The sequence below is a fragment of the Ruminococcus sp. genome, assembly GCF_016287535.1.
Taxonomy (GTDB): Bacteria; Bacillota; Clostridia; order Oscillospirales; family Ruminococcaceae; genus Ruminococcus.
In genome coordinates, this window is sequence record NZ_JAEFAJ010000001.1 from 173,015 (window position 1) to 230,685 (window position 57,671).

Sequence of the window (57,671 nt, forward strand, 5' to 3'; positions counted from 1 at the left end):
GATTGCCCTTACCGGTAGCAACAGTCATTTTGAAGTCATCCGGAATAACACCGATGAGCTGTACGCCCACCTTGTCGATTATCTCATCAAGGTTGGATATCAGCTCCGCACCGATTATCTTCTTGCTGATCTTATTTATGATAAGCCGCTGGCTCTTGTTTCCTCTATTATAGAACTCATCCGACATAAGACTTGCATCTCTTATGCAGACCGGATCAGGTGTGGATATCACAAGAATAAGATTTGCCTGTTCAACAATATCGAAAACATGGGAATTTATTCCGGCACCTGTATCAATAATGATGTACTCGAAGTATTTCTTTACAGAACGGCATATTTCAACGATCTGCTCAGCGTTCACCGCTGTAAGCGTTTTTGGAGCGCAGAGAATATTCAGATTTGAAGCCATAGGTATCTGTGCAACTGCTTCAAGAGCAGTTTTCTTTCCGTTCAGTACATCGCCGAGATCATACCTTATATTTTCTTCAACGCCGAAGATGATATCAAGGCATCTCAGACCGAAATCAAGCTCGATGATAAGCGTCCTGTGTCCCTGTTTAGCGAGAGTGTAGCCGATTCCTGCGCAAACGGTAGATTTACCGGTTCCGCCTTTTCCTGAAGTAACAGCAATTATTTTAGACATTTTTATTCCTTTCCGATATCCGAAAGCCAAAGCAGATCAACTGCATAGACGGCGCGGAAGTCTTATAATTACTTTTAAAAATAATCCTATTTTACATTATAACACATAATTAGCTAAAAGTCAAAGAACTTTTTAAACAAAACATAAAATTGTGCAAATCGAACCTGTCAGCACAGCGAGCATTGTTGATTTCTTACAAATATTCATCGAGCGCATCAAGAATTTTAATTATAGTTTTCTCAACATTGCAACTGTTCTCATCAATAATGATATCCGCATATTTTTCATATATAGGCGCCCTTTCTTTGTACAGTCCGCTCAGAGACTGCCCTTCCCTGATAACTACGCCGCGATTTTTGATATTACCAAGCCGGTATCTTAGTTTACTGTAATCAAGCTTCAGATATATAACAATGCCGTCATCGGAAAGATTTTTCATCGCCTCAGCACCGTATACAGCACTTCCGCCGGTCGCAATAACAGACCGTTCAGCTTTTAATCCTTTGATTATCCTGTTCTCAGTTTCAATAAATCCTTCTGTTCCTTTTTCTGCAATTATTTCTTTAAGAAGTTTTTTCTCTTCTTCCTGGATAACAATATCTGTATCAACGAATCTGTATCCCAGCAGCTTTGCAAGAATCACACCTATGGTACTTTTTCCGACTCCAGGCATACCAATAAGAACAATATTTTTATCCACTGTTTTCCCCCGCTTTTCTGTTACTCTTATATTTTAACTCACTTTGTGCAAAATGTCAATAGATAATTCAGCCATATATTGCGATTTTATTTTCCGAACACTAAATATTGACAATTACTGATGAATATGATAACATATTTTTACAAGGAGTGAAGCCATGAAAAGAAGTCCTTTTGAATATTCAAACGACAATAAGCGCTATCACACGCTGAATTACCACAATCTCATCAAATATGGTCAGAAAATACATAAAGCTGTACTTGACTGCGGTTTTACCTGTCCGAACATCGATGGAACCAAGGGCAGAGGCGGGTGTATTTTCTGTGATGGCGGAAGCGGTTATTTCACACACGGTGAACTTGACGTCATGTCACAGTTAAAAAGTGAAGAAAAACGTATTTTCAGCAAGTACGGTGACAGCGCACGTTTTATTGCATATTTTCAGGCTAATACCAATACATACGCTCCTGTCAGCAAACTGCGTGAAATATACTGTTCAGTGCTCAATGATCCCAGTGTATGCGGAATATCTGTCGGAACACGTGCAGATTGTCTGCCTGATGATGTTATCGGCCTTCTTTCCGATATCAGCCGAAAAACTGACCTTACTGTTGAACTCGGAATGCAGAGCTGTCATGAAAAGACCATAGACATAATAAACCGCTGTTACACACACGATGAATTTCTGAAGGGGTTTCGCAAACTTAAATCAAACGGTATCCGTACCTGTATACACGTTATAAACGGTCTGCCGGGCGAAGATGCTGAAATGATGATAAAAACCGCCGCTGAACTTGCAAAGCTTTCCCCTGACGCGGTAAAGCTCCAGATGCTTCATGTTATAAAAGGCACCACTCTTGCTGATATGTTTCAAAAGAGAGATATCCGTCTGCTTGAGCGTGATGAATATATCGATATAATTGTTAAGCAGCTTGAACTGCTGCCTCCGCAAACTGTTATTGAAAGGATAACGGGTGACGGTGACAAGTCAAAGCTCTTAGCTCCTTCATGGAGCGCTGACAAGATATCCGTTCTCGGCGGTATCGACAAAAGATTGGCCGAACTGGATACATGGCAGGGAAAAAACTATAAAAAACAGGTGTGAAGCTATCCTTGCACACCTGTTTATTTTTTATATGTCGTTCCTGATTATATCATCAAGAGTTTCCCTCTTTACAACGATCCTTGACTTGCCATCGTTCACAAAAACTACAGCAGGCTTCTGGAGCCTGTTATAATTTGAGGACATTGAGTAATTATAGGCTCCTGTCGCACAGACAGCGATGATATCACCGGAGTCCGCGTGCTGAAGAGGCATATTCTCACCGATAAGGTCACCGCTTTCACAGCATTTTCCGGCAATGGTTACTTTTTCGCTTTTTTCTTCGCCCGCCTTGTTAGCCACAACCGCATCGTACTCCGAACCGTAAAGGATATATCTCGGATTATCAGCCATGCCGCCGTCTACGGAAATATATGTCCTGATGTTCGGTATTTCCTTACGAGCACCGACCGTATAAAGTGTTATTCCGGCAGGACCTGCGATTGAACGTCCGGGCTCTATGAACATTTTCGGAAGTTTAAGTCCAAGTGAAGCACACTCAGCTTTAACGACTTCTGACACTTTTTCAAGATATACCTCAAAGGGCTTAGGATCATTCTCGGCTACGTACCTTATACCGAATCCGCCGCCAAGATTAAGTCCTTCTATCTCGTAGTTCAGCTCGCTCTTTATCTTTGCAATAAATGACAGCATTACCCTTGCGGCTTCTTCAAAAGGCGCGATATCAAAGATCTGCGAACCAATATGGCAATGAAGTCCGAAAAGTCTGACATTTTTACAGTTTACAGCTTCTTTTACAGCTTCAAATGCTTCTCCCGTTTCAAGAGCAAATCCGAATTTGCTGTCTATCTGCCCTGTTTTTACGAAATCATGTGTATGAGCATCTATTCCCGGCTTTATACGGAACATGATCCTGGGCTGTGCATTTTTCTTCTCAGCTATTCTTTCAAGCCTGTGAAGCTCGCTGATATTATCGACTATTATGTGACCAACACCGACCTTTACAGCATACTCCAGTTCCTCATCAGTCTTGTTGTTACCATGGAAGCCTATTTTTTCCATCGGAAATCCTGCTTTTACAGCTGTGTAAAGCTCACCTATCGAAACAACATCAAGACCGTCGCCCTCACTTGCGACTATCCTGCACATTTCCATACAGGAAAAAGCCTTGCTTGCGTAGTGGACTTCTCCCATGCCGCCATAGTACTTATTCATACTGTCGTGAAAACGCCTGAGACTGTTTCTGACAACCTGTTCGTCCATAACATAGAGCGGAGTGCCGTATTCCTTTGTCAGCTCCACGGTGTCAACGCCTCCGACAGTAAGGTGTCCGGCAGAATTAACGCTCAAATTTTCGGATACAAACATATTTAACATCCTTTCGTGTGTATTTATTCAACAGTGACGTCATTGTCATCTGCGATATCCTCAACGATCTTTCTGAGCTCTTCCACGCCCTCCAAGGTCTGGGAGGAAAAAGGTATACAGTGAATATCCTCAAAGCATGGTATCTCATCTCTGAAAGCTTCCATTCGTTTGGCGCGTTCCGTCTTGTTCAGCTTATCAGCTTTTGTAAGAACAAGTACAAAAGGCATCTCTGTATCAATAAGGAAATTTATCATGTGAACGTCATCCTTTGTGGGAGCATGGCGCATATCCACAAGCATGAACACAAGCCGTATATCCCTGTCCGCACCAAGATAACCTTCTATAAGTCCTGCCCAGCGCTCCTTCTCGGATTTTGCGACCTTGGCATATCCGTAACCGGGAAGGTCAACAAAATATATGTGCTCAAGACCATAAAAATTTATGGTAGCCGTTTTTCCCGGTACAGAACTGACACGGGCAAGATTCTTACGGTTAAAAAGCCTGTTTATAAGCGTGGACTTTCCGACGTTTGAATGTCCTGCAAAAGCTATTTCAATACGATCCGGAGCCGGTATCTGTGAAAACTTTCCGTAAGACGCTGAAAACTCAGCTTTATTGTAATTCAGTTTCACCTTTGCTCCTCCTTACCAACTTATTTTACAAGCGCCTCACCAAGTACATCTTTCAGGTCAGATGCGTAAACAAAGCCTATCGAGTCCTTGACAACATTATCAACTTCCTCAAGATCCGGCTTGTTTTCTTCCGGAATGATAACAGTTTTTATGCCCGCTTTATAAGCAGCCATGGTTTTTTCACGCAGTCCGCCGATGGGAAGCACCTTTCCGTGAAGAGTAACCTCGCCTGTCATGGCAATGTCTGATCTGACTTTAAGACCTGACAGAGCTGAAACAAGTGCAGTTGTCATAGTGACGCCGGCAGACGGTCCGTCCTTAGGAACAGCTCCTTCCGGAGCGTGTATATGTATATCCTTATCCTTGTAAAAATCCGGATCTATCTTGTATTTCTCGGCAATACTGCGCACATAGCTTACAGCTATCCTTGAACTTTCCTTCATAACATCGCCCAGAGAACCTGTGACTTCGATCTTACCTGTTCCCTTCATAACAAGGACTTCAATCGGCATTAACACGCCGCCTACAGAGGTCCACGCAAGACCGTTTACAACGCCTACCTGATCATTCTTTGAAGAAAGATCCCCAGTATATCTGCGTATGCCAAGAAGTTCGTTCAGATCCTTTGCCTTGACAGAAACACGGCTGACTTCACCGGCAGCTATTTTCTTGGCTGTTTTTCTGCAAAGCGAAGCTATGCATCGTTCAAGAGAACGCACACCGGCTTCCTTTGTATAATACTGTATGAGCTCATTTATCGTATCATCAGCTATTCTGAGCTGTGAAGCTCTAAGCCCGTGTTCTTTCAGCTGCTTGGGAATAAGGTGTTCCTTTGCGATATGGAATTTTTCCTCAGCTGTATAGCTCGGAAGTTCGATAACTTCCATTCGGTCAAGCAGCGGTGCGGGAATCGCACTTACATTGTTGGCTGTTGTTATAAATACAGCTTTGCTCAGATCGAACGGTATTTCAAGGAAATGATCCCTGAACGCATAGTTCTGCTCTGCATCAAGAACTTCAAGCATCGCGGATGAAGGATCGCCTTTTATGTCACTGCACAGCTTGTCGATCTCGTCAAAAAGTATAAGCGGATTAGCAGAGCCTGCCTGCGTGATCGCTGTAATAACACGTCCCGGCATAGCGCCGACATAGGTTTTTCTGTGTCCTCTGATATCTGCCTCATCACGGACGCCGCCGAGAGAAACTCTCGCATATTTCCTGCCCATTGCTTTAGCAATGGATTTAGCGATCGAAGTCTTTCCTATACCTGGAGGTCCCGCAAGACAGATAATCTGTCCCTTGATCTCAGGATTCAGCATATGGACCGCAAGAAATTCAAGTATACGTTCCTTGACCTTTTTAAGACCATAGTGATCTTTTTCAAGCACAGCCTCAGCCTTATCCATGGAAAGTTTTGCCTTCGTATACTTCCCCCACGGCAGATCAAGAACTGTGTCAAGATAATTCTTGATTACGAACGCCTCCTGGGATGCCGGAGGAAGCTTTGTGAGCTTATCCGCTTCCTTCAGGAGCTTTTCCTTGCTCTTTTCATCCATTTTGAGATCCATTATATCATTTATATAACCGAAAGCTTCTTCGCCCTCATCTTCACCAAGCTGCTCCTGAATGACTCTGAGCTGCTCACGAAGATAAAACTCACGCTGTCCTTTGTCAATGCTGTTTTTAGTCTGCTCGTTAATGAGGTTTTCAAGTTCGAGTATTTCGACCTCCGAGGTAAGACAGGCAAAGAGAACGGAAAGCTTGTTGATAATACTTGTCTCCTCAAGAAGTGTCTGCTTGTCTCTGTAATTAAGGTTGCAGTTGAATGTTACTGTTTCAAAAAGCTTTACAGGCGAATCCTGAGTCATAATTGAATTCAGGAGTTCCTTCGGCATTTTAGGGAAAAATGAAGCATATCTCTCGAATACGTCCTTTATTGAACGCATGAGAGCCTCAGCTTCAACTTCGTCATACTTTATACGTGAATAGGTAGGAGTACGCCTTACCTCTGCTTTAAGCACTTCACCGTCATCAATAAGTCTTACAAGATTTGCCTTGTATACACCTTCAACAAGCACTTTCATAACATTGTCCGGAAGCTTCAGTACCTGTTTTATCTCGGCAACAACTCCGACTTTGTAAAGATCCGATGCTTTGGGATTATCTATGTACGCTTCATGCTGAGTAACGAGAAAAAGTTTTCCTCCCTCTTTGAGTGAGCGTTCAACGGCAGCCATAGACTTGCTGCGCGAAACATCAAAATGCATCACCATTTTCGGGAAAGCAACAAGCCCCCTCATAGCAACAGTATAAAGAATATTGGATTCCTCTATATTTTTATCACTTTTAATGGTTTGTTCCATAAAATCACCGCATTTCTCATGGTATCATATCCTTGTGAACAAAAAGCTGTTCATAGATATTATACTATAAAGCTTAAAAAAATTCAACCCCCTCATAGCAGCATGGCGATAAAATAATTTACCATAAAAGTATTTTCCATAATTAATTGCTGATACAAATCAGCATTATCTACAGTTAACAAATACTGATATTTGTTGATTTATACGAAAACTTGCGAAGATTTGGTATGTTACGCCAAAATTTGCGATTTCAGGAAATTTTACTTTACTTTTTGTTAAGAATGTGGTATGATATACACAAAGGTGTAATTTATTTCTTATTGTATTATAACAAACAAACATTTTCCTTTTGTATAAAAAAGGGCTTTACTTTTACGGAATAATGTGTTAAAATGTTTAGTAAGAAATTGTTTGGTTATGCCTTTATGGCAGATTGGAGAATTAATATGATAGACAAGATAAAATCTGAAAGCATGGACCTGCTTTTTGAAGCCATTCTTACACTTGAATCCATTGATGACTGCTATAAGTTCTTTGATGATCTCTGTACAAGCATTGAGCTGAAATCATTTGCTCAGCGCCTTCATGTCGCAAGGCTCCTTGACGAACACCGCGTCTATAACAGCATCGTAACCGAAACAGGTGCAAGTACCGCTACCATAAGCAGAGTCAACCGTTCATTAAAGGACGGAAACGACGGATATAATATAGTTTTTGACAGACTCAAGGGGAAGAATCTGCTCAAATAAAAACGTGAAAAAAGAATGCTCTCAAGGCAGAGAAGCGTTCGAAAAATTACTCTTGAAAGGAAGATCTAAATGGACAAGGCGAAGATGCTCAAAAAATCATTAGCCTGCTTGTCTGCTGCTGCTACACTTATGTCATGCAGTCTCCTGACAGGCGCAAATGCTGCGGTTATCACCGAGGGCAAGGAAAACAACTACCATAATTTTGCAGAGGCTCTGCAGCTTGCACTGTGCTTCTATGATGCAAACAAGTGCGGTGATGAGGTGGCGGATGACGGCTATTATTCATGGCGTTCAAACTGTCACGTAATCGACGGCGAGATCCCGCTACAGCCTATGAGCCCGATGCCTACTGTTGGTAAGGGCAAGTCTGACGATCAGCTGAAGGAAGATCAGGGTCTCGGACAGGGCGACAGCGGAAAGGCAAAGCCAAATCTCGGTGACGACGATCCCGACCTCTATGTCGGTGTAAATATGAGTTCTTCATTTATCGAGAAGAACAGAAAGTACCTTGATCCCGACGGAAACGGCACTCTTGACCTCACAGGCGGCTGGCACGACGCAGGTGACCACGTTAAGTTCGGTCTCCCCGGCAGCTATTCTGCATCCACAGTTGGCTGGGGTTACTATGAATTCCGTGATTCCTATGAGGAACTCGGTCTTCAGAAGCACGTTGAAGATGAGCTTCACTGGATCAACGACTACTTCATGAAAGCAACTTTCATGGATGATAATGACAATGTTATTGCTTACTGCTATCAGGTAGGCGAAGGTAACAACGACCATAACTACTGGTGTCCGCCTGAACTTCAGCAGGACAACACAATGGTCGCTTCATCTTCTTGTGCTGTTAAGCGTCCCGCTTACTTTGCAACAGAGGAAATGCCTGCTTCCGACCAGTGTGCAGGTGCAGCCGCTTCACTCGCTATAAACTACCTCAACTTCAAGGATACTGAACCTGAATATGCTGAAAAGTGTCTCAAGTACGCAAAGGCTCTTTATGACTTTGCTGTAAAGACACACATTGAGGAATGGGAGCCCGGTATGGTACCAAGCAACTCAAGCCTTGGTTACGATGGCGGTTTCTATACATCCAGCTATGACTACGATGAACTTGCCTGGGCTGCCGTATGGCTCTACTACTGTACCGAAAACTATGATTATATAGACGATATTATCTCAGTTGATACTTCTAAGCCGATTTCTGACAGTGGTTCATATGATGAACAGGCTCAGACTGGTCAGCAGCCTTCTTACGCTTACACAGGCTATATGAAACGTATCATTACTGATACAGGCAACTGCTGGCAGAATATCTGGGTTCACTGCTGGGATACTGTTTGGGGCGGTGTTTTCGCAAAGCTTGCTCCTGTTACAAATACTGCACGTGACTGGTATATCTTCCGTTACAACCTTGAGTTCTGGTCAGGCTGTTCCAAGACAACTGACTGCTCTGATTGGGGCTATGAGCCTGTTCACAGTCATAAGTATTTCGGCAGAGACGATTATCTCTGGAATATGCCGATGACTTGCGATCAGATTGCTGATCTCCCCGACAGTGAGACAAGCGGTGACTTCATCGCTAAGTCTCCCAACGGCTGGGCTGTTGTTTCAGGTTACGGTTCCGCACGTTACAATACTGCAGCAGGTCTCTGCGCTTGTGTTTACGCCAAGACAACCGGTGATGAAGTATTCCTCCCTTGGGCAAAGGCTCAGATGGAATACATTCTCGGTAAGAACCCTATGGGTTATGCTTACGAAGTAGGTTACGAATATAACTTTGCTTCACATCCGCATCACCGTTCATCACACTGCTCAGCTACACAGAGCATGGACGACCCGATAATCCAGGTACACACTCTCTGGGGTGCTCTCGTTGGAGGTCCCGGCCTTAAAGACGAGCACGTTGACGAGACAAAGGACTATATCTACAACGAAGTTACCGACGACTATAACGCAGGTTTCTGCGGCGACCTTGCAGGACTGTACCACTACTACGGTACAAAGGGCAAGGAGTATGAGGACGAGAACTACGTCATTGAAGACTTTAATATGTCTGAAAACGCTATCGGCTACGATCAGGTAGACGAAAACGGCGATCCCCTCCCCGTTGGATACTTCGTATCAGGCGGTAAGGCACAGGAGAAGGCAGACGGTATCCAGCTCAAGCTTGTTCTCCACAACAGAACGATCAATCCTCCGAGATTTGAGTGTGATGTAAAGGCAAGATACTTCTTCAACATCAAGGAGCTTCTCGATAACGGCTATGACGTGGATTACCTTGTTCCCCGTATCGACTACGATCAGGAAGCAGGCTACACAAACAACAAGTCACACGCTGTGCTTTCCGATCCTGTAAAGTATGACGACGACGGAACATATTACGTTGAAGTTACATGGAAGGACTGCAAGTTCTACGGAAGCCGTGTATACCAGTTCGCGCTTACAACAAAGATGGATCCAGAGACAAACGAGTATCCTGAGTGGGATTCTTCAAACGACTACAGCTATGCTGATCTCGTAAGCTTTGAGGACGATAACTCAGCTGCTGCTATCACTGATAAGGTTACTCTTTATGCAGGTGATAGACTCATCTGGGGTACAGAACCTGACGGAACTACAGCAGGCAATGCAAGTGGTTTTGTTGTATCCCACGACAGTGAAGAAGGTACTACAACGACAACAACAAAGCCCACAGGCACAACTACTGTTACTTCCACAACAAGCACTTCATCTGAGTCAGGAAACGACAATATCGCTTACGGTGACGCTAACTGCGACGGTTCAGTTGATATGGCAGATGCAGTTCTCATAATGCAGTCACTGGCTAATCCTGATAAGTACGGCTTGAACGGTACAGATACTCACCACATAACAGCTGACGGACTTGCAAATGCTGACTGTGACGCAGCAAAGGGCGTTACAACAAACGATGCACTTGCAATACAGCTCTTCTTACTGAAGAAAGGCGAAATGCCAGCTAAAGCATAATAATTAAAGGAGAACCTTTAAAGGTTCTCCTTTTTTCATACCTTTCTCTGATAAAGGACATTTATTTATATAACAAAATTCAATGGCATACCGTTTTTCATTATTGCGTGAAGCTCGCCCTGTATCAAAGGCATGATATAATCGTATGCAGGCGCAAGAACATTGTTTCCTGCTTCGTTTATCCATTCTCTTGGGAAGAATTTCTCCGAATTAGCTGCTTTTGCGGCGTCTACTGTGTCTATCCTGTAACTGTACGGCATATCTGATTCCCTCACAAAAGTCATCATACAACCTGATTTACCGCTTAATCCAGCTTTGACAGCAGCCATTCCTATAGCCTCTGATGACTTAATATCTTCAAGAGAAGCAATATGAGAACTACACCTCTGCATAACATTAAGCTCTATCGAACGGACTTTACACCCGATCTCAGCTGCAACAAGCTTTTCGAGGAACTTTCCTATACCAGACAGATAACTATGCCCGAAAACATCTTTTTGCCCTGACTGATATTCTTCAGCCGCAAATTTACCTTCTGCGGTCTTTACGCCTTCAGAAACAACAACTATTACCGCCCTATGCTTCTTCATCTCGTTTTTCACGTCAGAAAGAAAGCTTTCAATACTGAAAGTGGTCTCGGGAAGATAAACAAGATGCGGAGCGCTCTCGCCATTCGCACGAATACAGCATGCGGCAGCTGCAAGCCAGCCCGCATGACGTCCCATTGTTTCAATAACGGTCACCGATGGTATACTGTAAACATTACTGTCACGTGTGATCTCCTGTACAGATGCAGCAACATACTTAGCCGCAGAACCATATCCAGGTGAATGATCTGTTTCACAAAGGTCATTATCTATCGTTTTGGGGATACCGATCATTTTTATATCGTCGATCTTTTTATCTCGCAGATACGCCGAATACTTTGCAACAGTATCCATAGAATCATTTCCGCCGATATAGAAAAACATTCCGACATCGCGTTTTCGGAGTATTTCCGTTATCTTTTCGTATATCTCTGATTCAACCTTATGATCCGGCAGCTTTCTTCTGCATGAACCAAGTACCGCCGACGGAGTACGCAAAAGCAGCTGATAACTTACATCGCTCGTGATCTTCTCTGAAAGGTCCACCATTTCATTTTTGAGGATACCCTCGATACCATTCAGCACACCATAAATCTTGTCAATATCCTTGATCTGACCTGCAGCACTATATACTCCTGCCAAGGAAGCATTTATAGCGCAGGTCGGACCGCCTGACTGTGCAACAGCAATATTCATATTTTTTATTTGACTGAGTAATATCCCGAACTCAGCCATTCCTCCCATATAATCAGCTTTTCAGCTGTATTATTATTATAGCACAGGGAGAATATCCAAATCAATAATTAGAAATGACAAAATGCGCCAATAAAAATCGCAATATTTGAGTAAAAGAGCAATAAACGCCCAATCAAATAACGGTAGCTGTAATATATATTGCCTTATATAAGTTCAAAATGCTTTAAAGCATTATAGATTCCGTTCTCTTCAATTGGCGTGGTGACATACGACACATAAGGATATATATGCTCAGCTCCGCCCATAGCAATACTGTTCGGAACTGCCTGAAGCATGGGCAGATCATTTGTACTGTCTCCTATCGCATAAGCATTTTCTATTGATATTCCGAGCTTGTCAAGTATCGTGGCAATACCTGTTGCCTTTGAAAAGCCTAATGGAACATTCTCATAGAATCCGCCGCCGCGATCAATTATTGAGAAATCCTTGCCTATTTCCTGTCTGAACAATTCCATATCACTGTCCGGATTAGTCCAGATAACGAATTTATCAAAGCCGAAATTCTCATCCTCAACTCTTCCGCTTGTATCTATACCGGAATCCACAAAAAATTCCATGAAATACTTTAACCCGTCATTAACAGGAGCTTTATCATCAAAGAAATAGCCGTCCCTGTGCTCATATACCGGCGTAACATTACACATACGCATAAGAGCAGCTATTCGTCTGCATTCGTCTTTTTCTACGGTTCGCGAAAGAATAACTTTTCCGCCGTATTCTATGTACGTACCACAGCCGCAAATATAACCGTCAAATCCAAGCTTCTTGACTTTCGTACTTATATTGAAGGCTGTCCTGCCGGAATTAATAAATGTAAGGTTGCCTTTTTGACGTGTCAGAGCAATAGCCTCCCGTGTACTCTGAGGTATTACAGCCCTGTTGTCCTCGGTAGCTAAAGTACCGTCGATATCAAAAAATATAACAGATCTCATTTTAACACTCCTTTTTATACATTAACAATTATATTCCCTTCTACAATTGATGTCAAGCCTTGATAATTTCTTTGACACATGGTATAATTGTTTTAAGAGGTGGTGCAAATGCTTCATATATATTACGGAAATGGTAAAGGAAAAACCACAGCCGCTGTCGGTCTCACTGTCAGAGCGATCGGTGCAGGAATGAAAACTGCTTTTTTTCAGTTTCTGAAAAACGGTTCTTCTTCTGAAATTGATATACTTAAAGAGCTTGAAAATAATACTGTTATGTGCTGTGAATCATGCAGCAAATTCTCTTTTCAGATGAATGATGATGAGAAAAGCAATGTAACGTCAAAACATAATAATATGCTTATTTATGCTAAAGATCTAATCGAAAACGGAAGTGTTGATCTGGTTGTTCTTGACGAACTGCTTGACGCATATAACAAGAAGCTTATCGACGCTGAACTTGCAGATGAATTTATAAATTGCTGCAGTAAAAAGGCAGAGATCATAGTCACCGGAAGAGATCCATCAGCAGAGTGGTTAAATACTGCTGATTATGTTACCGAAATGACTTCATTAAAGCACCCATACAATAACGGGATAAACGCAAGAAAGGGTATAGAATACTAAAAGCTGCCAAACCGGCAGCTTTTTTCTTATATTATATCCTTTAATTCCTTAACCAAATCTATATCTTCCGAATTGATCCTGAAATTTGTAATTATGCTCTTATTATCGGGGGAAATTACTTTTATTTCGATTATACTCCCCTCCTGCACCGAACCTGCAGCAGCTTTAAAAAACATCGGAACCTTTGGATGATTGTTTTTAAAACGATCAAGCAGACCTTTCAGCTTAAATACATTCATTGGATTCATTATTATTTCACCTCTTATGTATTATAGCATATTCCGCTGATTTTTTCAAACTATTTTTTCAAGACGGCTCCTTTTAATTAGTAACTGTGCGCATAAACCTGTAAACGCGCCTGCAATGCAGCCTGATATAATAAGCACAGGATAAAATGTAACAACAGCAAATGATCTTAATATCGCTACCGCAGCAATGATCTGTCCCGTATTATGAAGAACAGCTCCGACAACACTGCTGAGCCATATATACTTCATAGGAATAATTCTTTTTATAAGAAGCATTCCTGTAAGACATAAAGCTGCACCGGCTGCGCTGTACAGCAATGCCATTATCCTCGAAGCAAAAAAAGCTGCCAGGATTATTCTTGCTGAAACGACCATAACAACTTCCCTTGCTTTGTATCTGTAAACTGCATAAACCGTTATAATATTGGCAAGACCAAGCTTAACTCCGGGTATCGGTATAAGATCGGGCAATTGAAGCTCTATAACAAAAATAATAAGAGCCAGTGCTGTAAGGAGAGCCAACTCGGATATTTTATGAGCTTTCATATCACTTATTCTCCTCATCTGCAAATCTTATTATAAGTCTGTGCGGCAGACAAACTATCGGAACACCTTCTGCACGAAGGAATCCGGTATGAACACAGGTCTGATCCGGACAATCAGCATCATAAATACATATTTTTCCGTTTTCGATCCTGACATCGTTCCAGCCTCCGTTTGAAGATTCTATACGGAACGTCCTGTCCTCTTCCTCAGAAAGATCAAGAGTATAAATTACTTTATTGTCCTGGATTATGCATACAGTTTTTTTATCTGATGTTCTGAAGCTGATTATTACAATAATTACTGAAATAATAAACATCGCAAGTACGATACTTCCAATGATCTTTACGCTCTTAGTCAAAAGTCATCACCTCAGCATCCATCGTACTTGTATTCTGAAAGTGTCCTGTAAGTCCATCGGTATAAAATACCTTCTCCTTGTCTGAAACAATGACAAAATCATACCCCGGAAAGCTTTTTATTATTTCCTGAGCTCCTTCTTCTCCGGCAACAAAAACAGCAGTTGAAAGCGCATCACAAGTCAGCCCGTTTTCACCTATGACAGTTACCGATACAAAACCGTTGTCAGCCGGAAAACCGTCTTTAGGATCAATTATATGACAGTATCTTTTTCCGTCTTCTCCTATAAAAAATCGCTCATAGTTTCCTGAAGTTATTACAGCCTTATCCGCTATTTCAACTATACACATATCAGTATCCGTCTTGAAGGGATCACGCACAGCTACTTTCCAGTCTTTTCCATCAGGTTTCGTACCGAGTGCCTGAACATTTCCGCCGAGACTGATGATACCGGACTTGATGTTATATGAGCGTAATATATTGATTACCTCATCACCGGTATAGCCTTTTGTTACTGCACCAAGATCAATCTGTACATTTTCAGGCAGCTGAACTGTATTATCGTTTATCTGTATCCTATCAAAACCAACATATTCCAGGAGTTCACTGATCCTTTTCTTATCCGGCAGACTGTATTCCCCGGTAGTAAATCCCCATTCTCTGAGCACTGGAAAAACAGTAATGTCAAGGCAGCCTGATGTTGTCAGACCAAATTCTTTTGACCTTTCTATAAGAAAAGCAGCGTCATCACATATTTGAACCGGTTCACCACTAGCGTCATTCAGCTTATATATATCACTCGTGTCTGAGGTCACTGATAACTCTTTTTCAAGGGTGAGTATTCTTTCTTCTGCTTCCGAAAGTGCTTTATCCGCATTCGTACCATAAACTTTCAGATTCATGTAAGTATCCATAGCGAATATATCACGGGAACAAGGTGATGTATCATCATATTTCGCTTCGGCACTGTTCTGCGAACACCCGGAAAAAAGAATACAGCCAACGACCATAGCTGCAAGGCGCATATTTCTTTTACACATTATTTTATCTCCTGTTAGAATCTTAGAATATTATATCATAATGTGTTAGTGTTTGCAACCATAAATGTTAACCGTATATAACAAAAAACGGATCTTGAAGATCCGTTTTTTACATTATTTCCTGAGAAGGCTCTTGCCTGTCATTTCAGCAGGCTGAGGAACTTCCATAATATCAAGCATAGTAGGAGCGAGATCAGCAAGAACGCCGCCTTCTGCCAGTTTGCCCTCAACACCTACAGCAATAAGCGGTACACGATTTGTTGTATGAGCCGTAAAAGGACTTCCGTCCGGTTCCATCATCTTGTCAGCATTTCCATGATCTGCTGTGATAAGAGCTGCACCGCCTTTAGCAAGTATCTTATCAACCATGCGGCCTACGCAGGTATCAGTTGCCTCAACAGCTTTTACAGCCGCATCAAATATACCGGTATGACCGACCATATCACAGTTCGCATAGTTAAGAATGATAACGTCGTATTTATCAGAATCTATAGCTTCGCATACAGCGTCGCATACCTCATAAGCGCTCATTTCAGGCTTGAGATCAAATGTAGGAACATCAGGAGACTTTATAAGTATTCTGTCCTCACCCTCAAACTGCCTCTCCTCGCCGCCGTTAAAGAAGAACGTAACGTGTGCATACTTCTGTGTCTCTGCGATACGAAGCTGGGTCTTGCCGAGCTTTGATAGGTACTCGCCCATAGTCATAGTCAGCTGCTCAGGAGGATATGCAACAGATACATTTGGCATTGTTGCATCATACTGAGCCATGCAAACAAAGTTCACAGGGAAGAAGCCGTTTCTTCTCTCAAAGCCGCTGAAATCAGGATCAACAAATGAACGTGTGATCTGTCTTGCTCTGTCAGGACGGAAATTGAAGAAGATAACGCTGTCATCAGCCTTGATCTGAGCACCGCCGTCAATTACTGTCGGAAGCATAAACTCATCAGTAACCTCGTTTGCATAGGAATTCTTGATAGCCTGTACGGGATCAGACTCCTTAACGCCTTCACCGTAAACCAGTGCGGCGTAAGCCTTTTCCACTCTGTCCCATGCGTTATCACGATCCATAGCATAGAAACGTCCTGAAATAGTTGCGACCTTTCCAAGACCTATCTTTTTGAGTTCAGCAACTGTTTCTTCCATATATTCGGCAGCTGATGAAGGCGGTACGTCTCTTCCGTCAAGGAATGCGTGGATATAGACCTTGTCGAGACCGTTCTTCTTAGCCATTTCAACAATACCGAAAAGGTGTTCCATATGACTGTGAACTCCGCCGGGTGAAAGAAGACCCATAAGGTGAAGAACGCTTCCCTTCGCCTTGCAGTTGTTCATGGCATTAAGGATAGCCTTGTTATTAAAGAATGTGCCGTCCTTGATATCCTTTGATATCTTGACGAGCATCTGGTAGACGATACGTCCTGCACCGATATTGGTATGTCCTACCTCTGAATTGCCCATCTGTCCGTCAGGCAGACCTACATCAAGTCCGCTTGCACCGATGATAGTATGCGGGCACTCTGCCATATATTTGTCTATGTTGGGCTTCTTTGCGGCAGCTATAGCGTTGCCGTATGTATCGGGATTGTATCCGAAGCCGTCCATGATTATAAGTGCAACAGGTTTCTTTGCCATTTTTATTATCCTTTCATATATTAGGGCGGATAAGATCCGCCCGTTAATGTCATATAAACAATCAACCGTTTATAGCTGCCTGTACGATAACATTGAAGTCCTCAGCCTTCAGTGAAGCGCCGCCGATAAGACCACCGTCGATATTTGGCTTAGCAAGAAGCTCAGCAGCGTTCTTAGCGTTCATAGAACCGCCGTACTGGATAGTTACAGCGTCAGCAGTTGCATTGTCAAAGAGCTTTGCAAGCTGTGCACGGATAAATCCGCAAACTTCCTCAGCCTGATCAGGAGTAGCTGTAAGACCTGTACCGATAGCCCATACCGGCTCGTAAGCGATTACTACGTTCTTTACCTGCTCTGCTGTGAGTGACCAGAGATCAAGCTTGATCTGACGAGCGATAACTTCTTCTGTGATGTTGCACTCGCGCTCCCACTTGAGCTCGCCAACGCAAACGATAGGCTTGAGACCTGCTTCAAGAGCAGCGATAGTTCTCTTGTTTACTGTCTCGTCTGTCTCGCCGAAGTACTGTCTTCTCTCGCTGTGACCGATAACAACGTACTCAACACCGAGCTCAGTGAGCATATCAGCTGAGATCTCGCCGGTGAACGCACCACTCTTCTCAAAGTGAACATTCTCTGCACCGATCTTAACATTGCTGCCTGCTGTTGTGTTGATAGCTGTTTCAAGGTTTGTGAAAGGAACACAAGCAATGACCTCGATCTTGCCCTCAGCGTTTGCAACGAGGGGCTTGATAGCTTCGAGGAGTGCCTTAGCCTCAGGACGTGTCTTGTTCATTTTCCAGTTTCCGGCAATAATTGCCTTTCTTAATGATTTGTTCATGTTGTTTAACTCCTTTTATCAGAATTTTATTTCGTCGTCATCGTAATATGGAAGCATATCAGGCTCTTTTTCATAAGTATTGTTGCCGTTATTGCAGCCGATCTTTACGCCTTTCTTTATGGGAGAAAGGAAAAATCCTACGATGATGCCGGTGAGGAAGCTGCACAAAGCAAACAGCCACATAGCTGTGCCGCTGTTCTTGAGTTCCTCGGTAAATTTGCAGTTACATTTCTTCATAATAAAACTCCTGTCAATAAAGCTGCTCCGAAAAGCAGAATGATACCTGCCATGAAAAAACATGATATATATACAGGGGCAGACATGGGTGGAACAGGGATGAACTCTTTGACTACCTCAGGCTCATTACGCTTAACATATATAACAGCCTTATCTCCGTAAACTGTAAAACCGTCTATTTTAGCCGTAAATTCCTTATATTCGTAAAAGAAGCGGACGCTTATATCATCCGTTTCATCATCACGTATGACATCAGCCCTCATCCTTGCCCATTTTCTGTGGGAAGGCGGAAGATTCAGCGTTTTTCCAAGAAGGCTGCGCACACCGCACCATATCAATACGGCAAGAAAACACAGCAGCAAAAATACAAGCACTGCAACGGAAACTAAACCTATACCGTTTTCTATTACTTTATCAATGTTTTTCATTCGGATATGCGCTTTATTGCGTTTAAGGGCGAATATCTCTATCCGCCCTATCGTTTGTATGATTACTTTTCAGCGATAGCTGCAACGCCGGGAAGTACCTTGCCCTCAAGGTATTCAAGTGAAGCGCCGCCGCCTGTTGAGATGTGGCTCATCTTGTCAGCGAAGCCGAGCTGGATAGCAGCTGTAGCCGAATCGCCACCGCCGATGATAGTTGTAGCGTCAGCCTGTGCAAGAGCCTCGCATACAGCAACTGTACCCTTCTTGAGTGTTGGATTCTCAAATACGCCCATAGGTCCGTTCCATACAACCGTCTTTGCAGACTTAGCAGCCTCAGCGAAGATAGCAGCCGTCTTTGGACCAATATCAAGACCCATCTTGTCAGCAGGGATCTTGTCAGCATCAACATAATCTACGCTGATCTCTGCGTCGATAGGATCCGGGAATGAATCAGCAATAGCTGTATCAACAGGAAGAAGTATCTTCTTACCGAGCTTCTGAGCCTTAGCGAGCATTTCCTTACAGTAGTCAAGCTTTTCTTCGTCAACAAGTGACTTACCGATAGCGCCGCCCTGTGCCTTTATAAATGTATATGCCATACCGCCACCGATGATAAGTGTATCGCACTTCTCAAGGAGGTTAGAGATAACATTGAGCTTATCAGCTACCTTTGCACCGCCAAGGATAGCAACAAAAGGTCTCTCGGGAACCTCAACTGCATTGCCGAGATACTGGATCTCCTTCTGCATGAGGTAGCCTACAGCAGTTTCCTTAACGAACTTTGTTACGCCTGCTGTTGAAGCGTGTGCTCTGTGAGCAGAACCAAAAGCGTCCATAACGAATACTTCGCCGTCGATAAGATCAGCAAGCTCCTTTGAGAACTGCTCGCCGTTCTTTGTCTCTTCATCGCCGCGGAAACGTGTATTCTCAAGGACAACGATCTCACCGTCGTTCATTGCAGCAACTGCCTTCTTTGCGTTTTCGCCTACAACAGTATCGTCAGCAGCAAAAGTAACCTTTGTATTTACGAGCTCACCAAGTCTCTTTGCTGCAGGAGCAAGCGAAAACTTAGCTTCGGGACCATTCTTCGGCTTGCCGAGATGTGAGCAAAGAACAACCTTTGCACCGTTCTCAACGAGCTTATTGATAGTGGGAAGAGCAGCCTGAATTCTGTTATCGTTTGTGATAACGCCGTCCTTCATAGGAACGTTGAAGTCTACTCTTACGAGAACCTTTCTGCCCTTAACATTAATGTCTTCTACTGTAACCTTGTTTAATCCTGCCATGGGTATGACATCCTTTCGTTATAATAAATTACATAATTGATGTTGTTATAATATTAACAACGTACATTTCTATTTTACACTATTCTAATAAAATTTGCAAGCCTTTCCGTGATTTTTTTCATGTTAAACAGGAAATTTTTTTCTTTGGATATGTAATATAGAAAAAATGAACTGTTCAGACATCGTAGAATTTATTAATTGATTTATATAATTCTTGACAATGCCCCATGCATCATGTATAATCTTAGTAAACGAACTAATGATCCAAAACAATAGGAGGTGGTATATATGGATAAATACACAAATATTAAGGAGCTTTTTGTGAACAGTAAAAATACAGAAACCGCTGCTTCAATGTCTAAGTACATGAAAAATAAGTTTATATTTTACGGTATCGCAACGCCTGAACGTAAAGCGCTTTATAAAGACTTCCTGAAAACTGAAAAGGCTTCTAAGAATATAGACTGGTCATTCCTTGATAAATGCTATGAAGACGATCACAGAGAGTTCCAGTATCTTGTTTATGATTATCTCTTTGCAATGAAAAAGTATTTAGTTTACAAAAATACAGATAAAATACAACATTATATCGTTACTAAACCGTGGTGGGACACTACTGACTTTCTCTGCAAGGTCATAGGTGAAATAGGCTTAAAAGACCAACGTGTGAGCAAGCTTATGCTGAAATGGTCTGCCGGCAGTGATATATGGCTTAAAAGGAGTGCTATTCTTCATCAATTAGCCTATAAGGACAAAACCGATACCGGATTGCTGGAGGAAATAATATCCAACTGCCTCGGCAGCGACGAATTTTTCATCAATAAGGCTATAGGCTGGGCTTTAAGAGAATATTCAAAAACAGCTCCCGAATGGGTAAAAAACTTTATCAGCAGGCGTAAAAATGATCTGTCTGCTCTTAGCGTAAAGGAAGGAAGCAAGTATATCTGAAAAAGCAAACCCGAAAGCAAGTCGTTCTGACCGCTTTCGGGCTTTTATTATCACTTAAATACTGCAAGCAGGAAGCCGGCAGCGATAGCAGAGCCGATAACGCCCGCAACATTCGGTCCCATAGCGTGCATGAGAAGGAAGTTTGAAGGATTAGCCTTCTGACCCTCCATCTGTGATACACGTGCAGCCATAGGAACGGCTGAAACACCGGCAGAACCGATAAGAGGATTGATCTTGCCGCCTGAGAGCTTATACATGATCTTACCGACAAGAAGTCCGCCGACTGTCGAGAAGCAGAATGCTGTAAGACCAAGAACTACTATCTTGATAGTCTCAAGGGAGAGGAAACGCTCAGCAGCAGTTGTAGCACCAACTGAGATTCCGAGGAATACAGTTACAATATTCATAAGAGCATTCTGAACAGTATCTGAAAGTCTTTCTGTAACTCCGCACTCTCTCCAGAGGTTGCCCAGCATAAGGCAGCCAACAAGAGGAGCTGTTGAAGGAAGAAGAAGAATAACGAACATTGCAACAATTATAGGGAAAATTATCTTCTCTGTCTTTGAAACTACACGAGTCTGCTCCATCTTTACCTCTCTCTCCTTCTTTGTAGTAAGGAGTTTCATTATCGGAGGCTGAATCATAGGAATGAGAGCCATATAGGAATATGCCGCGATAGCGATAGGTCCGAGAAGATGAGGAGCAAGTTTTGTAGTAAGGAAGATAGCTGTGGGTCCGTCGGCACCGCCGATGATACCGATGGAAGCAGCTTCGTTTCCTGTAAATCCAAGGCAAACGGCACCGAAGAATGCGAGGAATACACCCATCTGAGCGGCAGCTCCGAGGAGAAGGCTCTTAGGATTGGAGATAAGCGGACCAAAGTCAGTCATCGCGCCAACGCCCATGAAAATGAGTGAAGGATAGATACCAGCCTTAACACCTATGTAAAGGATATCAAGGAGTCCGCCGTTACGCATGATAGCGCCGTAGCTGTGATAGTCAGGGTGGTCGTGATTGAGGAAGTTATCCCACAGATCCAAGTGATAAAGGGCGTCTGTAGATCCCGCACCAAAGTACGAAAGATTTACGAGCAGACAGCCGAATGCGATACCAACGAGAAGAAGCGGTTCAAACTTCTTTTTGATTCCGAGGTAAAGAAGAACACAGGAAATAATTATCATTATAAGGTTCTTCCATCCGCCGTTAACGAAAAAGCTTTGGAAACCTGAATCATTCCACAAAGTTTTCAGGGTTTCAAGAATATCCATCTACTTGCCCTCCTTATGCTATAACAACAAGAGGAGCGCCTGTGTCTACAACAGAACCCTTGCTTGTAACTACCTGAGCAACTGTACCGTCCTTAGGAGCTACTATTTCATTTTCCATTTTCATAGCTTCGAGAATAACGAGTATCTGACCAGCCTTTACCGTATCACCCTGTGCAACATCAACTCTGATGATATTGCCGGGCATAGGAGCTGTAACAGTTTCGCCTGCCGCAAGATTTACGGGAGCAGCAGGTGCAGCCGCAGGAGCGGGAGCTGCTGCAGGAGCAGCGGCAACAGGTGCAGCCGCAGCGGCAGGTGCAGGTGCGAGTGCCTCATATTCGTCAAGAAGAACAGCCTTTCCCTGTTCTACTTCTACTTCATAAGTCTTACCGTTAAGTGTAACTTTATACTTCATGATTATTTGACCTCCTTAATGGAAATAAAGTGCAGCTCATTGAGCGGCTTCTGCATTTTGTCTGCAACAATAGCCATTATCATAGCAGCTTCCTTATCAGGAACGTCAAAGAGCTTTATGTGACCGGCTGAACCGGGAGCAAGAGGGAGCTCTGCCTTAACCTCAGCGGCAGCAGGTGCAGCCTTTACTTCGGCAGCAGCCTTTTTAGCAGCCTCTTCCTTGGCATTTTTTGATTTAAAGTACGCACCAGTACAGTACAATACTATCATAAGGCATACAAGTCCTGCAAAAACTACTGTGTATCCGAATATAGCAGTTACAGCAGCGTCGCCTATCGTAATATCATCTAAACTCTCAGCAGCAGCGGAAAGAATAACATTATCAAACATAGTTTCCCTCCCCTTACATAGCCTCGATAGTGTAAACTGCTTCGTTTTCTTCCTTGGCTTTACGATCCTTGAGGAACTTCAGGGTCTGATCGGGGTAGCAGATATAGCTCATTACGTCCTCTTCACTGCGGCAAAGATCGCCGAGTACCTTCTTAGCGTCAGCAAATTCCTCACCTGTACGCTTCTGGTCTTCTATACGGCAGTCAACAGCTTCGCTGTCACCGAGAACCTTATCAACCAGTTCCTGTGCTATAGGTGCGGGAGGATTACCGTACTCGCCCTTTATATAGTTCTTTATCTCCTTGGAGATGTTCTTGTATCTTTCACCGACAAGCACGTTTGTTACAGCCTGATTTCCTACCATCTGTGAAAGAGGTGTAACAAGCGGAGGATAGCCCATATCTGCTCTAACCTTCGGGATCTCTGCAAGAGCAGCGTCAAACTTATCCATTGCGTGCATATCTGTAAGATTTGCTATCATATTTGAAAGCATACCGCCGGGAACCTTGTACACAAGTGCCTGTGCGTCGGTTGCAAGGCTCTTGGGATTGAGCTGACCGTTGTCGATATACTTCTGTTTGATAGGCTTGAAGTAGTCATTTACCTTGTTGATGATATCTTCTTTAAGACCGCTGTCAATTCCGTACTGGCTGAGAGCGTAGTACATAGTCTCTGTTGAAGGCTGTGAAGTACCGCCTGAGAAGCATGAAGTAGCGCAGTCGATAACATCTATGCCTGACTCGATAGCCTTTGTAAGTGTCATATATGCCATACCTGTAGTACAGTGAGTATGAAGAATAAGCGTCATATCGCCGATAGCGTCCTTGATTCCCTTGATAAGATGCTCAGCTTCATATGGTGACATGGTTCCTGCCATATCCTTGAGGCAGATAGTATCAAAGCCCATAGTCTTGAGCTCCTTGCACATCTCGATGTACTTGTCAACTGTATGTACAGGACTCTGTGTATAAGAGATACAGCCTGATGCGATAGTCTTTTCAGTAGCATACTTCTTTGTTGCATTAAGGGCTGTCTCGATATTTCTGAAATCGTTGAGAGCGTCAAAGATACGGATAACGTCGATACCATTCTTGATAGAAAGCTCAACGAATTTCTCAACTACGTCATCGTGATAATGCTTATATCCCAGAAGGTTCTGTCCTCTGAGAAGCATCTGGAGTCTGGTATTGGGAAGGTTCTTTCTGAGATTGCGAAGTCTTTCCCACGGATCTTCTCCAAGATAGCGCAGGCATGAGTCAAATGTTGCTCCGCCCCAGCATTCGATTGAATAATAACCTGCTTTGTCCATATCGGAAAGGATACCCTCATAGTCCGAATATGGAAGACGAGTAGCCATCAGCGACTGATTGGCATCACGTAATACGGTTTCTGTCAGTTGCACTTTTTTCATGTACAAGCCTCCTCAAAATATAAATCTGCATAGCAGATAAAATTACACTGTTTCCCTTATGGGAACAAGGATCAATACCTTCCGGCAAAAATCCCAATCAAAAATTATTATATCATATACCGTTTGAAATTTCCACTCTTTTTACAAAATTTGTATTTATTTTTTATATTAAACAAAATCATGTAATAAAATGACAAAAGGACCTGCATTATGCAAGTCCTTTTTTGCTATTTCATAGTCTCAATATACTCTTTAATTGCGGTTTCTGCCGCGATACATCTTTTTTTGAATTCGGATGCTGATATTCTCATTGCTCCATTGCCTAAAATTATCATCTGCTCGACGCCGTCAGAGGTTGCCACACGGACACGGTGATCCTTTGAAAGAGAGTGTGTTACTTTCTCGATATACGTATCCGCTGTCTCAGATTCCTTTGTATATACTATATTAATGTTACAGTATTTTTCGATATCACGGTGCTTTCCTTTGACTTTATAAGCGTCAAATACGAGAATGAGCTCGCAGCCGGCGTATCCCTGATAATTGCACATCCTGTTTATAAGCTCTCCCCTTGCAGCATCAAGGTTTTCTTCAGCGATCTTTTTCAGATCTTCCCATGAAAAAATAATATTATAACCGTCAACGAGAAGGTAATCCGGTCCCGAATACTTTGGCAACCGTATACTCTTGTCTTCTATATTTACAGCTTTTGTCTTTTTGAAAGCTCGGCTCGGCTCGCGGTTTATCTTTCCGTAGGTCATCTCGAATATAGCCATAAGCTCTTCATCGCTCACAGCCTTTTCAATAAAACGCGACGCTTTTAGTTTCCTATCCTCAGAGTTTTCTGAATCGTCTTTACCAGCCGTTGCGAGAGGAAGGTGCATATTGTCATAGACCTCGTCCCATTTTACATTGTAGCCTGCTCCGTGCGAACAGAATATTGAATCAGCACTGTTTTCAATATCACCGTTGCAATCATATCCAATATCTGCAACTACCTCGTCTGTGTTATGACATTCCCTGTATCCGCTGAAATTAAGCGACAAGCGCCCCTTCCCCCGTGTATAAGCAATTACCTCTGCCTGATAGCTGCTGAGCTCCGAAACCGGTGCCATTCCTTTTATTACTGAGATATCTCCATTTGCTTCGGGACTGCAGAATTCAGCTGACATATGCTGAAGATCTGATATTGCCCTTCCGACATTTTCATTAGGTATCTCCAGTTCATACTCGTAATATGGTTCGAGAAGAACTGATTCCGCACATCTGAGCCCCTGTCTGACAGCTCTGTATGTCGCCTGACGGAAGTCTCCTCCTTCTGTGTGCTTCAGGTGAGCTTTTCCTGCGACCAGCGTAAGCTTCATATCAGTTATCGGCGAACCAGTCAGTACACCTAAATGCGTTTTCTCGGCAAGATGAGTTAGTATCAGTCTCTGCCAGTTTCTGTCAAGCTCATCCTCAGAGCATGATGTATCAAATACAAGTCCGCTGCCTAATGGGAGAGGTTCAAGGAGAATGTGCGCCTCCGCATAATGTCTCAGCGGCTCATAGTGTCCTATGCCCTCAACAGGAAAACGTATCGTTTCTTTATAAGCTACCGCACCGTCGGCAAAACCGGCTGAAAAGCCAAATTTTTCCTTGATCTTGCGTGTAAGCACCTCTATCTGTACTGCCCCCATAAGCTGAATGTGTATCTCCCTGTTCTGTTCATCCCATACAATGTGGAGCTGCGGATCTTCATCTTCAAGTATCCTCAGATCCTTCAGCGCGTCATATACATTAATATCATCAGGCACTATCACCTTATAAGTCATAACAGGTTCGATATATGCTCTCTCACTGTTCCTTATAAATCCTATCCCCTGTCCGGCATATGTTTCCGGAAGACCAGTAACGGCGCATACATCACCGGGGTCAGCATATTCTGCGTTACGGAATTTTTCACCGGTATAGAATCTTATAGAACTTACCTTGGCAGAAACATCATTGCCGTCACTGTCTCTGTAACATATCTCATCACGCATTCCAAGCTGTCCGCCCATTATTTTGACATGAGTAAGCCTTGTACCCTTGGGATCGTATGATATCTTATAGACCTTAGCTCCGAATTCATTGGAATAAGCTGAAACCTCGGTATATCTGTGCAGTATATCAATAAATTCGTCGATACCTTCCATTTTGAGTGCAGAACCAAAAAAACACGGAAATATTTCTCTGTTCTTTACAGCTTCTGCAATGTCAGTGATTCCTATACTGCTCTCAGAAATAAACTTTTCCATAAGTTTTTCCGAACAGTACGCAGAAGCCTCGGCTATTTCAGCACTGCTTCCCGTAAAATCGACACAGCCGGCTGACAGCTTACTGCTCAGGTTACGGATTATCGAGCTTTTGTCAGCACCTATAAGATCCATTTTATTTACAAAAATGAATACCGGCACCTCATACTTCTGGAGAAGTTTCCATAAAGTATGAGTATGGCTCTGTACACCGTCGGTACCGCTTATAACAAGGACAGCATAGTCCAGTACACACATTGTTCGCTCGGTTTCAGCTGTAAAATCAACGTGTCCGGGAGTATCAAGAAGGGTATATCTTGTGCCGTCAACAGTAAATTCAGCCTGTGAGGAAAAAATTGTGATACCACGCTCTCTTTCTATAGAGTCGGTGTCAAGCGCTGAATTACCGTTATCCACTCTGCCGAGCTTCCGTATAACACCTGTTTTATACAATATAGCCTCAGCAAGTGTTGTTTTTCCCGAATCAACATGAGCGGTTATTCCGATAGTTATGTTTTTCATCATTTCACCTCGGTCATATAAGCTATTTGCTTAATTGTATCACAAAAAAATAATTTTGTCCATATATTAAATGTTGTGTCCTTATCAGATAATGGTGAATATAATGAATATAAAGCGGAGGGAAAAAATGAGAAAAAGAACTCGCAGGAACCGGAAAATGATCGGTATATATATGTTTTTAATCATATTTTTACTGATTTTTTCCGTGATCAGAACAGAAAAACTTCTCAAACCAGTGGTAACCGAGCAGGCTGAACACTTCTCAGAGAAGATCGCCGCAGAGATAATCGAAAGCACAGTTTCCGGATATCTGAGAGATAACAGGTACAGATACAGTGATTTTGCAGCCGTACTTTACAACGAAAAAAAACAGGCAGCGTCTGTCGAGACCATTCCTTATACTATTAATAAAGTGCAGTCAGAACTTACGCTTCTGATAAATCAGAGACTTAAAAGCGCGGACAAAGCCAAAACTGAAATACCGATAGGGACTCTTACTCAAACCTACGTTTTTAATGGCAAAGGACCAAAAATACATATAAGGATCAGTCCTTTGGGCTCAGCAGACGTAAAAATCAAAAGCGAACTGGAAAGCGCAGGTATAAATCAGACCAAGCATCACATTTCAGCTGTTATCTCAGTAAATGTAACCTCATCAACACCGCTTTATAAATTCAATACTCATACCGAATTTGAATTCCTTATCGCTGAAACTGTAATTATAGGCGATGTGCCGGATATATCACCTGTCTATGGTAAGAAATGATCTTTACTTTCTTCCCTCTGCACAAACCCATTTCTCTCCGGGCTGAGTATGTATCCTTATGTCAGTAAATCCGGCATTTCCCAGCAGCGAACGGAATTCCGCAACCGTAGGGTTAAAAAGATGGAACTTTCGTATGCCTTCGATATCTTTTTCGTCAAGTTCTGCATCACCATTTATATCGGCAACGATAAACAATCGTCCGCCTTTTCTGAGAACTCTGCGCACTTCCCTGAGATTTTCAGCCGGATCAGGCCAGAAATAAAAGCTTTCCACAGTGATGATCTTGTCGAAAGTGTTTTCTTCAAAAGGAAGCTTTTCTACAGAAGCTTTTATAATGCTTATTTTTCCGCATTCAACGTCCTTCATATTATGTTTTTCTGAAAGCATGGCCGAAACTTCTGAATGATCGACCCCATACAGCTTTCCTTCACTGATTTTTTCTGACATACGTCTGAGTGTTTCTCCGCCGCCGCAGCCGATATCCAGAACAATATCTTCAGCCCCAAGCTCAAGAAAGTCCAGTGCCCAGCCGGTAACGGCAGAATGGTGCTCGTTCATGCCCCTCAGCATTTCAATACCTGCTTCGCCATGAGGTTTAGCGGGATTTCCGAGCTCTGTTATTGATAATTTTTCTTTTTCCATACTAACTCCTGATATCAGAATTAAAGGCTGACGCTTCACGCGACAGCCTTTATACTTTTTATTCTACTGTTACACTCTTTGCAAGGTTTCTTGGCTTGTCAACATCAAAGCCCTTTGCAACGGATACATAGTATCCGAGGAGCTGAAGCGGTATTACCGAAAGACTTCCTGCGAAATGAGGGTCGGTCTGGGGAATATATACTGTAAAATCAGCAAGATCTTCAATGCTGTAATTACCATAGGTTGTAAGTCCCATAAGTGAAGCTCCGCGGCTCTTTACCTCTACCATATTGCTTACAGTCTTTTCGTAAAGCTCCTGCTGGGTAAGTACGCCGATTACCGGAATACCCTCCTCAATAAGACTTATAGGTCCGTGCTTCAGTTCGCCTGCAGCATATGCCTCGGAATGAATATAGCTGATCTCCTTCATCTTGAGGCTACCCTCAAGACCGATAGCATAGTCTATGCCGCGTCCTATGAAGAAAGCATCCTTTGCGCCGGCAAGCTTGTTTGCGTACCACTGAATACGCTCTTTATCCTCAAGTATCTTCTTGATCTTATCAGGGATAGTGAAAAGCTCTTTAAGAAGTTCTTCGCATTGTCCCTCTGTCATTTCACCTCTTGCAACAGCAAACTGCATAGCAAGAAGATATCCGGCGATAAGCTGTGTGCTGTAAGCCTTGGTAGTAGCAACAGATATTTCAGGACCTGCAAGTGTATAGAATACATTGTCTGCTTCACGGGCAATGGATGAACCGACAACATTGACGATACCAAGAGTCTTGATACCTTTTTCCTTTGCTTCTCTGAGAGCCGCAAGGCTGTCGGCAGTCTCACCGGACTGACTGATAATGATAACAAGGCTGTTGGGAACGAGGGTCATCTTTCTGTATCTGAACTCAGACGCGAGCTCTACTCTTACAGGTATAGACGTAAAGTCCTCAACAACATACTGTACAGCCATACCAACATGATATGCGCTTCCGCAGGCAACTATGTAGATCTGGCTTATCTTCTGCATCTCCTCATCTGTGAGTCCAACATCGGAGAAGTCGATCTTTCCGTTCTTTACTACTGAATTGATAGTGTCACGAACTACCTTGGGCTGCTCATGGATCTCCTTGAGCATGAAGTGTTCATATCCACCCTTTTCAGCAGCCTCTGCGTCCCACTTGATCTCTGTGAGAGGCTTTTCGATCTCTTCACGGTCAATATTATAGAATGTTACGCCGCCCTTTACAAGCTTAGCGATCTCCATATTGCCGATATAGTAAACATTTCTTGTATATTTCAGTATTGCAGGAACGTCGGAAGCTACATAGGTCTCGCCGTTTGATATGCCGATTATCATCGGACTGTCCTTACGTGCTGTATAGATCTCACCGGGATAATCCTTGAACATTACAGCAAGTGCATATGAACCTCTTATTCTTATCATTGCACGTGCGATCGAATCAACAGGACCAAGACCGTACTTTTTGAAATAATAGTCTATAAGCTTTACCGCTACCTCTGTATCTGTCTGAGAAACAAAGGAATAGCCGCTTTTTACGAGCTTTTCTTTAAGCTCCTGATAGTTTTCGATGATTCCGTTGTGAACGGCGATAACATTTTCATCGTCACTTGAATGGGGATGAGCGTTCAGAGCAGAAGGTTCACCGTGAGTTGCCCAGCGGGTATGACCGATTCCGCAGTCGCCCCTGACAGCGTCACCGTTATTGGTCATCTCCTTGAGTACTTTAAGCTTGCCCTTTGCTTTTACAACTTCTGTATCCTTTTCACCGTCTCTTACAGCGATTCCTGCCGAGTCATAACCTCTGTACTCAAGCTTGGAAAGTCCGTCGAGCAGTATCGGCGCAGCCTGAGCGCTGCCGGTAAATCCAACAATTCCGCACATATATCTGTTTCCTCCATTAAACTTTTTCTTGATATCATTAACATATCACCAAACTACAGCTATAAAACGCCATATTACATTAATTATACAACAAACGCTTTTGTTTGTCAACATAAAAATAATTAATTTATAATTTCAGTTCTTTGAGCTGCGCTGAGATGTGTTTTCAACTCTGATCACAGGGCTCTTTTCAATTCTTGAACCAAGCGGAGTGTCGGATTTTACTTTAAGGTCAAAGCCGTTCTGCTTCCTGTAATCAGAAGCTCCCTGCTTTTTGTACACTGACTTCATATTGGATTTCATTATCGAAACCGCTATAAACGCAACAATAAGACCTATAATAAGACTTATAATAAAAGCCTTTACAGGATCGAATGTTTTTTCTCTCACATCTGCCCCATAGTATACAGTATCATCATAACTGTTTCCATTGGTGCTGAATTCGATTATATCACTCTCATCGTCTCCGGTGTCATATGCATATACTTCCGTCGTATCGTCCTCGTCTATGAACTCAAACTCATAATCGGCAGCAGCGATCATTCCTGTATGTGCTGAAAATGCAACAATATTAAAGCTTATGGCTAACAGGATCATAGTAATGAATACTGTTATAGCGGAGATCATTCTTTTTCTATACATTGCCTATACCTCCTCAGCCAAGTCCCATAAGAAGCGATATTCCAAAGCAGACCGCAGTAACCGCCGCGGCAATGCCCCAGAAATATTTTGCAGAAGCTCCTGGATCAATCGGAAGATCTCCAACGAATTTACCGGTCTGACCATTCATCGCGAAAACATATTTTGAACCATTCCATGTAGTGTTAAGTATCCACACAGGATAAAGCGCATATTTTGATCTTCCGTTATGAAGGCTTACAGAACCGCTCTCTTTTGTAAGGGCGCTGTAGCCCTGGATCGTAGAAGCGAATATCTGCTCGGTAGTATTCTTGATCCTTTCATTTGCGCGTTCTATGCTTTCTTCGGCATTAACATCGTACCTGTCCGCGAGATAGCCTGAGAGGTATGCCGTTTTGAACTCGACGGCGTCTTTAAAGTCAAAAGGCTCGATGGATTCCATAAGGTCGTCCTGCATTTTTGATGAACCATCAACAGGAACAAGCTCAAATTGAACATTACCCTCTCTTTTTACGGAAAAATAGCTTCTTTCAACATAATTGAACTTACCATCGCTCCAGTTTCTTATCTTTTCGCCTTTGAAAAGCATTTTTCCCTCTGCGTCAGCGTCAAACAGCCATACCGGAACATAAACACCTTTGATCTCATCAATATGATTCTGATCCCTGAAAACTTTCGGGAGCAGCTTTCTTCCTTCAAGGTGCTTGTTCAGAGCAGCCTTTGCAGCTTCCTTGTCCAATTTGAACGGAATTATATAATCCGGCTTCAGATCACCAGAAAAATTGCCTGACATAACAACCGGATTATCACAGTACGGACATTTTGAAGCAGAAGTTGTAGGATCGGTAATGATCTCGCCGCCGCAGGATTTGCACGTATAAACGCGCATATTTTCAGTTTCACTCTGCTGCCAGCTGTTTCCGGCTGTTGTTTCCCAGTTCATATCATCGTCTTTTATATTTTCAAGACTGTTGTCATGATCCTTTATGGAATCAACATCAAATTCCGATTCACAGAACGGACATCTCATCTTCTGGGAGCCTGAACTGAATTCAAGCTTGCCGCCGCAGGCAGGACATTTATATTCTATTACATCAGACATTCATTTCACCTCTGTAATTATTAATCTTTTAATCAATGCCGGATCATAAAATCATTTATGCTCCAGACCTTTTGCTCTTCAAATCGCCCAGATTTGAAGTATACCCGTTTTTCTGACAGCTTTTTTCGCATACTTTTCGTAAAATAGTAATTGAATACAGATATAAAAAATGCCAAAACCAAGATCAGGATAATTACACCCATTCCCATTCTTTTTACTGCCAAATATGCACAGGCGATCAGCAATGCCTGCAATAGCGGGTATATCAGCCATGTCCAGACGGCAGCTTTAGATTTTTTAGGTACATTATCAACACGCATTTTTCCGGTCTGCCCGTTCATGGCATAAGTGAATTTCTCTCCGTTATAGGTTATATCAAGAAGCCATACAGGTACAAGATAATAAGACAGCTTCCTGTTTTGTATATATTTATTCAAACCGACTTTAAGCAGCCTGTCCATTTTTCTGCCTGTATCCAAAGGCTTTTCAGCTTCCGTTTTATTTGAAATCGCTTTGACACCGGATTCTTCATTGTAAATAGCCTGCAATACAGAATCGGTGCTTTTCATGGCGTTTTCTGCTCCGATAATATATCTGCTGGCAGAAAAGCCTGCAATGTAAGATTCGGAAAAATCTTCCGAATCGCTGTATTCAAAAGGCAGAAGCGAATAAAACACTTCTTCGCATATATCCGCATCATTTGCAAGTATAGGATAGTGATTTACACTTATATCAAATTGCTCCTCAGGTCTATACGTGCAGCTGTACCTCCATACCGGTATGAAACAACCGACTATCTTTTTCTGAACGTCCTTACTTCTGAATTCCCTGGGAACATTTTTGAACTCTGATATGTATTCCGTATATTTCTCCAGAAAAACATTAGACGGTACTTTAAATGGTATCACCTTATCGGGACGTATATCTCCGTCCAAATCAGAAGAAATAATAACGTAATTCCTGCAAAAAGGACATTTTGCGGTAGCATAGAATGCTTTTGTTACGATCGTTCCGCCGCAGGAGGGACAGGTGAACTCCTCAAGCCCGTCCGGCTCATAAGGCTCCCATACATATCTTGATCTTTCAACCCAGTCAAAATCCGAAAGTTTTTCATCAACTGGTATTATGATATGGGATTTTATATATTCAAGGTCAAATGTACTATTACAAAAGTGGCAGGTCATGCTTTCTTTAGTAATATCATAGTGGATCGGGGCTCCGCATGCCGGACATTTGTACTCATTTAAATCTGACATATGCAAACCTCGTTTCGGTTATATACTATTTAAAACGGGCGGACGCTAAGGTCTGCCCGTTTATGTATGATTTACTTTACAATATCGTCATCTGTAAAAGGATCGCCGCACTCAGGGCAGAACTTAGGAGGATTCTTGGGATCCTCAGGTTCCCAGCCGCACTTGTCGCACTTATAAAGCGGTGCGCCTTCGGGCTTCTTCTTTCCGCAGTTAGAACAGAATCTTCCCTTGTTTACAGAGCCGCATTCACAGGTCCAGCCATCCGGTGTAAGAACTGCAGGCTTGGATTTGCCGCATGATGAACAGAACTTGCCTGTATTAATCTCACCGCACTCGCACTTCCATGAATCTGCCGGAGCTCCTCCTGCAGCGGGTGCTGCCTGAGCAGTATGCTGTGCCTGATTCTGCTGAGCCATTCCGAAAAGATTCTGAGCGTTGGTGCCGCCTGCCTGCTGAGCCATGCCCATTCCGAAAAGTCCCATAGCAGCGCCGTTGGGATTATTTGCAGCATTCTGCATAGCCTGTGCCTGAGCTTCAACAAGTGATGCAGCAGCGTTGCCGGGGTCACGGTTCCATGCTCTGTCTTCAAATTCCTGGATTCTCTTTGTATCTTCATCGGAAATAGTTGCGGAATTGATATTTACAGTCTGGATCTCAAGACCTCTCTTTTCCTTCCACATAGGATTAACTTCGGTCTCGATAGCAGCCTTTACTTCTCTCTGTCTGCCGGGAAGCTCATCGTATCTGATTCCTGATGCAGATATAGAAGCAAATGCAGGCTGGAGTGAATCAAGGAACTCGCTCTTCAGCTGATTGTCGAGCTGTGAACGCATATACTTGTCTGCTACATTTCCGCAAACATTTACATAGAAAAGTACAGGATCGGCAATTCTGTATGAATATACACCATTGCAGCGAACTCCTACAGTAAAGCTTCTGCCGAGATCCTGATATGCCATTCTGAAAGGAACAGGATTCTGTGTACCAAACTTATTGTCAAGCAGTTCCTTCATATTAAAGTAATAGATCCTCTGATCCTTTGCAGCTGTACCGCCGTGCTTGATACGGTCCCACATTTCCTTGAACATATCCTTGAGGCCAGTACCGAAGCTGCTGTTGAAGATGCTGGGAGATGTACCTGTCTGATACTTATATATACCCGGCTTTGTAGCTATCTCGGTCACCATTCCCTGATCAACCATGATCATTGCCTGACCCTCATGAACAACAATGCCGCTTCCGTCAGAAATTACATTGTCATTTCCCTTTGTGTTGGAAGAGTGCTTTCCAAGCTGCTTCTTGGCTCTAACGACCAGGACATCAGTAGGGAGAGCGTCACAAGTATAGAACTCTTCCCATGTATCAGCAAGAGTCTGAGATGCTCCGACGAGAGCTGCCTGAATAATACCCATAATTATAGCTCCTTTCGGGAAAAAATCCCTGATAAAATTTTATTAAGCGAAAAATAGCCATTTTTCGTCATTTACGTGTCAGCAGAAAACTAACATATTGTAATTATAACATATTTAAAGAAAAAATGCACTACCTTTTAGCAATTTTTTACGTTTTTTATTATATTTTTATTATTTAACTATTTATTCCCAGTCTTTCCAGACTTCCGGACAATAGCCTATCGTCGCTTTTGCGCCGTTTCTGACAACAGGAGTAATGATTATCTGCGGATTTTCAAGAATCTTCTCTTCCTTATCCTCTTCAGAGAGATAATTGAGCAAAGCAAGAAGGTCCTTATCCTTTGAAGCGCTGTTGATAAGCTTTTCTGTGCCGCCGACAGCTTTCCTTACATTGTTGAACTCTCCGCGGCTCATACCCTTTTCTTTCATATCAATAAACTGATACTTGATACCGCGCTCCTTGAAATAGCGTTCCGCCTTCTTGCTGTCAAAGCACTTTTTAGTGCCAAAGATCTGAATGTTCATCAATTTTCCTCCGGTGAAAATGCAATATCCATATTATCGACTTCTTTTACAAGTTCAAACTCGATGTCATGAAGAGTCAGACCGTTTTGTGCAAAATAAAGCCTTATTGCCGAAAAACGCGAGAACAATGGTATCTCACAGGAAATAGGCACCTTCCTGCCGTCTGTACCGTTCCATGTAAGAGTACTGCAGGGAGTACCCATAGCGAAAACAGTTACAGGTATCTGTGCAAGAGAGCTCTGTGTTGACGAAGCGGTCACTGTGACCTTATACCAGCCCATATTCTTCAATATAAGCGCAAATGCATAATTCTGCCCTTTAATGCTCTTCAAACCGCTGAGGTCAATTTTCAGCTCCTTGTCGATATCATAGAATACGACCGGTCCATCAGAGTTTTCCTCGCTGTCGTCCCTGTTTATTATCCTGACCTTATCAGCCTCTCCGGTTACTCTCTTCATTGCGTCGGTAGTCAGTACAAATCCAAGAACATTGGCTGAATTGCGCTGCAGTTCTGCTCTTGTAATTACACCCTGCTCCAGTGCTGCCATAATTTTCTCATCAACGCAGGCACTGTCGGAGCAAACCATGTATACATCGTTCTGAGCGCGTATCATAGGAACATAATAGCTTCTCTCAGGCTCGCTGCCTCGGAAATTGACATTTGCCCACCAGTCTGTCATCGTAAAGCCCTTAAATCCCCATTCGTTCCTTAGAATGACTGTATTGAGATCAAAGTTTCCGGCTGTCCACAAACCGTTAACCGCACCGTATGTTGTCATTATGGTCTTTGCTCCGCCTTCTTTCACGGCTATCTCAAAACCTTTAAGATATATCTCACGCAAAGCTCTTTCCGAAACGACCGAATCCAGGAAATGCCTGTTGGTTTCCTGATTATTCGCACAGCAGTGCTTTACAGTACCAGTAACTCCAATACCGTGAAGTCCTCTGAGCTCTGCAGCTGCCATCTGACCTGTCAGATACGGATCTTCGGAGAAATATTCAAAATTGCGTCCGTTGAGTGGGTGCCTGTGTATATTCATGCCAGGACCGAGCAGGCAGTCCACCTTGTTAGCCTTCATTTCCATTCCCATAAATGTGAAAAGCTCACGTACAAGCTCACGATTGAACGTAGAGGCAATAAGAGTTCCGTTAGGCAGGCTGAACGCTTTTGTTCCGCAGTCAAGACGCATACCGGACGGACCGTCCGAGCAGCAGCAGGCAGGAATACCGAAGCTTTCAAGCTCATCAGATACACCGCCGAAAGCAGAAGCAGTACCGGCAGTTACCCTCGGACTTCCCATACCTTCGCCGCGTACTATGCTTGAAAGAGCATTGTCCGAAAGCTGTGCAATAAATTCCTTCATGGAGTTCTTTCCGTTTTTGACATCTGCAAGCTTTATTCCCTTATCACCTGTATAATGTATCTCTTCGGGAATGGCGTCTGTTCTGCGTTTTTCCTCATTTATTCTGCTCAGGGGAGCGCTTTCCATTTTATAAGTATAGATCTCTCCGTTTTTCTGAGCTTTTATACGCTCAAACGCTTCGACCGGAGCCATTGCCTGAGAGCATTTTTCAATAACAACAGTTTTGTCCTGTACAAAGCTGTAGACCTTTTCCGCCGTATGTACATCAGAACCTGCGTAGAATACATATTCTCCTTCTTCAAGCACCCAGCAGTATGGATTGCCGGTAATTCCGGAATCATCGTAGGAAGCAAGCTTTTCCCTGTTTACAGAAATCACGACGCTCTGTGTCTCACCAGGCTTCAGTAAATTCGTTTTCTCAAAGCCGCAAAGCTCTCTTGCAGGCTGTCCGAGTTTCCCCTGAGGCTTGCCGACATAGAGCTGTACAACTTCTTTGCCTGAATATTTGCCCGTATTTGTAACATTAACTGTGAAAGTGAGCTCTCTGTCTCCGCTGACTGATACAGTCTCTATGCTGAAGGTCGTGTATGATAATCCGAATCCGAAAGGATACATCACCTTGTCAGCGGCAAATGTCTCAAACCAGCGATAGCCCACATATATATCCTCTGTATAGACAGCCTTTTCCTTGTTGCCGAAATACTGATCAGAAGAATAGTCCGATATTTTTACCGCTATCGTATCCGGCAGTTTTCCCGACGGGCTCACCTTTCCGGTAAGTACAGCTGCTGTACCGGTTCCGCCTGTCATGCCGCCCTGCCAAACGTATAATAATGAATCAGGGCACACCTCGTTTATTTCATTGATATCTATTAAACTACCCACATTGAGCAGAACGATAACCTTACCGAAATATTTTCTGACCTTTCTGAGCATATCAATCTCAAGCTCGGATAAAAGGAAAGATCCCGCTTCTGCTCTTGCGTCCTGCTCCTCGCCGGCAGTTCTGCCGATTATAACGATCGCTCTGCTGCCTTTTGCAGCAGCAGCCTCAACAATACTGTCATCAAGAGGCATTTCCTTCTGTGCCCAGGGTTCTGCTCCCCAGCCGTCTCCGAGCTCAAACGGATTTTCTTCGTCCCATCTGTGGTATATTCCGAGCAGCTCTTCATTTATCTTGACTCCTGCTTCAAGCAGTCCGTCAACTATGCCGGTCACCTTTGAAACATTGACCATTCCGCCGGAACCTGTTCCGCTTTTATAATAATGAAGCTGTATCCTGCCGAATACAGAAACTGTTTCATTCATATCGAGCGGAAGAGCGCCGTTGTCATTTTTCAGCATAACAATACCTTCCGCTACGGTCTCGGCAGCTTTTTCCAGATATTTGTTCCAATCGAGTATCATTTCCATAGATATCATCACCTCTCTGTTAAAGTAAGTGATTATATTATATCAAATTCTGCCTGCTTTTGCAAGGGTTTTGATCGAGTTTAAACAAAAGAACTGATATAAAAATCAAAAAACGACAAAGTATATACCTTGCCGTTTCAATGAATATTTATCAGCCGAAATATCTCTTGAGAAGTCCTTCAAATGCCTTTCCGTGACGTGCTTCATCCTTGGCCATTTCATGAACCGTATCATGGATAGCATCAAGATTGAGCTCCTTAGCTCTTTTAGCAAGCTTCAGCTTGCCCTCTGTAGCACCGTGCTCAGCTGCAACTCTCTTTTCGAGATTTTCCTTTGTTGAAGATGAAAGGATTTCACCCAGAAGCTCTGCAAACTTTGCGGCGTGCTCTGCTTCCTCATAAGCAGCCTTTTCCCAGTATGCGCCAATCTCAGCGTATCCTTCCCTGTATGCTACTCTTGCCATTGCAAGATACATACCGACCTCGGTACATTCTCCGCTGAAGTTCGCTCTGAGACCGTCAAGGATCTCCTGATCTGTTACAGCCTTTGCGACTCCGAGCTCGTGCTCGCAGGCAAATACAAGCTTATCACCTGTTTGTTTCTCAATGAACTTTGAACCGGGAACTCCGCACTGAGGACATTTCTCCGGGGGTGCATCTCCTTCGTGAACATATCCGCAAACGGGACATACATAAGTCTTCATAATAGTTACCTCCATTGTATTAATATTATTGTTGAGTCCGAGCTAAGACAGCTGCCTTGCTGATGTGGACAAATTCAAACCGAGTGTTTTACTCTGTCATGTTCCTCTGCGCGTTTACCGTTATTGAAACGGTCGAGGGTGCCTACGAGATACCCTGTGATGCGTCTTATTCTGTCAAAGGGAACATCTTTCGCAAAATCATACTGAAGATCAACATAGTCTCCGTCGGTTTTTACTGTCATACCGAGGATCTCTCTGTCGCTGTACTTCTTCCTGCCGTAATCAATATATGCATTGATCTCGTCCTGAGAAATCTGTTCGCCTACAACATTTACCTTCATTGTGATCGACCTCCTTAAAAATAGTATTGACATTTGACTGAATATATTGTATCATATATAAAATGAAAAATCTGTTGCATCTGCAACAAAGGAGTGAAAAAATATGTTACCTGAGGATAACATACTGTTCAAAGGTATAGAAGCCGGCGACTGTCACCGTATGATAAGCTGCTTCAATGCTGATATTCGTACTTTCAAGCCGGGAAGCCGGATTATGGATTACTCCGACAATCCAGACAAACTCGGCATAGTCCTTAACGGTACAGCTGTAATGGTAAGATACGATGTCAACGGAGTCCGCTCCATTATGGAATCCCTTGGCGAACAGAGCGTTTTCGGCGTATACTTTACATTCACCGCCTCCCAGCGCAGCGGCATAGAAATAGTAGCGGAAAACGAATGTGAAGTAATGTTCGTAAAGCGTTCGGAAATAACAAAAAGATGCGAAAATGCCTGCCAGTGCCATTCAAGGGTCGTTGAAAATCTCCTTGACCTTATGTCCGAAAAGGCTATCTCCCTCAATGAGAGGATAGAGGTCCTCAGCCAGCGTTCAATAGAAGAGAAGCTGATAAGCTGTCTTAGTATCATAGAGGAAAAGACTCCCAAGGGAAAGGCTCCGCAGATTCCTTTTTCCACCACGGCTTTGTCAGATTACCTTTGCGTCAACAGAAGCGCGCTTCAGCGTGAGATATCAAGACTGAAAAAAGAGGGCGTACTATCCATATCCAAAAGAAAATTCAAGCTCATGAGATATCCTGATCAGACATATTGACAGTTATAATTATATATGCTATAATATCACTTGTATTTTTACTTGAAAGGAACATTATTAATTATGATATGGGAAATGATCAAAACCATAATACTCGGAATCGTTGAAGGTATAACCGAATGGCTGCCCATAAGCAGTACCGGTCATCTGATACTCGTAGGAGAATTCCTGAAACTTGATAAATCAGAAGATTTCAAGGAAATGTTCGATGTTGTAATACAGTTCGGCGCTATACTTGCCGTTGTTGTTATCTTCTGGAAAAAGCTCTGGCCCTTCGGCAAAAAGGATAACGCTCATCCGCTCAATAAAACACCTTTCGGCAAGATGATAAAGACTGATATCTTCGAGATGTGGTTCAAGGTGCTCGTAGCCTGTGTACCGGCTGCAGTCATTGGTCTTCTCCTTGACGACTGGATAGACGAGCATTTCTACAATCCGTGGACTGTTGCGATCGCACTTATCGTTTTCGGCGTTGCATTCATCGTTGTGGAAAACTGGAACAAGAACAGGAAGCCAAAGATAAATACCATTGCAGAGCTCACCTTCAAAGCCGCACTGATAATCGGTATATTCCAGCTCATAGCCGCTATATTCCCCGGAACATCTCGTTCAGGCGCTACTATAGTAGGAGCCCTTCTTATCGGAGTTTCAAGAACTGTGGCTGCTGAATTCACCTTCTATCTTGCTATCCCTGTAATGTTCGGCGCAAGCCTGCTGAAGCTTGTCAAATTCGGCTTTGACTTTACCGGAAGCGAGCTTGCCGTCCTCTTTATCGGCTGTGTAGTAGCGTTTGCAGTTTCTATATTTGTTATCAAATTCCTTATGGACTACATAAAGAAACACGATTTCAAGGTATTTGGCTGGTACAGGATCGTACTCGGAATACTTGTCATCGCATATTTCGGCATAAAGGCTATTGTAAAATAAATATTAAAGCAAAAAGGCAGCTCAACGAGCTGCCTTTTTTATTATTCCTCAAACGAGTCAAGATCAATGCCTGCAAGAAGTTCCTTGAGTTCTGCAAGCTCATCAGCTGTCAGTGTGACGCCCTTTCCCATTCTTGAGTGATCCGGAGACCATTCACGTATATCATACTTGGGCTCATACTCGTTCCAGCTTACCATATTGAGTTCCTTGGTCCAGCCCTTTGCGTTTTCAGAAAGAACACCGATCTTTTCTGTAATTTCATATTTTAGCTCTGCCATATTGATTTCTCCTTTCAAGATCCGGCTTAAAAACCATTTCAATTTGATATTATATCATATAAAAAAAGATTTGTCCATACCTGAAAAGAAAATTTTTTTTAAATTGATACTCTCAGAAAATCAAGCGCTCTTCCGTAAAGCTGTCTCGGCTTTGACCTGTTCGTGATAAGAGATTCCGCAAAAACAACGGCGTCTTCAATATTCCTGGAAAAATCAGGGATACATTCCTCGTCCCCGCTTTTTCTGTCGATCACCTCAACACCGTATGTAATGACTTCGTCTCCGAAGAGCTGCATTCGTCCGCTCAGCACCCTGTATGCGACCTTATTTTCTCCGTAGATCTCCATATAGAGTGTTTTGTCACGTACTTCCTGCACTTTTTTCTTTACTGTCCCGAACATTTTACTGCTCCTTTCTATTTTTACTGCCTTATGACATTTATTATTATAGCATCGGATACAGTAAATGTGAACGGGGATTTTTTTGTAAAACTGTAGGATTATTCGGATATATTGACGAAACAGCGCTGCTACCGGTCATTCAATATCATTTATCTGCATATAGATACGCTGCATCTGCATATCGGTCTGGGCTATACGCTCCGCACATTCACGAAGCTCCTCGGATATTTCGGCTGGTATCTCGGAGGAAGTCTTGTATTTGAGCTGATGCTCAAGACTTGCCCAGAAATCCATAGCTATGGTCCTTATCTGTATCTCAACCGGAGCATACTCCTTGTGAGTCGAAAGGTATACAGGTACATTCAATACGATATGATAGCTGCGGTAGCCGCTTGGCTTCGGCTTTTTGATATAGTCCTTCCTCTTTATGACCGTAAAGTCGTCACGTCTGCTCAGCATCTCCGCTATCGCATAGATATCGGTTATATAGTAGCAGGTAACACGTATACCGGCAAGATCAAGAAGATTTTTTCTTGCTGCTTCCGTAGTAATAGGCAGCCCTTTCTTCTGGAGCTTTCCTATTATAGACTGCGGAGACTTTAACCTGCTCTCAATATTATGTATAGGATTGCGCTGGAATTTTACGCCGAATTCATTGTCAAGAATGTTCAGATAGGTTTTTACGACCTCTATCGCCGAGTCATAAAGATGCTGAAGCTGCAGAAAATCATAGAAAACGTGTGAAAACATTTCCTTCATGGATTCGCTGTTATCAGCAAGCGCTGGAAGATTGTCAAACGCCTCTTCGTAAAAGTCCCTTTCGCTCATTCTGTATCATTCCTTTCTTCAGCTCTCGCTGTCCTCGCCTTCCGTATATTCAAAGCTGTCGGAAGTATTTCCGGCTTTGCTGAACTGCGTCTTATAAAGCTCTGAATAAACGCCTCCTCTGTTTACAAGGTCACTATGGGTACCTCTTTCAGAAATGACGCCGTCTTTGATTACAAGTATCTCGTCAGCGGCAAGGATAGTAGATAATCTGTGTGCAATGAGTATACTTGTTCTTGAAGATATAAGCGGCTCGATAGCGTCCTGTATCTTCTGCTCCGATATTGAGTCAAGCGCAGAGGTCGCTTCGTCGAATATCATCAGCGCAGGATCCTTCAGCAGAACACGGGCTATGGATATACGCTGTTTTTCGCCGCCTGACAGCTTCAGTCCCCTGTTTCCCACTACAGTGTCAAGACCTGTTTCCTGCTTTTCGATGAATTCGTAAATATTTGCCTGCTTGCAGGCTTCTATAAGCTCTTCCTCCGTTGCGTCCGGCTTTGCATACAGGAGGTTTTCACGGATAGTTCCGTTGAACAGATATGTTTCCTGACTGACTATTCCTATGTGTTTCCTTAAATACTCAAGGTCAAGCTTTCTTACGTCAATACCGTCAAAAAGGACACTTCCGGCTGTAACGTCATAAAGACGCGGGATAAGATTTACAAGAGTGCTCTTTCCTGAGCCGGAGGGTCCGACTATTGCAATACATTTTCCGCTGCTGAGACTGAATGTGATATCATTGAGTATCTGACGCTCCTTATCGTAGTAGAAGCCGACATTTCTGAACTCCACCTCACCGTTTGGCTCTTTGTCCGGAGTTACAGCGTCAGGAGCATTCTCTATCTCAACGGGCATATCGTAATACTCGAATATACGGGTAAACATAGCCATTGAACGTATCCAGTCCACCTGTATGTTAAGAAGCTGGTTCACAGGTCCGTACATTCTTCCGAGAAGTGCTACAAGCACCGTGATATCGCCGACTGTAAGGTCAGAATCGTACTTCATCATAAGTATACCGCCGGCAAGATAAATAAGCATAGGGCCTATGCTTGAAAAAGTTGTCAGCGCAACTCTGAACCATCTGCCTGCCATACCCTCGCGGATATTGAGCTTTATCATCTTATGGTTTACTTTTTCGTATTTCTCATACTCTGTCTGCTCCATACCGAAAAGCTTTACAAGGAGCTGTCCGCTGACAGACATGGTCTCGTTGAGTATGCCGTTTATCTCGTCGCTGCACGCCTGAGATTCCTTGGTTATTGTCCACCTTGTCTTTCCGGCGCTTCGTGTAGGTATAGCGAAAAGCGGTACGACAAGTATTCCGACTATGGCAAGTATCCAGTTCTGCCTGAACATTACGATCATCGCCACTATCAGCGTGATCGAATTGGAAAGTATACTGGTAAGGGTATTTGTGATTATCTGCTGTACTCCTGAGATATCGCTGGTCATTCTTGTTATGATATCGCCCTGATTATTGGAGGTGAAAAAGCGCTGTGACATTTTCTGAAGATGAGCATACATCTTGTTTCTCATATCATAAGTGATGTGCTGAGCTATCCATGTGTTCATATAGCTTTCAAGAACGCCTATAAGATTTGCTCCGAGCGTTACCGCAAGCGATAAAACTATAAAGAGTATCAGTTTTTTCAGGCTCCTGCCGATAAGTCCTTCATCTATGATCTTACCTGTCAGTACAGACGGAAGAAGGCTGAGCGTTGATGAAATAACTATCGCTATCAGAACTATCGTCATCTGCTTCCAGTACGGCTTTAAATATGAAAAGATCCTTTTCAGAAGATCCTTTGTAACTTTCGGACGGTTTTTCTTCTCCTCATCGGTAAGATATCCCATACCTCTCGGTCCACCTACAGGCGGCATAAATATCAGCTCCTTATTATATATTATATATCACTTGTCAAATACTTCAATTATCCTGTTAACAGCACCGGTATTGTCACCCTTCGCAGAAAGCTCATTGACATCTTTCATTGCCTTTTCCAGTTTTGACGGCAGCTTCTCACCGGAATGGGCAATAACTGTTCCGGATTCAGTGTCGAGCATGAGCATTATACCTTTGCCGTCCCTGAACTTCCTTTGATAATAAACCTTCAGTATATCTTCGTTTGACGTTTTGGAACCGTTTCTTGTAGCGATCATGCATACGTCCTCTTTTGCCTGCGAAAGCGACTTCTCGAATTTCTTTACCTCATCATATGAGAATATCTGTGCGTTATCAATGAAATAGGTATTGCACAGCTCTCCGAGCTGCAGCAGTCTCATTATCCCGTTTCTGTAGTTATTGCCGATCATTTCCTTTGTAGCCCAGTACATCGCATTATCTTCCGAGCTTTGACTGATATTCGTAAAGCATGACCCTGTCCGGTACACGATATCTTCGTTTGTTGCGTTATTAATAAGGATAAGAAGTCCGCTGCCCTTTCCCTCATATATTGCCTCAAACTGATCGGCAGCATAATCATAGGGTGTCATGCCGTTAAGGTCGCTTACAGTTATTACTGCTGAGTTTATCAGCTTCTCATCATGAAGCCAGCCTGCGTAATCATTGCAGGCTTTCAAGTCCTCCGGACTGAGCAGACCGGCTTTATCAAAAATATATGTTCCGTCAGAGCTTTCAACCCTCCGCTCCGTAAACGGCTGGCTTGTCGTTTCTGCTGTTTTACCGGTTGCCGGCTGAGTTTTATCTGCGGAGCAGCTGCACATTACAAGGCATACTGCAGAAGCTATAATATTCAAAAACAAGATTTTTTTCAAAAAAATCATCCTCTGCTCTTGTATTTATACTTATATTTTAGTATAATTTAATAGAAAAATCAAGTGGTATACCTGATTATGCAAAAAAATTATTTAACCTAAGGAGTTTACATATGGATTACGAAATAAAAGGCAAGGATATAATTGTATCCGAAGCTGACCTTGACCTTGACGAGACCCTTGACTGCGGTCAGGCTTTCCGATGGAAAAAGATACCCTCTGATTACGAATGTACATATACCGGTTCCTTTTTCAACGATAAACTGACAGTTTCCCAGACCTCAAAGGGCAGCTTTATTTTTCACGATACGGACGAAAACGACTTTATCTCAAAATGGATAAGATATTTCGACTTTGAAACCGATTATTCCGAACTCAAACGCTGCTTTTCGGAAGAAGAGACACTCGCCAAAGCCTGCAGATTCGCAGGAGGGATACGCCTGCTCCGGCAAAACAGCTGGGAATGTCTTATTTCCTTTATTATTTCCCAGAACAACAATATACCGAGAATAAAAGGGATTATCGACAGACTGTGCGGACATTATGACGGAAGGTTTCCTGAAATAAATGAATTGTCCGAAGAAAATGCTGATTCGCTCTCGTATCTGAGGAGCGGGTTCCGTGCAAAATACCTTGAAGACGCCGCTTTAAGGACAGCTTCCGGAGAAACAGACCTTGATGCAATAGCTTCCCTTCCGATTGATGAAGCCAGAACAGCTTTAAAAAAGGTAAAAGGTGTTGGCCCTAAAGTAGCCGAATGTGTCCTGCTTTTCGGGATGTACAGAACCGAAGCTTTCCCTGTTGACGTCTGGATAAAACGTGTGCTTGCGAAGTATTACCCGGACGGATTCCCAGAATTTGCCAAAAGCAACGCTGGTATCGCCCAGCAGTATCTTTTCCATTATATCAGAAGTATTTCGGGACAAAGTGAATAATTTCCCTGAACGCGCCAATAATCTGCTTATCTTTGATATTCAGGAGGAAATATGTTAAAAGGCGTTAATAAGAGAATTGTTGAGATCAATAAAACCGACAGTCTTTACTTTGAAAAGGCTGTCTTATACCTGAGGCCGGATGTTCCGGTACTTCCGGAAACCATTTCAGCCAGTGAAACAGAACGAATCCTGAGCGGTATAATGAGTCCTAAGAGAAAAAAAGCAAAGAAATATATCCTTTTTCTTATGACAGCCGCCGCGGTTCTTGTCACCGCTTTGTATATCATAAAAAGCTTTTCATGATATTTAAAAGTTGATTTAATGCGAAATATGATGTATAATATAGTATAATACCGAAAAAGGAGGCTTCTATGGAAAAGCTGTTATCCGATAATAATGACGAAGCATCTTCAAGGAGGATCATATGTACTCCGAGCCCGTCAGCTAAAAATACATTCTTCTATATACAGGAAGCCGGCTACTCTAAAAAAGATGAATCCCATATCCATCACAGGCACGACCTTGATTCTTTCCTTATAGCTGCAGTTATCAGCGGCTTCGGTGAGCTTGTTGTCGGTGACGACACATATCCTCTCATAAAGGGTGACTGCTTCTTTGTAGACTGCCGCCTGCCACATTACTACAGAAGTCTCGAAGCCGAACCCTGGGAGCTGCTATGGGTACACTTTAACGGATGTACGTCTCAGCAGTATTATGACTATTTCACATCACAGTCAAAAGCAGTTTTCCATCCCCATTATTTTGACAAAGTTGTTTCGGCGATAACAGAAATGATGGATATAAACGAAAATAAGCTTCCTGACGCTGAGATAATCACGTCAAAGCTTATCGTTGAACTTCTGACCATCGCACTAACTGTCAACAACAGCGAACAGCAGTTTGATTCCGCGCTGAAACAGAAGCTTTTATCAGTACATAATTACATAGATGAACACTTTGCAGAGGATATCTCTCTTGAGATGCTCTCATCAAGATTCTATATAAGCAAATACTACCTTACCCGCGAATATAAAAGGATTTACGGCAAAACTATCTTCCAGCACCTTATAACTGCCCGTATCAACTGCGGAAAGAAGCTTCTCCGCTTCACTGATAAATCCGTGGAGGAAATAGCTCATTTATGCGGTTTCAATGACCAGAGCTACTTTGCAAGACAATTCAAGAAATCAGAAAACCTTACCTGTTTTTCATACAGAAAGATGTGGAGGGACTGAACAAAAAAAGAGAGCTTACGCTCTCTTTTTTTAATGACCAGACCGATAAGCCGTGTTCTGTCGTGTGCGGTAATTTATCTACGCTTACCGTCGCCGGCAAGCTCAAGCCGCCATTACCTGTTATCCGCCGAGCAGACGTTAAGATAACAAGCACCAATAGGCGTTGCATCGGATAGGGTTTACATAGCAGCACTGTCTCCAGTGCTCTGGTGAGCTCTTACCTCGCCTTTCCACCATCACCGCATAAAGCGGCAGTATATCTCTGTTGCACTTGCCCTAAGGTCGCCCCCGGCTGCCGTTAGCAGCTACCCTGCTCTGTGATGCACGGACTTTCCTCGTGAACTAAAGCGTTCCCGCTACCGCATAGTCTGCTCACCTGATAATAATAGCATTTTTATGCGCAAATGTCAAGTTCTGACTTTTTCACCTATCTTGTAGCCGAGACTTTCCGCGATCTTTCTGACTTCATCTGCTTTCATTGCCTTTATCTTGTACCTTGTATGCTCTTCGCCCTCAAACCATATACTGAACGCACATCTGCCGCTCATAGCCTGAAGCAAGTTCTGTTCGAGCTCAAGCTTCACGACCTTGTCACGTGTTGATACGACAGTATGGAATTTCGTCCATTTTGAACAGCGTATTATTATCTTGTCCTCGTAAAATGCTACTCCGCTTGTCAGAAGAGCTACAAATTTCACGATTATAAACCATACTACAGGTATTTCGAGCATTACCGCAAGGAACAGTGTGAGTTCCGAAAGACGAGGCAATATACGCGCTGCCCAGTCGTAGGAAGGGACAATTATCGCAGCTACGATCAGCGGTATGAGAAGATATGAGCATATACCGGCAGGCTGTGCGCTGTATTTGTTCTTTTTTCCGCTGTATATACCGATAGTCTGAAACTTCTCTCCGATATTGCTTTCTCTTTTAACAGGTAAAAGCACCGGTATCCTGTTCTTTGACGAGCCATAGCCTGCACAGCTTATATTTACGGCAACTGCTCCTCTTATTTTCATCAGAAGATTCTGTCTCAGGTCAGTATAATTAATATGCGAGTTTCTTATGCGGTATTCCTTGCGGTCGATTATTCCATAGGAAACTCTTGTGCAGTTACGGTCAAAGTCGATATTGAACCTTCCGTATCTGAAAAAATTCACAAGGAATGACAGGAACCACGACGCAATAAAGAAAACGCCTATAAAAATAGCAGCAGCCGGTATTTTCAGAACAAGTTTTTCCGTTATTTTCTCAGTCTCCTCCGTAAGAAGATCAAGCGAGCGCTTTATTATGTTATAGGCTATATCTCCGCCTTTGAAAAAGAAAGTCGCAAGATATACCGTTCCCGAAAATCCGCTTGAAAAAAGTGCGGAAAACAGCAGTACCGAAAGAGTATTCGGCTGGGATATGCCGTTTATCTTCTTATCCTCATCAATATCGGGCATATGCTCCATTATTTCTTTAAGCGCCTTCTTGCCGACTAAAAGTTTAAGATCCACAGTCCTGAATATCCCGGCACGGGTATCACAGCGGAATCTTATCGCTCCGAACGGGACCATAAACAGAGGTCTTTCCACCGTGACCGAACTGACATTGCGTATCGGTATGAACGTATTCAAATGAAGAAAAACTCCGTCACGGTGTATAAGCTCCTCATCTGTAATGTAGATCCGCGAAAAAAGCCACCTTACAAATCCGAAGAGAATAATTACACCAAGCACGGCTATATCGAACCATGCTCCCCTTACCCAGCTGTAAAACCAGTCCTTATCGAAATGATAAGTATAAATTCCGCGTATAAGAGGAAAAATGAGAAGCCAGATATTCTTGGCGGAGTACTTCAGTATTTTTAAAGGATGTTCACGGCACATACTTCTCCCCCTTTGTGCTGACTCCTCCGGACATGGCTACTATTTCCTCTGCATCCGCCTTTTTTAAAAACAAAAGCCTTAGCTGTCCGCCGTATACGAAGAATATTATGAAATTGAACCCCGTATAATTTGATAAATAGCTGCTGATGAAAGTTGTGTACTGTATGGAAGAATATCTTACCGACTGATGTACCTTTACAAAAACACCGCTGCTCTTTGTTACCTCTGTTTCGGTAGCTGTATACTTTATCGAGGAAAAATACAGTGGAAGATGAACAAACATCTCCAGAAACGCAACTGAAATGACAGCCGCAACTGTTATAACAACTATTTTTTCTACAGGAACAAAATATCTTACAGCTGCAAGGATAATAATAGCTGCTGCAGTGATTATCAGCCTCATGGTCGTCAGACAGCGCCTGTCCGGTGCATACTGTTTCATTTCATTCCCCCCTTCAAAGTGTATTATATCATATATCCTAAACTTTATTATATATTCTGTAATGTTCGTATGCGAACATTATATCATAAAATATATCCAATGTAAAACCAAAAATTAAAACAAATTGTAAACTTTATCAAAAACTGATCTGAAAGCGGTGTACTATGCTCGAAAGAATAAACTCATACATATGGGGAAATGGTCTGATTTTTCTTATTCTGATCACCGGAATATTGTATACTGTAAGACTGGGTTTCATACAAATAAAGATCTTTCCCTATTTTTTTAAAAAATTCCGCAGGAACAAAAACAAACGGGAGCAGTTCGGAACATTCTGTATGTCTCTCGGTACGGCAATGGGCACAGGAAATATCACCGGAGTAGCCTCGGCAATACGTATAGGAAGTGCAGGAGCCGTATTCTGGATGTGGATATCCGCGATTCTCGGTATGTCGGTCGTTTACGCCGAAAACTTCCTGTCCGCCAGATACAGCACAGACGAAATAAGAGGTCCTATGGCATATATAAGGTTTGGACTGAATTGCAGGCCGCTATCGTATTTTTTTGCGATCTGCTGTGTATTTGCTTCATTCGGAATGGGAGGAGCAGCTCAGATAAGCACTCTTTCGGATAATCTTTACCAATGCACTCATATAAATCATGTATTGCTTGCAGGGCTCATATTTATACTCATTTTTGTAATTATTCAGGGCGGCGCAGAAAGAATAAGCTGCGCCGCGAAAGTTCTTCTGCCCGCAGCATCTGTAATTTATACTGTTATCTGTATAGCTTCGGTTATGCTGAACAGACACGCTCTTCCTGCAGTGCTTTCAGATATTTTTGAACAGGCATCAGGCGTAAAACAGGTATTCGGAGGATTTACCGGCTATACGGTTTCCAAAACTGTTTCTGTTGGTCTAAGGAGAGGTATATTTTCAAATGAAGCAGGTCTTGGGAGCTCTCCGATCCTGCACAGTTCTTCAAAAAATTATTCCTCCTATAAGGTTCAGGGAATGTGCAGTATGCTTGAAGTATTCATTGACACTATGCTCTGCTGCACCCTGACAGCAGCGGCTGTGCTTTGCTCATCCGGCGATCCAACAGTATATTCTGCTTTACGCCCAGTCACAGGAGCAAATACGAATTTCATAATTGCTCTGCTGATGGCTGTATTTGCTTTTTGCACAGTTATCGGCTGGTCTTACTGCGGCTCAGCGGCTTTTTCATACATTTTCAAATGCAGAAGGTCTGTTTTTCCGGCGATATATGCTGTAATTTCAGCCTCCGGAGCAGTTATCCGCTCAGAAACGGTGTGGACTGTATCCGATATCTTCAACGGACTTATGGCTTTTCCCAATATTATCGCTCTTTTACTGCTGATCGGTCAGGTAAAAAAAGAATAAAACAAGAATAACTGTCAATAAATATTATAAACGCAGCGCATCAGAAAGTCAAATAAATGTATAAGCGGCGATATTACGCAGTTTTACACCATAATTACCACATTTGCTGCATATGTTCCGTGGTTTATCCGCTTAAAATTGGTTATCCAATCCGGAACTCCATACAAATGAATATTAAATGTAAGAAAACTACGGTATAGCGATAAATTCGCACAATAGAAAGAGTTCTACATTTGGTGCTGCCATGTTGCAAAAAACTATTTATATTGCATAATGTTAAAATCATTCAGTTTTTCTATTGACATCCATATTTTATTTCTGTATAATTATATTTGAATACTTGCGCTCGCGGTGCAATCCCGCAGCAGCGTTGATTTATTTTTTTAGGCTTTTATGGCGAAAAAACGTCATTAAGATATATGCCGCAGACGATTTGCGGTCAGAAATGCTTCGGAACCAACATATTCACCCGATCACGTGTATCCTTAACAGGTCGGCTCGGAAAAGAGCTTGTACGTTTGCCTGTTTTATATGTGGTCAGCATTTTTATCGGCTTTTATACCGCGAATATCATCAGTTTTCGCATATCACAATATCCCGAAGCCTTACTTTTTATATTTTTTTCAGGCTTCTGCGGCGTTCACGCAGAGGTCTTCCCTATTATTGAAAGCGAGGTCATAAAGTGAACGAAAAAGAGAAAAACAATAAGTCCAAGCAGAACGCCTCTGCTGCTCCGAAAAGGACTTACAGGAAGCGAACAGCTTCAAAGGATAAGGAAACAAAAGAGAAAAAAACTGCCGTAAAGGCTGAAACACCAGCCGAAACAAAAACCAAAGCCCGTTCAAGACAGCCGAAAGAGATAAAAAAGACACCTGTACGAATAATCCCGTTAGGCGGACTTAATGAGATCGGTAAAAATATGACTGTTTTTGAATGTTCCAACGATATGTTCATTCTTGACTGCGGTCTTGCTTTTCCGGACGCTGATATGCCGGGCGTCGATATCGTTATTCCGGATTTCACCTATGTTGAAAGGAATCAGGAAAAGATCAGGGGAATCGTCATCACTCACGGACACGAAGACCATATAGGCGGTCTTGCATACCTGCTCAAGAAAATAAATGTTCCTGTCTATGCAACAAGGCTTACCATAGGTCTTATCGAAGGCAAGCTCAAGGAACAGGGCATCAGCGGAAAGGTCAATCTCAACATCGTTGAACCTAAAAAAACTGTAAAAATGGGATGTATGGCTGTTGAATTCATAAAGGTCAACCATTCGATCCCCGACTCTGTGGGTATGGCTATCCATACTCCTGCCGGAGTTATCGTCCATACAGGAGATTTCAAGGTGGATTATTCGCCTATCGACGGCAAGATAATAGACCTTGCGAGATTTGGTGAACTCGGCAGCCGCGGAGTTCTTGCCCTTATGGCTGACTCAACAAACGCCGAGCGCCCCGGTTATACACATTCCGAACGAACTGTAGGAGATTCCTTTGACAAGTTATTTCAGAAGGGCGAGGGCAAGCGTATAATTATCGCCACATTCTCATCGAATATCCACCGTGTCCAGCAGATAGTGAACTGTGCTGTCAGATATGACCGTAAAGTCGCTGTTTTCGGCAGAAGTATGGTCAATGTAATCAATACTGCCATTGAACTCGGCTATCTTGAGGCTCCGGAAGGAATATTCATCGACATCGAAATGATGAACCGCTATGAGAGTGAAAGGATCGTTCTTATCACTACAGGCAGTCAGGGAGAGCCTATGTCCGCTCTTACCCGTATGGCTATGAACGACCATAAAAAAGTCAATATCACGCCTATGGATTTCATAATCATATCCGCAACTCCTATTCCCGGAAACGAAAAATTCGTCACACGGGTTGTGAATGAACTTATGAAATCAGGTGCAGAAGTAGTTTATGAGGCAATGTATGAGGTACACGTTTCAGGTCACGCCTGTCAGGAAGAACTGAAGCTTATGCAGTCTCTTACAAAGCCCAAGTTCTTTATCCCTGTCCACGGAGAGTACAAGCACCTGAAAAAACACGCCGATCTTGCACTTCAGCTCGGTATGCCAAAGGAAAATGTACTAATCGCAGAGATAGGCAATGTTATTGAAACAGACGGAAATACCATGAAGGTCGTTTCACAGGTGCCTGCCGGAAGAGTCCTCGTTGACGGACTCGGAGTCGGAGATGTCGGTTCCATAGTTCTCCGCGACAGAAAGCATCTTGCTCAGGACGGTCTTATCATCATTGTTATCGGAATTGAGAGAAGCACCAACGAGATCGTTGCAGGTCCGGATATAATCTCAAGAGGCTTTGTATATGTGCGCGAGTCAGAAGAACTTATGGTGGAAGCCAGAGGGCTTCTTACGGATACTCTTGCCAACTGCTCCTCAAACGAACTCAGAGAATGGAACTCTCTGAAAGGCAAGCTCCGTGACGCTCTGTCCGATTATATTTACCAGAAAACCAAGCGCAGTCCTATGATACTGCCAATTATAATGGAGACCTGATCTTTCCGAAAGGAGTAAAAAGGTGAAAAAGAAATTCCCGGCAGTTATGTTGATACTTCATCTGCTTGCGCTGGGGGCGCTGATACCTTCATTTCTGCTGACAGACCGCAGCAATACCATCGTTAATATCCTTATAGGAACTTCATTTGCTCTTATTCTCAGCTGTATCGTATATACTATCATATATTCCCAGAACTCAATGCGGCGTATTTCAAAGATGAATCAGCATCTTGAAAGCTCGGCTGCCGAATTCATGAATTCTCTCCCTGCTCCAGTTGCGGTTATCGACGACAACAGGAAGTTCGTATGGTATAATCAGATATTCGCTGAAAAGATCGGACTCGGACAAGACGTTTACGGTCTTGATTTCGAGGGATTCGTGAAAATGGATATGGATATGCTTGTCCAGAACGGAAATGCTGTATGTCCGGTAAAAGGCTGTATTTACGATGTCACTGCTGAAAAATTCGAGAAGAATGATATGTCCTTCCTTGTGCTTTATTTCCACGATCAGACAAGTTTTTACACAATGAGAAGGGAGATGTCCGAATCTCACCCCAATGTTCTCGTTATAACCATTGATAACTATGATGATATAATGCAGAACGCAAAGGAAAGCGAAAAAGCTCAGACATCCGTAGAGACCGAGAAGCTCATTGAAAACTTTATGAGCAAGACCAACGGCTTTATCAAAAAAACTTCTCCGAACACCTTTTTCGCTATTCTTGAAAACCGTCACCTTAATGAAATAATAAGCAGTAAATTCAAGATCCTTGAAGCTGCACGCAGTATAAAGATAGCCGGCAAGTACCCGCTCACATTCTCTATAGGCGTAGGTCAGGGCGCTTCGTCTCTCGCGGAAAGTGAAAATATCGCAAGACAATGCCTTGATATGGCTCTCGGACGCGGCGGCGATCAGGCTGTCGTAAAGACAGACACAGGTTACAGGTTCTTCGGAGGCGTTTCCAACGGCGTTGAAAAACGCTCTCGTTCAAAGACAAGAATCATCGCCAATGCCCTGCAGGATCTTATAATGAACTGTGAGAGAGTCTTTGTTATGGGACATCGCTTCGGCGACCTTGATTCGGTAGGTGCTGCCTGCGGAATCGCAGGTGCGATAATCAACCTTGAAAAAGAGGCTTTTATCGCTGTTGACCGCACTAAAAATCTTGCTGTCAATCTCATTGAAAAGATCGACGCAGAAACCGAAGGCGCTCTTTTCATAACACCGGCAGAAGCGGAAAGTATGATCACTCCCGGCGATATGCTTATCATTGTCGATACTCATAACAAGGACTATGTGGAAAGTCATACGCTCTATGAACGCGCCCGCTCAGTAGTTGTTATTGATCATCACCGAAAAACAGTTAATTTCATTGATAACGCCGTTCTCTTCCACCACGAACCATATGCGTCTTCCGCATCAGAAATGGTAACTGAGATAATCCAGTATTTCAATTATCCCGGCGACGGCAAGATAGCAGGCTGTATCGCAGACGCTCTCCTTTCAGGCATTATGCTCGATACAAAGAATTTTGTCATGCGTACAGGTGTAAGAACATTTGAAGCCGCTGCTTTCCTGAAAAAGCTGGGCGCGGATACCATAGCTGTAAAACACCTCTTCTCCAATTCGATAGATTCTTACAGAAGAAAAACACAGATCGTTGCTTCTGCAAAGATACATAATAACTGTGCAATCGCTGTTGCCGATTTCAATTCGGAGGATATAAGAATAGTCGCTCCCCAGGCTGCTGACGAGCTGCTCGGTATAACTGACGTTGACGCTTCATTCGTTATATACAGGACAAACAGTACCATAAATATATCCGCAAGATCACTGGGCGCACTGAATGTTCAGGTCATTATGGAACAGCTTGGCGGCGGCGGACATCAGACAATGGCCGCCACACAGCTTGAAAATGTTACAATAGAAGAAGCTGCAAAGGCTTTGATAATCGCAATAGACGACTGTAAAAACAATAATTCTGATCTCTAATCAAGAAAGGCTGATGAATATGAAAGTAATTTTTCTGCAAGATGTCAAAGGCTCCGGCAAAAAAGGCGAAATAAAGAATGTTGCTGACGGTTATGCACGCAATATGCTTCTCCCGAAGGGATACGCCGTTGAAGCAACTGCCGCAAATATGAACAAGCTCGAAGGCGCACAGGCTTCTGCACAGCATAAAATAGATGTCGACATACAGGCTGCAAAGGAAGCAGCTGAAAAGATCAGGGGCAAAAAAGTGAATATCGCTGCAAAAGCAGGTTCAAACGGTAAACTCTTCGGCTCTGTAACAGCTGGAAATGTTGCTGATTCTCTTGCCGAGCAGCTCGGTGTCAAAGTCGACAAAAAGAAAATAGCTCTCAGCACAGATATAAAAAACTTCGGTTCATACACAGCTGCTGTAAAGCTCTATAACGGTATAACCGAAACCATAGATGTTGAAGTCATCGAAGGCTGATCGGTGAATGTTATGGATGAACATGATATCCTGCTTTCAGCCCGTGAGCTGCCTCACAGCATTGAAGCAGAGCAGTCTGTCCTCGGAGCGATAATCTCACAGCCTTCGGTCCTTCCGGATGTTATCGAGCTCATAAAGCCGGAGTATTTTTACAATGAACAGCACAAGGCTCTTTACTCGATAATGCTCCAGATGAACTCGATGAGCCTGCCTGTAGATATAGTAACGGTGCTCAACGAGGCGGATAAACAGCATATTTTCGAGAGCCCTGCCGAGGGAAGACGCTATCTTGCTGAAATCGGCAATCTGCTCCCGTCAACTGCGAATATACAAAGCTACTGCAAGATCGTTGCTGATAAATATTTCCTGAGAAGCCTCAGTTATGTTGCCAGAACCATACTTGAGGAAGTTCAGTCCGGTGAACAGGACGCTCAACTCCTACTTGACTCAGCTGAACAGAAAATATATGATATCAGGCAGGGCAAGGACGTCCGTGGACTTGTCCCACTCTCTGAAGCTATCGCAGAGGCTTATGACAGGCTCGGAAAAATATCCGGTCCCGATAAGGAAAAATATGTTGGCGCAAGAACTGGTTTCACCCTGCTTGACAGCATAACTTCGGGACTTAACAAGTCTGACCTGATAATAATTGCCGCACGACCCGGTATGGGAAAAACTTCATTCGCCATGAATATAGCTACAAATGTTGCAAGACGTGCTGAAAAGGAAGTTGTTACCTTCAACCTCGAAATGTCCAAGGAGCAGATCGCAACAAGAATTCTCTCCACCGAAGCGCTTGTTGAGTCAAATACACTCAGAAACGGCAGGATCTCCGGCGATGACTGGGTAAAGCTGGCTACGAGCGCAGGTTACCTTAGTACGCTTCCGCTTTTTATAGACGATACGGCAAGTATGACCGTTCAGCAGATGAAGGCAAAGCTCCGCAGGACAAAGAATCTCGGACTTGTTATCATCGACTACCTGCAGCTTATGGAGTCTACCTCACGGTCGGACAACCGTGTTACTGTTATCAGTGAGATAACCAGACAACTAAAAGTAATGGCAAAGGAGCTCAATGTGCCTGTAATTCTGCTTTCGCAGCTTTCACGTGCCGTTGAGAGCCGTACAGACAAGCGCCCCATGCTGTCAGACCTTCGTGAATCAGGTTCTATTGAACAGGACGCTGATATAGTTCTTTTCCTGTATCGTGAAGCCTATTACAATAAAGAAAGCCAGCGTCAGAACATTTCCGAATGTATCGTCGCTAAAAACCGTCATGGTGAAACAGGTACCGTAGAGCTTATATGGGATGGACAGTTCACAAGATTCTCCAATCCAGATTATAATGCTCCTCCTGAAAATGTTTGATGATGTTAGACAAGATTTACAGTTTTATTGAAAAATATCATATGCTCAATAAAGGTGAAACTGTCATATGCGGTCTTTCAGGCGGCGCTGACAGCGTTGCTCTTCTGCTCTCCCTTTACGAATTAAGAGAACGGCTCGGTA

The 57,671-nt window shown here is 43.1% G+C and carries 54 protein-coding genes and 1 other RNA gene (2 of these 55 running past the window's edge); 16 read left to right on the forward strand and 39 right to left on the reverse strand.

The window, feature by feature from the left end; translation table 11 throughout:
• Together QZZ36_RS00835 and QZZ36_RS00840 are read right to left on the reverse strand one after the other, a co-directional pair.
• Window positions 1-643, reverse strand: the 5' portion of a protein-coding gene (locus QZZ36_RS00835) for an AAA family ATPase (RefSeq protein ID WP_295075256.1). 95 nt of this gene lie to the left of the window's left edge; 643 of the gene's 738 nt are visible here — the first part of the coding sequence; it begins with the start codon at window positions 641-643; its stop codon lies beyond the left edge, outside the window.
• Window positions 644-836: 193 nt separating this feature from the next.
• Window positions 837-1,343 carry a shikimate kinase gene (locus tag QZZ36_RS00840; RefSeq protein WP_295075259.1) on the reverse strand — a complete coding sequence of 169 codons (507 nt, stop codon included), beginning with the start codon at window positions 1,341-1,343 and terminating at the stop codon, window positions 837-839.
• 157 nt (window positions 1,344-1,500) lie between these two features.
• Between QZZ36_RS00840 and QZZ36_RS00845 the strand changes: the two genes are divergently transcribed.
• On the forward strand, window positions 1,501-2,448 hold the full coding sequence (locus tag QZZ36_RS00845; protein ID WP_295075262.1) for a TIGR01212 family radical SAM protein: 948 nt from the start codon (window positions 1,501-1,503) through the stop codon (window positions 2,446-2,448).
• A 27-nt stretch (window positions 2,449-2,475) separates the two neighbouring features.
• On the opposite strand, the gene lysA is transcribed toward QZZ36_RS00845, so the two are convergent.
• From lysA to lon, 3 genes are read right to left on the reverse strand one after another with little or no spacing between them, the layout of a single operon-like run.
• Window positions 2,476-3,774, reverse strand: a complete 1,299-nt coding sequence (lysA, locus tag QZZ36_RS00850; protein ID WP_295075265.1) for a diaminopimelate decarboxylase — start codon at window positions 3,772-3,774, stop codon at window positions 2,476-2,478.
• Between the two features lie 23 nt (window positions 3,775-3,797).
• The gene (gene yihA / locus QZZ36_RS00855; RefSeq protein ID WP_295075630.1) at window positions 3,798-4,400 is read right to left on the reverse strand and encodes a ribosome biogenesis GTP-binding protein YihA/YsxC; all 603 of its coding nucleotides are present in this window, start codon (window positions 4,398-4,400) and stop codon (window positions 3,798-3,800) included.
• Window positions 4,401-4,426: 26 nt separating this feature from the next.
• Window positions 4,427-6,769: an endopeptidase La gene (lon, locus tag QZZ36_RS00860; RefSeq protein ID WP_295075268.1), complete on the reverse strand. Its 2,343-nt coding sequence runs from the start codon at window positions 6,767-6,769 to the stop codon at window positions 4,427-4,429.
• 446 nt (window positions 6,770-7,215) lie between these two features.
• Between lon and QZZ36_RS00865 the strand changes: the two genes are divergently transcribed.
• Together QZZ36_RS00865 and QZZ36_RS00870 are read left to right on the forward strand one after the other, a co-directional pair.
• Window positions 7,216-7,518 carry a YerC/YecD family TrpR-related protein gene (locus QZZ36_RS00865; RefSeq protein ID WP_295075271.1) on the forward strand — a complete coding sequence of 101 codons (303 nt, stop codon included), beginning with the start codon at window positions 7,216-7,218 and terminating at the stop codon, window positions 7,516-7,518.
• A 69-nt stretch (window positions 7,519-7,587) separates the two neighbouring features.
• Window positions 7,588-10,506, forward strand: a complete 2,919-nt coding sequence (locus QZZ36_RS00870; RefSeq protein ID WP_295075274.1) for a glycoside hydrolase family 9 protein — start codon at window positions 7,588-7,590, stop codon at window positions 10,504-10,506.
• 65 nt (window positions 10,507-10,571) lie between these two features.
• Here QZZ36_RS00870 and QZZ36_RS00875 read toward each other — a convergent pair whose 3' ends face one another.
• Both QZZ36_RS00875 and QZZ36_RS00880 read right to left on the reverse strand, forming a co-directional pair.
• Window positions 10,572-11,789 (reverse strand): 6-phosphofructokinase, encoded by a 1,218-nt coding sequence (locus QZZ36_RS00875; RefSeq protein WP_295075633.1) that lies wholly within the window; start codon window positions 11,787-11,789, stop codon window positions 10,572-10,574.
• Window positions 11,790-11,992: 203 nt separating this feature from the next.
• Window positions 11,993-12,781: an HAD-IIB family hydrolase gene (locus QZZ36_RS00880; protein ID WP_295075276.1), complete on the reverse strand. Its 789-nt coding sequence runs from the start codon at window positions 12,779-12,781 to the stop codon at window positions 11,993-11,995.
• 108 nt (window positions 12,782-12,889) lie between these two features.
• Between QZZ36_RS00880 and QZZ36_RS00885 the strand changes: the two genes are divergently transcribed.
• The gene (locus tag QZZ36_RS00885; RefSeq protein WP_295075279.1) at window positions 12,890-13,405 is read left to right on the forward strand and encodes a cob(I)yrinic acid a,c-diamide adenosyltransferase; all 516 of its coding nucleotides are present in this window, start codon (window positions 12,890-12,892) and stop codon (window positions 13,403-13,405) included.
• 26 nt (window positions 13,406-13,431) lie between these two features.
• Here the strand turns inward: QZZ36_RS00885 and QZZ36_RS00890 are convergent, their stop codons facing one another.
• The 9 genes from QZZ36_RS00890 to QZZ36_RS00930 all read right to left on the reverse strand — a co-directional run bounded on the left by QZZ36_RS00890 (window position 13,432) and on the right by QZZ36_RS00930 (window position 20,017).
• Window positions 13,432-13,653: a hypothetical protein gene (locus QZZ36_RS00890; RefSeq protein ID WP_295075282.1), complete on the reverse strand. Its 222-nt coding sequence runs from the start codon at window positions 13,651-13,653 to the stop codon at window positions 13,432-13,434.
• 45 nt (window positions 13,654-13,698) lie between these two features.
• Window positions 13,699-14,199, reverse strand: coding sequence for a Gx transporter family protein (locus QZZ36_RS00895; RefSeq protein ID WP_295075285.1), 501 nt, complete (start codon window positions 14,197-14,199; stop codon window positions 13,699-13,701).
• A gap of 1 nt (window position 14,200) precedes the next feature.
• The gene (locus tag QZZ36_RS00900) at window positions 14,201-14,557 is read right to left on the reverse strand and encodes a NusG domain II-containing protein (protein ID WP_295075287.1); all 357 of its coding nucleotides are present in this window, start codon (window positions 14,555-14,557) and stop codon (window positions 14,201-14,203) included.
• The gene (locus QZZ36_RS00905; RefSeq protein ID WP_295075290.1) at window positions 14,550-15,596 is read right to left on the reverse strand and encodes an FAD:protein FMN transferase; all 1,047 of its coding nucleotides are present in this window, start codon (window positions 15,594-15,596) and stop codon (window positions 14,550-14,552) included. The genes QZZ36_RS00900 and QZZ36_RS00905 overlap by 8 nt, the downstream gene beginning before the upstream one ends.
• A 114-nt stretch (window positions 15,597-15,710) precedes the next feature.
• Window positions 15,711-17,231 carry a 2,3-bisphosphoglycerate-independent phosphoglycerate mutase gene (gpmI, locus tag QZZ36_RS00910; RefSeq protein WP_295075292.1) on the reverse strand — a complete coding sequence of 507 codons (1,521 nt, stop codon included), beginning with the start codon at window positions 17,229-17,231 and terminating at the stop codon, window positions 15,711-15,713.
• 61 nt (window positions 17,232-17,292) lie between these two features.
• On the reverse strand, window positions 17,293-18,069 hold the full coding sequence (tpiA, locus tag QZZ36_RS00915) for a triose-phosphate isomerase (protein WP_295075295.1): 777 nt from the start codon (window positions 18,067-18,069) through the stop codon (window positions 17,293-17,295).
• An 18-nt stretch (window positions 18,070-18,087) separates the two neighbouring features.
• Window positions 18,088-18,306: a hypothetical protein gene (locus QZZ36_RS00920; RefSeq protein WP_295075298.1), complete on the reverse strand. Its 219-nt coding sequence runs from the start codon at window positions 18,304-18,306 to the stop codon at window positions 18,088-18,090.
• A complete protein-coding gene (locus QZZ36_RS00925) occupies window positions 18,303-18,734 on the reverse strand; it encodes a hypothetical protein (protein WP_295075301.1) in 432 nt (143 codons plus the stop codon). The genes QZZ36_RS00920 and QZZ36_RS00925 overlap by 4 nt, the downstream gene beginning before the upstream one ends.
• A gap of 62 nt (window positions 18,735-18,796) precedes the next feature.
• Entirely contained in the window at window positions 18,797-20,017 is a 1,221-nt protein-coding gene (locus QZZ36_RS00930; RefSeq protein ID WP_295075304.1) for a phosphoglycerate kinase, read from the reverse strand.
• 288 nt (window positions 20,018-20,305) lie between these two features.
• On the opposite strand from QZZ36_RS00930, the gene QZZ36_RS00935 reads away from it, so the two are divergent.
• A complete protein-coding gene (locus tag QZZ36_RS00935; protein WP_295075307.1) occupies window positions 20,306-20,965 on the forward strand; it encodes a DNA alkylation repair protein in 660 nt (219 codons plus the stop codon).
• A 50-nt stretch (window positions 20,966-21,015) separates the two neighbouring features.
• Here QZZ36_RS00935 and QZZ36_RS00940 read toward each other — a convergent pair whose 3' ends face one another.
• The 5 genes from QZZ36_RS00940 to QZZ36_RS00960 form a co-directional block, all read right to left on the reverse strand.
• Window positions 21,016-22,233: a sodium ion-translocating decarboxylase subunit beta gene (locus QZZ36_RS00940; protein ID WP_295075310.1), complete on the reverse strand. Its 1,218-nt coding sequence runs from the start codon at window positions 22,231-22,233 to the stop codon at window positions 21,016-21,018.
• A gap of 13 nt (window positions 22,234-22,246) precedes the next feature.
• The gene (locus QZZ36_RS00945) at window positions 22,247-22,648 is read right to left on the reverse strand and encodes a biotin/lipoyl-containing protein (RefSeq protein WP_295075313.1); all 402 of its coding nucleotides are present in this window, start codon (window positions 22,646-22,648) and stop codon (window positions 22,247-22,249) included.
• 2 nt (window positions 22,649-22,650) lie between these two features.
• A complete protein-coding gene (locus tag QZZ36_RS00950; protein WP_295075316.1) occupies window positions 22,651-23,037 on the reverse strand; it encodes an OadG family transporter subunit in 387 nt (128 codons plus the stop codon).
• Between the two features lie 13 nt (window positions 23,038-23,050).
• Entirely contained in the window at window positions 23,051-24,448 is a 1,398-nt protein-coding gene (locus QZZ36_RS00955) for a pyruvate carboxylase subunit B (RefSeq protein WP_295075319.1), read from the reverse strand.
• A 227-nt stretch (window positions 24,449-24,675) separates the two neighbouring features.
• A complete protein-coding gene (locus tag QZZ36_RS00960) occupies window positions 24,676-27,249 on the reverse strand; it encodes a TetM/TetW/TetO/TetS family tetracycline resistance ribosomal protection protein (RefSeq protein ID WP_295075322.1) in 2,574 nt (857 codons plus the stop codon).
• A 124-nt stretch (window positions 27,250-27,373) separates the two neighbouring features.
• Between QZZ36_RS00960 and yunB the strand changes: the two genes are divergently transcribed.
• Window positions 27,374-28,012 (forward strand): sporulation protein YunB, encoded by a 639-nt coding sequence (gene yunB, locus QZZ36_RS00965; RefSeq protein WP_295075325.1) that lies wholly within the window; start codon window positions 27,374-27,376, stop codon window positions 28,010-28,012.
• A gap of 3 nt (window positions 28,013-28,015) precedes the next feature.
• Here yunB and QZZ36_RS00970 read toward each other — a convergent pair whose 3' ends face one another.
• The 10 genes from QZZ36_RS00970 to nrdD all read right to left on the reverse strand — a co-directional run bounded on the left by QZZ36_RS00970 (window position 28,016) and on the right by nrdD (window position 39,306).
• Window positions 28,016-28,654 carry a class I SAM-dependent methyltransferase gene (locus tag QZZ36_RS00970; protein ID WP_295075327.1) on the reverse strand — a complete coding sequence of 213 codons (639 nt, stop codon included), beginning with the start codon at window positions 28,652-28,654 and terminating at the stop codon, window positions 28,016-28,018.
• A 58-nt stretch (window positions 28,655-28,712) separates the two neighbouring features.
• Window positions 28,713-30,551 (reverse strand): glutamine--fructose-6-phosphate transaminase (isomerizing), encoded by a 1,839-nt coding sequence (gene glmS, locus QZZ36_RS00975; RefSeq protein ID WP_295075330.1) that lies wholly within the window; start codon window positions 30,549-30,551, stop codon window positions 28,713-28,715.
• Between the two features lie 135 nt (window positions 30,552-30,686).
• Window positions 30,687-31,193, reverse strand: coding sequence for a hypothetical protein (locus QZZ36_RS00980; RefSeq protein ID WP_295075333.1), 507 nt, complete (start codon window positions 31,191-31,193; stop codon window positions 30,687-30,689).
• A gap of 13 nt (window positions 31,194-31,206) precedes the next feature.
• Window positions 31,207-32,292 (reverse strand): hypothetical protein, encoded by a 1,086-nt coding sequence (locus tag QZZ36_RS00985; RefSeq protein ID WP_295075336.1) that lies wholly within the window; start codon window positions 32,290-32,292, stop codon window positions 31,207-31,209.
• Window positions 32,293-32,324: 32 nt separating this feature from the next.
• Complete coding sequence (locus QZZ36_RS00990; protein ID WP_295075341.1) at window positions 32,325-33,548, reverse strand: hypothetical protein; 1,224 nt, start codon at window positions 33,546-33,548, stop codon at window positions 32,325-32,327.
• 71 nt (window positions 33,549-33,619) lie between these two features.
• Window positions 33,620-34,960, reverse strand: coding sequence for an SPFH domain-containing protein (locus QZZ36_RS00995; RefSeq protein ID WP_295075343.1), 1,341 nt, complete (start codon window positions 34,958-34,960; stop codon window positions 33,620-33,622).
• A gap of 183 nt (window positions 34,961-35,143) precedes the next feature.
• Window positions 35,144-35,485 (reverse strand): arsenate reductase family protein, encoded by a 342-nt coding sequence (locus QZZ36_RS01000; RefSeq protein WP_295075345.1) that lies wholly within the window; start codon window positions 35,483-35,485, stop codon window positions 35,144-35,146.
• Complete coding sequence (locus QZZ36_RS01005; protein WP_295075347.1) at window positions 35,485-38,262, reverse strand: glycoside hydrolase family 3 C-terminal domain-containing protein; 2,778 nt, start codon at window positions 38,260-38,262, stop codon at window positions 35,485-35,487. Before QZZ36_RS01005 ends, QZZ36_RS01000 begins: the two co-directional genes overlap by 1 nt.
• 151 nt (window positions 38,263-38,413) lie before the next feature.
• Window positions 38,414-38,965 carry an NADH peroxidase gene (locus QZZ36_RS01010; protein ID WP_295075349.1) on the reverse strand — a complete coding sequence of 184 codons (552 nt, stop codon included), beginning with the start codon at window positions 38,963-38,965 and terminating at the stop codon, window positions 38,414-38,416.
• 74 nt (window positions 38,966-39,039) lie between these two features.
• On the reverse strand, window positions 39,040-39,306 hold the full coding sequence (gene nrdD, locus QZZ36_RS01015; protein ID WP_295075351.1) for an anaerobic ribonucleoside-triphosphate reductase: 267 nt from the start codon (window positions 39,304-39,306) through the stop codon (window positions 39,040-39,042).
• A gap of 103 nt (window positions 39,307-39,409) precedes the next feature.
• Here nrdD and QZZ36_RS01020 point away from each other — a divergent pair, with 103 nt between their 5' ends.
• Window positions 39,410-40,078 carry a Crp/Fnr family transcriptional regulator gene (locus tag QZZ36_RS01020; protein ID WP_295075354.1) on the forward strand — a complete coding sequence of 223 codons (669 nt, stop codon included), beginning with the start codon at window positions 39,410-39,412 and terminating at the stop codon, window positions 40,076-40,078.
• Between the two features lie 60 nt (window positions 40,079-40,138).
• On the forward strand, window positions 40,139-41,005 hold the full coding sequence (locus QZZ36_RS01025) for an undecaprenyl-diphosphate phosphatase (protein WP_295075636.1): 867 nt from the start codon (window positions 40,139-40,141) through the stop codon (window positions 41,003-41,005).
• Between the two features lie 41 nt (window positions 41,006-41,046).
• Here QZZ36_RS01025 and QZZ36_RS01030 read toward each other — a convergent pair whose 3' ends face one another.
• The 5 genes from QZZ36_RS01030 to QZZ36_RS01050 form a co-directional block, all read right to left on the reverse strand.
• Window positions 41,047-41,283 carry a PC4/YdbC family ssDNA-binding protein gene (locus tag QZZ36_RS01030; protein WP_295075357.1) on the reverse strand — a complete coding sequence of 79 codons (237 nt, stop codon included), beginning with the start codon at window positions 41,281-41,283 and terminating at the stop codon, window positions 41,047-41,049.
• 98 nt (window positions 41,284-41,381) lie between these two features.
• A complete protein-coding gene (locus QZZ36_RS01035; protein WP_295075360.1) occupies window positions 41,382-41,684 on the reverse strand; it encodes a hypothetical protein in 303 nt (100 codons plus the stop codon).
• Between the two features lie 135 nt (window positions 41,685-41,819).
• Window positions 41,820-42,512, reverse strand: a complete 693-nt coding sequence (locus QZZ36_RS01040; RefSeq protein ID WP_295075363.1) for a GTP pyrophosphokinase family protein — start codon at window positions 42,510-42,512, stop codon at window positions 41,820-41,822.
• Window positions 42,513-42,530: 18 nt separating this feature from the next.
• Window positions 42,531-44,396 carry an ABC transporter ATP-binding protein gene (locus QZZ36_RS01045; protein ID WP_295075366.1) on the reverse strand — a complete coding sequence of 622 codons (1,866 nt, stop codon included), beginning with the start codon at window positions 44,394-44,396 and terminating at the stop codon, window positions 42,531-42,533.
• A gap of 30 nt (window positions 44,397-44,426) precedes the next feature.
• Window positions 44,427-45,290, reverse strand: coding sequence for a TPM domain-containing protein (locus tag QZZ36_RS01050; protein WP_295075369.1), 864 nt, complete (start codon window positions 45,288-45,290; stop codon window positions 44,427-44,429).
• A gap of 113 nt (window positions 45,291-45,403) precedes the next feature.
• On the opposite strand from QZZ36_RS01050, the gene QZZ36_RS01055 reads away from it, so the two are divergent.
• Window positions 45,404-46,225 carry a DNA glycosylase gene (locus QZZ36_RS01055; RefSeq protein WP_295075372.1) on the forward strand — a complete coding sequence of 274 codons (822 nt, stop codon included), beginning with the start codon at window positions 45,404-45,406 and terminating at the stop codon, window positions 46,223-46,225.
• 371 nt (window positions 46,226-46,596) lie between these two features.
• Window positions 46,597-47,460 (forward strand): AraC family transcriptional regulator, encoded by an 864-nt coding sequence (locus tag QZZ36_RS01060; protein WP_295075375.1) that lies wholly within the window; start codon window positions 46,597-46,599, stop codon window positions 47,458-47,460.
• Window positions 47,461-47,490: 30 nt separating this feature from the next.
• On the opposite strand, the gene rnpB is transcribed toward QZZ36_RS01060, so the two are convergent.
• From rnpB to QZZ36_RS01075, 3 genes are all read right to left on the reverse strand, one after another.
• An RNA gene (gene rnpB / locus QZZ36_RS01065) (RNase P RNA component class A) lies at window positions 47,491-47,835 on the reverse strand.
• Window positions 47,836-47,867: 32 nt separating this feature from the next.
• Complete coding sequence (locus tag QZZ36_RS01070) at window positions 47,868-49,331, reverse strand: PH domain-containing protein (protein ID WP_295075378.1); 1,464 nt, start codon at window positions 49,329-49,331, stop codon at window positions 47,868-47,870.
• Window positions 49,321-49,773, reverse strand: coding sequence for a PH domain-containing protein (locus QZZ36_RS01075; protein WP_295075381.1), 453 nt, complete (start codon window positions 49,771-49,773; stop codon window positions 49,321-49,323). The genes QZZ36_RS01070 and QZZ36_RS01075 overlap by 11 nt, the downstream gene beginning before the upstream one ends.
• A 164-nt stretch (window positions 49,774-49,937) precedes the next feature.
• Here QZZ36_RS01075 and QZZ36_RS01080 point away from each other — a divergent pair, with 164 nt between their 5' ends.
• From QZZ36_RS01080 to tilS, 6 genes are all read left to right on the forward strand, one after another.
• Window positions 49,938-51,176 (forward strand): amino acid carrier protein, encoded by a 1,239-nt coding sequence (locus QZZ36_RS01080; RefSeq protein WP_295075384.1) that lies wholly within the window; start codon window positions 49,938-49,940, stop codon window positions 51,174-51,176.
• A gap of 859 nt (window positions 51,177-52,035) precedes the next feature.
• Window positions 52,036-53,700, forward strand: a complete 1,665-nt coding sequence (locus QZZ36_RS01085) for a ribonuclease J (protein ID WP_295075639.1) — start codon at window positions 52,036-52,038, stop codon at window positions 53,698-53,700.
• A 22-nt stretch (window positions 53,701-53,722) separates the two neighbouring features.
• Window positions 53,723-55,696, forward strand: coding sequence for a DHH family phosphoesterase (locus QZZ36_RS01090; protein ID WP_295075387.1), 1,974 nt, complete (start codon window positions 53,723-53,725; stop codon window positions 55,694-55,696).
• A 19-nt stretch (window positions 55,697-55,715) separates the two neighbouring features.
• Window positions 55,716-56,162: a 50S ribosomal protein L9 gene (gene rplI, locus QZZ36_RS01095; RefSeq protein ID WP_295075390.1), complete on the forward strand. Its 447-nt coding sequence runs from the start codon at window positions 55,716-55,718 to the stop codon at window positions 56,160-56,162.
• A 12-nt stretch (window positions 56,163-56,174) separates the two neighbouring features.
• Window positions 56,175-57,530: a replicative DNA helicase gene (dnaB, locus tag QZZ36_RS01100; RefSeq protein ID WP_295075392.1), complete on the forward strand. Its 1,356-nt coding sequence runs from the start codon at window positions 56,175-56,177 to the stop codon at window positions 57,528-57,530.
• Between the two features lie 41 nt (window positions 57,531-57,571).
• Window positions 57,572-57,671, forward strand: partial view of a tRNA lysidine(34) synthetase TilS gene (gene tilS / locus QZZ36_RS01105; RefSeq protein ID WP_295075395.1) — the 5' end (the start) only. Its footprint extends 1,196 nt past the window's final position; the window shows 100 of its 1,296 coding nt (coding positions 1-100); the start codon lies at window positions 57,572-57,574; its stop codon lies off the right edge, out of view.

What these genes read in the sequence shown, in the direction of transcription:
- QZZ36_RS00845 (WP_295075262.1), top strand. Translation starts at nt 1,501, where the DNA reads ATGAAAAGAAGTCCTTTTGAATATTCAAACGACAATAAGCGCTATCAC.
- lysA (WP_295075265.1), bottom strand. Translation starts at nt 3,774, where the DNA reads ATGTTTGTATCCGAAAATTTGAGCGTTAATTCTGCCGGACACCTTACT.
- lon (WP_295075268.1), bottom strand. Translation starts at nt 6,769, where the DNA reads ATGGAACAAACCATTAAAAGTGATAAAAATATAGAGGAATCCAATATT.
- QZZ36_RS00865 (WP_295075271.1), top strand. Translation starts at nt 7,216, where the DNA reads ATGATAGACAAGATAAAATCTGAAAGCATGGACCTGCTTTTTGAAGCC.
- QZZ36_RS00870 (WP_295075274.1), top strand. Translation starts at nt 7,588, where the DNA reads ATGGACAAGGCGAAGATGCTCAAAAAATCATTAGCCTGCTTGTCTGCT.
- QZZ36_RS00875 (WP_295075633.1), bottom strand. Translation starts at nt 11,789, where the DNA reads ATGAATATTGCTGTTGCACAGTCAGGCGGTCCGACCTGCGCTATAAAT.
- QZZ36_RS00880 (WP_295075276.1), bottom strand. Translation starts at nt 12,781, where the DNA reads ATGAGATCTGTTATATTTTTTGATATCGACGGTACTTTAGCTACCGAG.
- QZZ36_RS00885 (WP_295075279.1), top strand. Translation starts at nt 12,890, where the DNA reads ATGCTTCATATATATTACGGAAATGGTAAAGGAAAAACCACAGCCGCT.
- QZZ36_RS00890 (WP_295075282.1), bottom strand. Translation starts at nt 13,653, where the DNA reads ATGAATCCAATGAATGTATTTAAGCTGAAAGGTCTGCTTGATCGTTTT.
- QZZ36_RS00895 (WP_295075285.1), bottom strand. Translation starts at nt 14,199, where the DNA reads ATGAAAGCTCATAAAATATCCGAGTTGGCTCTCCTTACAGCACTGGCT.
- QZZ36_RS00905 (WP_295075290.1), bottom strand. Translation starts at nt 15,596, where the DNA reads ATGTGTAAAAGAAATATGCGCCTTGCAGCTATGGTCGTTGGCTGTATT.
- gpmI (WP_295075292.1), bottom strand. Translation starts at nt 17,231, where the DNA reads ATGGCAAAGAAACCTGTTGCACTTATAATCATGGACGGCTTCGGATAC.
- tpiA (WP_295075295.1), bottom strand. Translation starts at nt 18,069, where the DNA reads ATGAACAAATCATTAAGAAAGGCAATTATTGCCGGAAACTGGAAAATG.
- QZZ36_RS00920 (WP_295075298.1), bottom strand. Translation starts at nt 18,306, where the DNA reads ATGAAGAAATGTAACTGCAAATTTACCGAGGAACTCAAGAACAGCGGC.
- QZZ36_RS00925 (WP_295075301.1), bottom strand. Translation starts at nt 18,734, where the DNA reads ATGAAAAACATTGATAAAGTAATAGAAAACGGTATAGGTTTAGTTTCC.
- QZZ36_RS00930 (WP_295075304.1), bottom strand. Translation starts at nt 20,017, where the DNA reads ATGGCAGGATTAAACAAGGTTACAGTAGAAGACATTAATGTTAAGGGC.
- QZZ36_RS00935 (WP_295075307.1), top strand. Translation starts at nt 20,306, where the DNA reads ATGGATAAATACACAAATATTAAGGAGCTTTTTGTGAACAGTAAAAAT.
- QZZ36_RS00940 (WP_295075310.1), bottom strand. Translation starts at nt 22,233, where the DNA reads ATGGATATTCTTGAAACCCTGAAAACTTTGTGGAATGATTCAGGTTTC.
- QZZ36_RS00945 (WP_295075313.1), bottom strand. Translation starts at nt 22,648, where the DNA reads ATGAAGTATAAAGTTACACTTAACGGTAAGACTTATGAAGTAGAAGTA.
- QZZ36_RS00950 (WP_295075316.1), bottom strand. Translation starts at nt 23,037, where the DNA reads ATGTTTGATAATGTTATTCTTTCCGCTGCTGCTGAGAGTTTAGATGAT.
- QZZ36_RS00955 (WP_295075319.1), bottom strand. Translation starts at nt 24,448, where the DNA reads ATGAAAAAAGTGCAACTGACAGAAACCGTATTACGTGATGCCAATCAG.
- QZZ36_RS00960 (WP_295075322.1), bottom strand. Translation starts at nt 27,249, where the DNA reads ATGATGAAAAACATAACTATCGGAATAACCGCTCATGTTGATTCGGGA.
- yunB (WP_295075325.1), top strand. Translation starts at nt 27,374, where the DNA reads ATGAGAAAAAGAACTCGCAGGAACCGGAAAATGATCGGTATATATATG.
- QZZ36_RS00970 (WP_295075327.1), bottom strand. Translation starts at nt 28,654, where the DNA reads ATGGAAAAAGAAAAATTATCAATAACAGAGCTCGGAAATCCCGCTAAA.
- glmS (WP_295075330.1), bottom strand. Translation starts at nt 30,551, where the DNA reads ATGTGCGGAATTGTTGGATTTACCGGCAGCGCTCAGGCTGCGCCGATA.
- QZZ36_RS00980 (WP_295075333.1), bottom strand. Translation starts at nt 31,193, where the DNA reads ATGTATAGAAAAAGAATGATCTCCGCTATAACAGTATTCATTACTATG.
- QZZ36_RS00985 (WP_295075336.1), bottom strand. Translation starts at nt 32,292, where the DNA reads ATGTCTGATGTAATAGAATATAAATGTCCTGCCTGCGGCGGCAAGCTT.
- QZZ36_RS00990 (WP_295075341.1), bottom strand. Translation starts at nt 33,548, where the DNA reads ATGTCAGATTTAAATGAGTACAAATGTCCGGCATGCGGAGCCCCGATC.
- QZZ36_RS00995 (WP_295075343.1), bottom strand. Translation starts at nt 34,960, where the DNA reads ATGGGTATTATTCAGGCAGCTCTCGTCGGAGCATCTCAGACTCTTGCT.
- QZZ36_RS01000 (WP_295075345.1), bottom strand. Translation starts at nt 35,485, where the DNA reads ATGAACATTCAGATCTTTGGCACTAAAAAGTGCTTTGACAGCAAGAAG.
- QZZ36_RS01005 (WP_295075347.1), bottom strand. Translation starts at nt 38,262, where the DNA reads ATGGAAATGATACTCGATTGGAACAAATATCTGGAAAAAGCTGCCGAG.
- QZZ36_RS01010 (WP_295075349.1), bottom strand. Translation starts at nt 38,965, where the DNA reads ATGAAGACTTATGTATGTCCCGTTTGCGGATATGTTCACGAAGGAGAT.
- nrdD (WP_295075351.1), bottom strand. Translation starts at nt 39,306, where the DNA reads ATGAAGGTAAATGTTGTAGGCGAACAGATTTCTCAGGACGAGATCAAT.
- QZZ36_RS01020 (WP_295075354.1), top strand. Translation starts at nt 39,410, where the DNA reads ATGTTACCTGAGGATAACATACTGTTCAAAGGTATAGAAGCCGGCGAC.
- QZZ36_RS01030 (WP_295075357.1), bottom strand. Translation starts at nt 41,283, where the DNA reads ATGGCAGAGCTAAAATATGAAATTACAGAAAAGATCGGTGTTCTTTCT.
- QZZ36_RS01035 (WP_295075360.1), bottom strand. Translation starts at nt 41,684, where the DNA reads ATGTTCGGGACAGTAAAGAAAAAAGTGCAGGAAGTACGTGACAAAACA.
- QZZ36_RS01040 (WP_295075363.1), bottom strand. Translation starts at nt 42,512, where the DNA reads ATGAGCGAAAGGGACTTTTACGAAGAGGCGTTTGACAATCTTCCAGCG.
- QZZ36_RS01045 (WP_295075366.1), bottom strand. Translation starts at nt 44,396, where the DNA reads ATGCCGCCTGTAGGTGGACCGAGAGGTATGGGATATCTTACCGATGAG.
- QZZ36_RS01055 (WP_295075372.1), top strand. Translation starts at nt 45,404, where the DNA reads ATGGATTACGAAATAAAAGGCAAGGATATAATTGTATCCGAAGCTGAC.
- QZZ36_RS01060 (WP_295075375.1), top strand. Translation starts at nt 46,597, where the DNA reads ATGGAAAAGCTGTTATCCGATAATAATGACGAAGCATCTTCAAGGAGG.
- QZZ36_RS01070 (WP_295075378.1), bottom strand. Translation starts at nt 49,331, where the DNA reads ATGTGCCGTGAACATCCTTTAAAAATACTGAAGTACTCCGCCAAGAAT.
- QZZ36_RS01075 (WP_295075381.1), bottom strand. Translation starts at nt 49,773, where the DNA reads ATGAAACAGTATGCACCGGACAGGCGCTGTCTGACGACCATGAGGCTG.
- QZZ36_RS01080 (WP_295075384.1), top strand. Translation starts at nt 49,938, where the DNA reads ATGCTCGAAAGAATAAACTCATACATATGGGGAAATGGTCTGATTTTT.
- rplI (WP_295075390.1), top strand. Translation starts at nt 55,716, where the DNA reads ATGAAAGTAATTTTTCTGCAAGATGTCAAAGGCTCCGGCAAAAAAGGC.
- dnaB (WP_295075392.1), top strand. Translation starts at nt 56,175, where the DNA reads ATGGATGAACATGATATCCTGCTTTCAGCCCGTGAGCTGCCTCACAGC.